At 47.2% G+C, this 56,108-nt stretch carries 56 protein-coding genes, 2 pseudogenes and 1 other annotated feature; of the genes and pseudogenes, 56 read left to right on the plus strand and 2 right to left on the minus strand.

Annotated elements, in window-relative coordinates; genetic code table 11:
- Nucleotides 1–322: 322 nt before the first annotated feature.
- A complete protein-coding gene (locus tag MBEAL2_RS21235) occupies nt 323–883 on the minus strand; it encodes a hypothetical protein (protein WP_047154256.1) in 561 nt (186 codons plus the stop codon).
- Between the two features lie 100 nt (nt 884–983).
- On the opposite strand from MBEAL2_RS21235, the gene MBEAL2_RS21240 reads away from it, so the two are divergent.
- The 11 genes from MBEAL2_RS21240 (at nt 984) to rsmI (ending at nt 9,889) form a co-directional block, all read left to right on the plus strand.
- Nucleotides 984–2,090 (plus strand): UDP binding domain-containing protein, encoded by a 1,107-nt coding sequence (locus MBEAL2_RS21240; RefSeq protein ID WP_047154257.1) that lies wholly within the window; start codon nt 984–986, stop codon nt 2,088–2,090.
- 43 nt (nt 2,091–2,133) lie between these two features.
- Complete coding sequence (locus MBEAL2_RS21245; protein WP_047154258.1) at nt 2,134–2,316, plus strand: sigma factor G inhibitor Gin; 183 nt, start codon at nt 2,134–2,136, stop codon at nt 2,314–2,316.
- A gap of 90 nt (nt 2,317–2,406) precedes the next feature.
- The gene (locus tag MBEAL2_RS21250) at nt 2,407–3,876 is read left to right on the plus strand and encodes an aminotransferase class I/II-fold pyridoxal phosphate-dependent enzyme (RefSeq protein ID WP_236692970.1); all 1,470 of its coding nucleotides are present in this window, start codon (nt 2,407–2,409) and stop codon (nt 3,874–3,876) included.
- A 133-nt stretch (nt 3,877–4,009) separates the two neighbouring features.
- A complete protein-coding gene (gene tmk, locus MBEAL2_RS21255; RefSeq protein WP_047154259.1) occupies nt 4,010–4,636 on the plus strand; it encodes a dTMP kinase in 627 nt (208 codons plus the stop codon).
- Between the two features lie 123 nt (nt 4,637–4,759).
- Entirely contained in the window at nt 4,760–5,416 is a 657-nt protein-coding gene (locus MBEAL2_RS21260) for a potassium channel family protein (RefSeq protein ID WP_047154260.1), read from the plus strand.
- A gap of 111 nt (nt 5,417–5,527) precedes the next feature.
- Nucleotides 5,528–5,968 carry a YaaR family protein gene (locus MBEAL2_RS21265; protein ID WP_236692971.1) on the plus strand — a complete coding sequence of 147 codons (441 nt, stop codon included), beginning with the start codon at nt 5,528–5,530 and terminating at the stop codon, nt 5,966–5,968.
- Between the two features lie 16 nt (nt 5,969–5,984).
- Complete coding sequence (holB, locus tag MBEAL2_RS21270) at nt 5,985–6,977, plus strand: DNA polymerase III subunit delta' (protein WP_236692972.1); 993 nt, start codon at nt 5,985–5,987, stop codon at nt 6,975–6,977.
- Nucleotides 6,978–6,981: 4 nt separating this feature from the next.
- Nucleotides 6,982–7,791 carry a PSP1 domain-containing protein gene (locus MBEAL2_RS21275; protein WP_047154261.1) on the plus strand — a complete coding sequence of 270 codons (810 nt, stop codon included), beginning with the start codon at nt 6,982–6,984 and terminating at the stop codon, nt 7,789–7,791.
- A 24-nt stretch (nt 7,792–7,815) separates the two neighbouring features.
- Nucleotides 7,816–8,202 (plus strand): DNA replication initiation control protein YabA, encoded by a 387-nt coding sequence (yabA, locus tag MBEAL2_RS21280; protein ID WP_047154262.1) that lies wholly within the window; start codon nt 7,816–7,818, stop codon nt 8,200–8,202.
- Between the two features lie 42 nt (nt 8,203–8,244).
- A complete protein-coding gene (locus MBEAL2_RS21285; protein WP_236692973.1) occupies nt 8,245–9,009 on the plus strand; it encodes a tRNA1(Val) (adenine(37)-N6)-methyltransferase in 765 nt (254 codons plus the stop codon).
- A gap of 1 nt (nt 9,010) precedes the next feature.
- The gene (rsmI, locus tag MBEAL2_RS21290; RefSeq protein WP_047154264.1) at nt 9,011–9,889 is read left to right on the plus strand and encodes a 16S rRNA (cytidine(1402)-2'-O)-methyltransferase; all 879 of its coding nucleotides are present in this window, start codon (nt 9,011–9,013) and stop codon (nt 9,887–9,889) included.
- 91 nt (nt 9,890–9,980) lie between these two features.
- Here rsmI and MBEAL2_RS21295 read toward each other — a convergent pair whose 3' ends face one another.
- The gene (locus tag MBEAL2_RS21295) at nt 9,981–10,232 is read right to left on the minus strand and encodes an AbrB/MazE/SpoVT family DNA-binding domain-containing protein (protein ID WP_047154265.1); all 252 of its coding nucleotides are present in this window, start codon (nt 10,230–10,232) and stop codon (nt 9,981–9,983) included.
- Between the two features lie 406 nt (nt 10,233–10,638).
- Nucleotides 10,639–10,867 (plus strand) — a binding site (T-box leader).
- A gap of 64 nt (nt 10,868–10,931) precedes the next feature.
- On the opposite strand from MBEAL2_RS21295, the pseudogene metG reads away from it, so the two are divergent.
- The 45 genes and pseudogenes from metG to lysS all read left to right on the plus strand — a co-directional run bounded on the left by metG (nt 10,932) and on the right by lysS (nt 55,847).
- Nucleotides 10,932–12,922: pseudogene (gene metG, locus MBEAL2_RS21300) on the plus strand (methionine--tRNA ligase).
- An 83-nt stretch (nt 12,923–13,005) separates the two neighbouring features.
- Complete coding sequence (locus MBEAL2_RS21305) at nt 13,006–13,779, plus strand: TatD family hydrolase (RefSeq protein ID WP_047154266.1); 774 nt, start codon at nt 13,006–13,008, stop codon at nt 13,777–13,779.
- A gap of 176 nt (nt 13,780–13,955) precedes the next feature.
- Entirely contained in the window at nt 13,956–15,044 is a 1,089-nt protein-coding gene (locus MBEAL2_RS21310) for a resuscitation-promoting factor (protein WP_052947895.1), read from the plus strand.
- 70 nt (nt 15,045–15,114) lie between these two features.
- Nucleotides 15,115–15,666 carry a ribonuclease M5 gene (gene rnmV, locus MBEAL2_RS21315; RefSeq protein WP_047154267.1) on the plus strand — a complete coding sequence of 184 codons (552 nt, stop codon included), beginning with the start codon at nt 15,115–15,117 and terminating at the stop codon, nt 15,664–15,666.
- Entirely contained in the window at nt 15,663–16,547 is an 885-nt protein-coding gene (gene rsmA, locus MBEAL2_RS21320) for a 16S rRNA (adenine(1518)-N(6)/adenine(1519)-N(6))-dimethyltransferase RsmA (protein WP_047154268.1), read from the plus strand. The genes rnmV and rsmA overlap by 4 nt, the downstream gene beginning before the upstream one ends.
- A gap of 66 nt (nt 16,548–16,613) precedes the next feature.
- Nucleotides 16,614–17,492: a sporulation peptidase YabG gene (yabG, locus tag MBEAL2_RS21325; RefSeq protein WP_047154269.1), complete on the plus strand. Its 879-nt coding sequence runs from the start codon at nt 16,614–16,616 to the stop codon at nt 17,490–17,492.
- A 155-nt stretch (nt 17,493–17,647) separates the two neighbouring features.
- Nucleotides 17,648–17,923 (plus strand): biofilm formation stimulator Veg, encoded by a 276-nt coding sequence (gene veg, locus MBEAL2_RS21330; protein WP_047154270.1) that lies wholly within the window; start codon nt 17,648–17,650, stop codon nt 17,921–17,923.
- A 377-nt stretch (nt 17,924–18,300) separates the two neighbouring features.
- The gene (locus MBEAL2_RS21335; RefSeq protein WP_047154271.1) at nt 18,301–18,483 is read left to right on the plus strand and encodes a small, acid-soluble spore protein, alpha/beta type; all 183 of its coding nucleotides are present in this window, start codon (nt 18,301–18,303) and stop codon (nt 18,481–18,483) included.
- A gap of 111 nt (nt 18,484–18,594) precedes the next feature.
- Complete coding sequence (gene ispE, locus MBEAL2_RS21340; RefSeq protein ID WP_047154272.1) at nt 18,595–19,470, plus strand: 4-(cytidine 5'-diphospho)-2-C-methyl-D-erythritol kinase; 876 nt, start codon at nt 18,595–18,597, stop codon at nt 19,468–19,470.
- A 72-nt stretch (nt 19,471–19,542) separates the two neighbouring features.
- A complete protein-coding gene (gene purR, locus MBEAL2_RS21345) occupies nt 19,543–20,370 on the plus strand; it encodes a pur operon repressor (protein ID WP_047154273.1) in 828 nt (275 codons plus the stop codon).
- Nucleotides 20,371–20,386: 16 nt separating this feature from the next.
- Entirely contained in the window at nt 20,387–20,761 is a 375-nt protein-coding gene (locus tag MBEAL2_RS21350; RefSeq protein ID WP_047154274.1) for a RidA family protein, read from the plus strand.
- A gap of 139 nt (nt 20,762–20,900) precedes the next feature.
- Complete coding sequence (gene spoVG, locus MBEAL2_RS21355; RefSeq protein WP_047154275.1) at nt 20,901–21,191, plus strand: septation regulator SpoVG; 291 nt, start codon at nt 20,901–20,903, stop codon at nt 21,189–21,191.
- A 133-nt stretch (nt 21,192–21,324) separates the two neighbouring features.
- Nucleotides 21,325–22,689, plus strand: coding sequence for a bifunctional UDP-N-acetylglucosamine diphosphorylase/glucosamine-1-phosphate N-acetyltransferase GlmU (gene glmU / locus MBEAL2_RS21360; protein WP_047154276.1), 1,365 nt, complete (start codon nt 21,325–21,327; stop codon nt 22,687–22,689).
- Nucleotides 22,690–22,711: 22 nt separating this feature from the next.
- Nucleotides 22,712–23,662, plus strand: coding sequence for a ribose-phosphate diphosphokinase (locus tag MBEAL2_RS21365; RefSeq protein WP_047154277.1), 951 nt, complete (start codon nt 22,712–22,714; stop codon nt 23,660–23,662).
- A gap of 115 nt (nt 23,663–23,777) precedes the next feature.
- On the plus strand, nt 23,778–24,413 hold the full coding sequence (locus MBEAL2_RS21370) for a 50S ribosomal protein L25/general stress protein Ctc (RefSeq protein ID WP_047154278.1): 636 nt from the start codon (nt 23,778–23,780) through the stop codon (nt 24,411–24,413).
- A gap of 103 nt (nt 24,414–24,516) precedes the next feature.
- Nucleotides 24,517–25,080, plus strand: a complete 564-nt coding sequence (gene pth / locus MBEAL2_RS21375) for an aminoacyl-tRNA hydrolase (protein ID WP_047154279.1) — start codon at nt 24,517–24,519, stop codon at nt 25,078–25,080.
- A gap of 85 nt (nt 25,081–25,165) precedes the next feature.
- A complete protein-coding gene (locus MBEAL2_RS21380; RefSeq protein ID WP_047154280.1) occupies nt 25,166–25,387 on the plus strand; it encodes an anti-sigma-F factor Fin in 222 nt (73 codons plus the stop codon).
- An 84-nt stretch (nt 25,388–25,471) separates the two neighbouring features.
- Nucleotides 25,472–29,170 carry a transcription-repair coupling factor gene (mfd, locus tag MBEAL2_RS21385; RefSeq protein ID WP_082130081.1) on the plus strand — a complete coding sequence of 1,233 codons (3,699 nt, stop codon included), beginning with the start codon at nt 25,472–25,474 and terminating at the stop codon, nt 29,168–29,170.
- 269 nt (nt 29,171–29,439) lie between these two features.
- Nucleotides 29,440–30,069 (plus strand): peptidylprolyl isomerase, encoded by a 630-nt coding sequence (locus MBEAL2_RS34405; RefSeq protein ID WP_439644898.1) that lies wholly within the window; start codon nt 29,440–29,442, stop codon nt 30,067–30,069.
- Nucleotides 30,070–30,226: 157 nt separating this feature from the next.
- A complete protein-coding gene (gene spoVT / locus MBEAL2_RS21395; protein ID WP_047154282.1) occupies nt 30,227–30,769 on the plus strand; it encodes a stage V sporulation protein T in 543 nt (180 codons plus the stop codon).
- 148 nt (nt 30,770–30,917) lie between these two features.
- A complete protein-coding gene (locus MBEAL2_RS21400) occupies nt 30,918–32,546 on the plus strand; it encodes a putative polysaccharide biosynthesis protein (protein ID WP_047154283.1) in 1,629 nt (542 codons plus the stop codon).
- Between the two features lie 27 nt (nt 32,547–32,573).
- Nucleotides 32,574–34,055: a bifunctional methyltransferase/pyrophosphohydrolase YabN gene (yabN, locus tag MBEAL2_RS21405; protein WP_047154284.1), complete on the plus strand. Its 1,482-nt coding sequence runs from the start codon at nt 32,574–32,576 to the stop codon at nt 34,053–34,055.
- Entirely contained in the window at nt 34,052–34,345 is a 294-nt protein-coding gene (locus tag MBEAL2_RS21410; protein ID WP_047154285.1) for an RNA-binding S4 domain-containing protein, read from the plus strand. Before yabN ends, MBEAL2_RS21410 begins: the two co-directional genes overlap by 4 nt.
- A 122-nt stretch (nt 34,346–34,467) precedes the next feature.
- Nucleotides 34,468–34,758: a sporulation protein YabP gene (gene yabP, locus MBEAL2_RS21415; protein WP_082130083.1), complete on the plus strand. Its 291-nt coding sequence runs from the start codon at nt 34,468–34,470 to the stop codon at nt 34,756–34,758.
- Nucleotides 34,755–35,333, plus strand: a complete 579-nt coding sequence (yabQ, locus tag MBEAL2_RS21420; RefSeq protein ID WP_047154286.1) for a spore cortex biosynthesis protein YabQ — start codon at nt 34,755–34,757, stop codon at nt 35,331–35,333. The genes yabP and yabQ overlap by 4 nt, the downstream gene beginning before the upstream one ends.
- A gap of 33 nt (nt 35,334–35,366) precedes the next feature.
- Nucleotides 35,367–35,690 carry an FtsB family cell division protein gene (locus tag MBEAL2_RS21425; protein WP_047154287.1) on the plus strand — a complete coding sequence of 108 codons (324 nt, stop codon included), beginning with the start codon at nt 35,367–35,369 and terminating at the stop codon, nt 35,688–35,690.
- A 206-nt stretch (nt 35,691–35,896) separates the two neighbouring features.
- Nucleotides 35,897–38,362 (plus strand): stage II sporulation protein E, encoded by a 2,466-nt coding sequence (gene spoIIE / locus MBEAL2_RS21430; protein ID WP_052947896.1) that lies wholly within the window; start codon nt 35,897–35,899, stop codon nt 38,360–38,362.
- 153 nt (nt 38,363–38,515) lie between these two features.
- Nucleotides 38,516–39,907: a tRNA lysidine(34) synthetase TilS gene (tilS, locus tag MBEAL2_RS21435; RefSeq protein ID WP_047154288.1), complete on the plus strand. Its 1,392-nt coding sequence runs from the start codon at nt 38,516–38,518 to the stop codon at nt 39,905–39,907.
- A gap of 29 nt (nt 39,908–39,936) precedes the next feature.
- Complete coding sequence (hpt, locus tag MBEAL2_RS21440) at nt 39,937–40,473, plus strand: hypoxanthine phosphoribosyltransferase (protein ID WP_047154289.1); 537 nt, start codon at nt 39,937–39,939, stop codon at nt 40,471–40,473.
- Between the two features lie 73 nt (nt 40,474–40,546).
- The gene (ftsH, locus tag MBEAL2_RS21445; RefSeq protein WP_047154290.1) at nt 40,547–42,481 is read left to right on the plus strand and encodes an ATP-dependent zinc metalloprotease FtsH; all 1,935 of its coding nucleotides are present in this window, start codon (nt 40,547–40,549) and stop codon (nt 42,479–42,481) included.
- A 128-nt stretch (nt 42,482–42,609) separates the two neighbouring features.
- Nucleotides 42,610–43,980 carry an L-aspartate oxidase gene (gene nadB, locus MBEAL2_RS21450; RefSeq protein ID WP_439644897.1) on the plus strand — a complete coding sequence of 457 codons (1,371 nt, stop codon included), beginning with the start codon at nt 42,610–42,612 and terminating at the stop codon, nt 43,978–43,980.
- Entirely contained in the window at nt 43,967–44,821 is an 855-nt protein-coding gene (gene nadC, locus MBEAL2_RS21455) for a carboxylating nicotinate-nucleotide diphosphorylase (RefSeq protein WP_047154291.1), read from the plus strand. Before nadB ends, nadC begins: the two co-directional genes overlap by 14 nt.
- Nucleotides 44,822–44,834: 13 nt before the next feature.
- Nucleotides 44,835–45,602 (plus strand): type III pantothenate kinase, encoded by a 768-nt coding sequence (locus MBEAL2_RS21460; protein WP_047154292.1) that lies wholly within the window; start codon nt 44,835–44,837, stop codon nt 45,600–45,602.
- A 113-nt stretch (nt 45,603–45,715) separates the two neighbouring features.
- Nucleotides 45,716–46,588 (plus strand): Hsp33 family molecular chaperone HslO, encoded by an 873-nt coding sequence (gene hslO, locus MBEAL2_RS21465; protein ID WP_047154293.1) that lies wholly within the window; start codon nt 45,716–45,718, stop codon nt 46,586–46,588.
- Nucleotides 46,589–46,672: 84 nt separating this feature from the next.
- Nucleotides 46,673–47,608, plus strand: a complete 936-nt coding sequence (gene cysK / locus MBEAL2_RS21470; RefSeq protein WP_047154294.1) for a cysteine synthase A — start codon at nt 46,673–46,675, stop codon at nt 47,606–47,608.
- Between the two features lie 66 nt (nt 47,609–47,674).
- Nucleotides 47,675–49,180 carry an anthranilate synthase component I family protein gene (locus MBEAL2_RS21475; RefSeq protein ID WP_052947898.1) on the plus strand — a complete coding sequence of 502 codons (1,506 nt, stop codon included), beginning with the start codon at nt 47,675–47,677 and terminating at the stop codon, nt 49,178–49,180.
- Complete coding sequence (gene pabA / locus MBEAL2_RS21480; RefSeq protein ID WP_047154295.1) at nt 49,177–49,758, plus strand: aminodeoxychorismate/anthranilate synthase component II; 582 nt, start codon at nt 49,177–49,179, stop codon at nt 49,756–49,758. The genes MBEAL2_RS21475 and pabA overlap by 4 nt, the downstream gene beginning before the upstream one ends.
- Before the next feature lie 22 nt (nt 49,759–49,780).
- Complete coding sequence (locus MBEAL2_RS34410) at nt 49,781–50,350, plus strand: aminotransferase class IV (protein WP_052947899.1); 570 nt, start codon at nt 49,781–49,783, stop codon at nt 50,348–50,350.
- Nucleotides 50,329–50,625 carry an aminotransferase class IV gene (locus MBEAL2_RS34415; RefSeq protein WP_052947900.1) on the plus strand — a complete coding sequence of 99 codons (297 nt, stop codon included), beginning with the start codon at nt 50,329–50,331 and terminating at the stop codon, nt 50,623–50,625. The genes MBEAL2_RS34410 and MBEAL2_RS34415 overlap by 22 nt, the downstream gene beginning before the upstream one ends.
- 53 nt (nt 50,626–50,678) lie before the next feature.
- Entirely contained in the window at nt 50,679–51,506 is an 828-nt protein-coding gene (gene folP / locus MBEAL2_RS21490) for a dihydropteroate synthase (protein ID WP_047154308.1), read from the plus strand.
- A 16-nt stretch (nt 51,507–51,522) separates the two neighbouring features.
- Entirely contained in the window at nt 51,523–51,897 is a 375-nt protein-coding gene (gene folB / locus MBEAL2_RS21495; RefSeq protein WP_047154296.1) for a dihydroneopterin aldolase, read from the plus strand.
- A 1-nt stretch (nt 51,898) separates the two neighbouring features.
- Nucleotides 51,899–52,423 (plus strand): 2-amino-4-hydroxy-6-hydroxymethyldihydropteridine diphosphokinase, encoded by a 525-nt coding sequence (gene folK / locus MBEAL2_RS21500; protein ID WP_047154297.1) that lies wholly within the window; start codon nt 51,899–51,901, stop codon nt 52,421–52,423.
- 135 nt (nt 52,424–52,558) lie between these two features.
- On the plus strand, nt 52,559–53,584 hold the full coding sequence (dusB, locus tag MBEAL2_RS21505) for a tRNA dihydrouridine synthase DusB (RefSeq protein WP_047154309.1): 1,026 nt from the start codon (nt 52,559–52,561) through the stop codon (nt 53,582–53,584).
- Nucleotides 53,585–53,753: 169 nt separating this feature from the next.
- Nucleotides 53,754–54,233: a transcription elongation factor GreA gene (gene greA, locus MBEAL2_RS21510; protein WP_047154298.1), complete on the plus strand. Its 480-nt coding sequence runs from the start codon at nt 53,754–53,756 to the stop codon at nt 54,231–54,233.
- Nucleotides 54,234–54,325: 92 nt separating this feature from the next.
- Nucleotides 54,326–55,847: pseudogene (gene lysS, locus MBEAL2_RS21515) on the plus strand (lysine--tRNA ligase).
- Nucleotides 55,848–56,108 lie beyond the last annotated feature (261 nt).

A 56,108-nucleotide genomic window follows, 5' to 3' on the forward strand; every position in this document is an offset into this window, starting at 1 on the left:
AATAAAACCATTGCCATTGTTGTTCTGCTAAAGGCAGGCACGTCCTGTGCCTAACGCAGAACCGCTAACATCCTGTTAGTGTCTTCTGATTCAGTTTTGAAGGTGTAATGGAAAAGGCCTCTATCCGGCGTGGGTAGGGGCCTTTTTGTATTAGCAAAGTAAAAGAACCGTAAGGTTCGTTAAACAAAAAAGACCGCAATTGTCTCCATCACCTAGCTACCCAGATGTTTTGCGGGCTCTGCTCGCAGGGAGATGGAGCGGACAGTTACCCCTTCTTCGCGGAGGGGAAAGGCAAGTAGACTGAACTCCCTTTTTTCGCCCCTCATCCAGAGGTAGAATACAGTCCAACTCCCTGACGTTCGTGTTTAATAATATAGTGGTTTCTTGCCTGTTTCCATTTTTGTACGCGAAAAATTGTAACGATTCGAGGAATGCTAAGAGTAAGATGAAAACTGAGCAGTAAAAAACCATAGACTGGCTGCCACCACGCGGCTGCCAACAATCCCGCACCAATTCCGAAGCAGAAAAACAGCCACTCCATTTGCTGGTAATCAGAAATAGAAAGATGGTTTTTCGTCCGCCATCCTCCCCATGGGGATAAAAGGGCATCTATATGCCAGCGAAAGGGAAGCGATGAGGTATAACAGTATAAGAAGAAGGAAACTCCTTGTAATACCCAAAGAATGACCAGATGGCCAAGCGAATTTAAAATCGTTGCACTTGTTGCATAAAAATATTGCTTGGCTACAACAAACAGTCCAACTAGCATGAGGAGTTGAAGTAAAATCATCGGAAGTCCCCACCGGTACCGGTAATGGAGCGTATAGCTATATATCGTTGCGTCTTTGTTAGCCTGTCCTTTTTTTGTTTTCTTTTCTGCCACGATGAATCGAACCTTTCTCTACCCAATTTTTCTCTATAGAGACATTATGCCATAAACCAAAGCAGGCAGGTATGCATTTGTAGCACGCGAGGTGAAAAAGTTGAAAAACACAAACAGGTGGGGAATTATCGGCCAAAATGCTACGGCGCAAAAACTGGCGGCCTTTCTTTTTGCGCACGGACAAGAAGTGGTACATAATGAGAGCAGCGAAAAAATATTAACCGTCCTGGATCAAAAAATGCCCGCAGTCAATTATATTGTTTATGCAGCACATAAACATGCCGCACAATTCTGGGAAGAAATCGAGCAATGGATTCTGTCTGTCTCCAAATGTACAACAATGCCATCCGTTTTTCTTATATCCACTCCATTCCCCCCGGGTACGGCAGACCAGCTTTCGAACCTCTTTCAAGAAAAAAAGATGCCAATGACTGTCATCAATTTTCCCGCCTTTCTACTGCCCGTTGAACCAAAGGATAGCGAGCCTCCTGCGGGCCTGGTTTTTGGCATCCCGGAAGAAGAGCGGCCGGCTGTCCGCAGCTTCCGTCGTGTTGTCTCTCATTTCTCGCCTCCCATTTTGTTTATGACAAGGTATGAGGCGGAGGTTCTCATCCACTTTGCCGCGCTCTATAAAGCAGAAAAAAAACATTATTATGATAAACTGATGGTTTACTGTGAAGCCAGTGGGTGTGACGCCGTTACTATACATAGGGGAATCGGACTGCACCCGAAAATCGGACAGGATAGCGGCTATAAGAAAATACGGCCTGCGAGCTGGGTTGGCGACCAGGTAATAAACTATGTTGTGCCTGCAAGGAGGGAAGGAACCGTGCCGACTCTTTGCATTTGGAATGATATGGAGAATGAAACTGAAAAGGAAATGGTAGGACAATTGCAGCAATGGGGCTGCCGTTTTCAACAATATTATCCTCATAAGCAAAATCCGAAAACCTCACAATCTGTGCTTTATGATAACAAATGGGAAGCGGTAAATAATGCCGATGCGGTTCTCATCCTTTCCAATTCCCCCGCTTTTTCTAGCATAAAAGTGAAAGAATGGCAGCTGCAAAAGGAAAGAATGAAGCACCCTCTCATTATCGATTTGTGTAACTCATACGAGCCTAATGAACTTGAAATCGCAGGCTGCCAGTACATATCGCCCGGAAGAACTTCGAAAAACGTAACAAAATTGAATAAAAACACATAGAATAGGGAATCATTGTAAGTAAAAAGGTAAGGGTGATAATCAAATGGAGCGGGACAACCACAGTTGTATTGTATGCGGGAAAGAAGGAACGGACGGCATCTCTATTTTTGATTGTTTTGTCTGCCGAAACTGTGAGCAGGAAATGGTCACCACGGATGCGAGAGACGATAGATATTTATTCTTTATTAATCAAATGCGGAAAATCTGGCTAAAGCAAAACGCCTGACCCTTCTTGTTAAAAAAGAAGGGTTTTCTTTTTGCCCTCTATTTGTGGGAGAATAAAGCTATCATCATTATCGAGAGGGGATACCATTCAGTGAACCAAAATCAGGCGCCGCTCTATGAAGCGCTTCTTACATATGAAAAAAAGAAAAACACATCCTTTCATGTTCCGGGCCATAAGGACGGCCGGGTATTTGATAGGGAAGGGAATTCCTATTTCAAGCCGCTTCTTGCTATTGACGGGACCGAAGTGGAAGGCTTGGATGATTTGCACCATCCGCTGGGGGCGATCGCAGAAGCACAGCAGCTGGCGGCGGAAGTTTTCGGAGCAGAGCAAACCTTTTTTCTCGTCGGCGGTTCAACAGCAGGGAACCTGGCGGCTGCTCTTACCGTATGCAGCCCGGGAGATACGATTATTGTCCAGCGCAATGCCCATAAGTCGCTCATAAACGGATTGCTGCTGGCCGGAGCCCGGCCTGTCTTTATCTCTCCTAACATTGACGAAGAGACAGGCGCTGCGGCTGGCATAAGCCGCACACATATATATGAAGCCCTGCGCCGGTTCCCCACAGCGAAATCGGTTTGGATTACGAACCCGAATTACTATGGAATGGGTGAAGATATTCGCGCAATCGCAGCCGAATGCCATCGTGTGGGCATCCCGCTTATTGTCGATGAGGCGCATGGCGCCCACTTTGGACAAATTGATATTGTGCCTGCCTCTGCCCTCTCCTCGGGCGCCGATCTTGTCATTCAATCCACGCATAAAATGCTGACAGCGATGACGATGGCTTCTATGCTGCACGTACAGGGAAACATTGTGGACCGCAGACGGCTTGCTTCCGCGCTTTCTATGGTTCAATCAAGCAGCCCTTCCTACCCGCTAATGGCGTCGCTTGATTTAGCGCGGCGTCATCTTGCCACTGAAGGAAAGGTGCTATTAAGACAGACGGTGGAGCGGCTGAAGAAAATAAAGAAAGAGATTCGAAGCAAACTATGCACTCTCTCTATTTATGAGAAAAATTCATCCGTATACAGCCAGGATCCATTAAAATGGGTTGTTACAATCAAGCACCCGGCGGTTACCGGCTATCAGCTGCTTGATTGGTTTGGGGAATTAGGCTGTGTTGCTGAAATGGCGGATACGCGAAACATGGTGCTCGCTTTTTCAACGAATACATCAGAAGAAGAATTAAACCATTTAAGCAAGGCTCTCTATACACTTGACCAAAAACTACAGCACTCCACCCTGCCAGCCGATTTATCCCAGCCTTCCTATACACCGATGTTTTCCCAGCCGGGTACGCTATTCCAGCCGAATATTTCGCTGCAGGAAGCTTTTTACCGCCCCAAAAAAACCATAGCTGTGGCTGAAAGCGTAGGAGAATACAGTGGAGAGATGGTTATCCCATACCCGCCGGGTATCCCACTGCTCATACCGGGTGAGAGGATAACACCTGAGCATCTTCTTGCTATTGAAGCGATAAAGCTGGCGGGTGGTTTTTTTCAGGGAGCATCGGATGAACGAGTAAACGATATACAGGTGCTTGCAGAGATTGAGTAGCAGCATTCTTTGTTTATACATAAGCTAAAATTTGCGAGGAATTATTATGAAATAGGCATAGTCCCCTTGCACTGGTCAGGAAGCCTTTTTTTGACTATGATTAACAGCATAAGCCATAAGGGAGGACTGTTCGTTGAGAGGTTGTTTTATTACATTAGAGGGTGGAGATGGAGCTGGTAAATCTTCACTGATTAAATATATTGTGGAATACTTTGAGAAAGAGTCCGTCAATTTTATTGAAACGAGGGAGCCGGGCGGAATTTCAATCGCGGAACAAATCCGCTCTGTTATTCTAGATAGGAAGAATACGGAGATGGACGGCCGAACCGAGGCGCTGCTCTACGCGGCCGCCCGCAGGCAGCATCTGGTTGAGAGAGTACTTCCGGCTCTGGAAAGCGGCAAAGTCGTGTTGTGCGACCGGTTTGTTGACAGCAGTTTAGCATACCAGGGATATGCAAGAGGGCTGGGGATAGAAGAGGTATTTTCCATCAATCAATTTGCGATTGAGAACTGTATGCCTGATCTAACCATCTATCTTGATATCGAACCTGAGGCCGGACTGGCAAGAATTAACGCTGCGAAAGAAAGGGAGATAAACCGGCTGGATCTGGAGGAATTGAACTTTCACCACAATGTTCGAAAAGGATACTTTCAGTTGCTCAAGATGTTCCCTGAAAGAATCGTTAAGGTGGACGCGAGTCGTTCTCTTGAGCATGTATTTGAAGAAGTAAAAACTATTTTGGAACAACGAGTGTTGTAGACAGAACAGGCAGCTGTTCTTGGCACTGTAACGGAGGATTGATTGTCCATAGTGATATACAAAGCCGCGTTTGTGGAAATAGTGATCGTATAAAGAGAAACTTACAAGGAGCATACAAAAACTATGGAAAATAACTCATTTGCGGTGATTGGACTCGGCCGTTTTGGTTCAAGTGTGACGGAACACCTGCACACGATGGGCTATGAAGTGATGGCAATTGATGAAAATGAAGAGAGAGTGCAGGAGAACTCATCCATCTCTACCTATGCTGTTCAGGCCGATACAACGGACGAAGATGCATTGAGGGAAATCGGAATCCGCAATTTTGATGTAGTCGTTGTAGCCATTGGTGTTGATATTCAGGCAAGCATTCTAACGACGCTTATTTTAAAAGAACTGGGGGTAAAACGTATCGTTGCAAAAGCACAAAACCAGCGGCATGGCCAGGTGCTGTACAAGGTAGGTGCTGATAAAGTGGTCTTTCCTGAGCGGGACATGGGGCTGCGGGTCGCCCACAACCTCGTTTCCCAGAACGTTCTGGACTTTGTTGAGCTTGCAGAAGATTATAGTATTGCAGAAGTAGCTGCCTCAGAAAAAATGCAGGGGAAAAACCTGATTGAACTGGATATCCGGGCTCGTTACGGGGTAAACGTTATGGCGATCAAGAGCGGAAACGATTTTAATATTGCGCCCAATCCGGAAGATACGGTGCAGGAAGGGGATATTTTTGTTGTTATCGGCCATAACACGGATTTGAAGCGGTTTGAAGAAGAGATATAATGGAAATCCCTCTAGGAAATTAACTCCTAGAGGTTTATTTTTTTGTATTGTATAATTGATAGAATACAAATTTGCTAATTGAAAAGCATTATTTAGAAGAGGGTGATTTCGGTGCGTATCGGAGAAAATATGCCGATTGATAAAACGCCGGGCATTGAACCGAAGCAAAAGGTTCTCCCCCAGTATGTTGACTTTGATGAAGTCATGCACAGCAGAAGCCGGCAGCTTGATGTCGATAATTTTAATAAATTGATTGAGAAAATCGATATGCAGGGAGAGCGCCTTGCCCGCTCCCGCACGATTAAAGATTTAAAGGAATATAAATCACTCGTAAAAAATTTCATGGAAGAAGCCGTCAAAAACGGGGTAGCCATGGAAGAGCGCCACGGATTCAGCCGCCGCGGGCGCAGCAAGGTATACAAAATTATTACTGAGGTAGATAAGAAACTCACGGATGTTACGAACGCGGTCATCGATAAGGAGCAGAAAGCGATTAATATCCTTGATACAATTGGGGAAATTAAAGGTTTGCTTGTTAATATGTACATGTAATTATTGAGAGAAAGAAGTGTGGGATAAAACGATGTGGCAGGATTGCTTCGAACAAAAACAGGCGGCAGAATTTTTGCACCGCAGTTTGCGCAACAGTCGAATGGCCCATGCTTATTTGTTTAACGGAGCCAGAGGGGCCGGTAAGCGAAAAATGGCCCTGCAGCTGGCGAAGGCGATATTTTGTGTTAAGAGAGACGGAGACAGTTGCGAGGTATGCGACAATTGCCGCAGAATCACGAATGGAAACCATCCGGATGTTCACTGGATCGCACCCGAAGGAGCAAGAATAAAGATTAAGCAAATAGAAGATTTGCAGAAAGAATTCTCTTATCGGGCCGTGGAATCCAATCATAAAGTGTATGTTATGGAAGAGGCCGATAAAATGACAGGGGAGGCGGCCAACCGCCTTCTCAAATTTCTTGAAGAACCTCCGCAGGGGGTTGTTGCTGTCCTTCTAACAGAGCAAATAAACAGCATCCTGCCTACCATTCTTTCCCGCTGCCAGATTATCACGCTCGCAGCTCCCATGGAAGAAACCGTGGCGGCACAGCTAATAGAAGAAGGAATAAAGCCGGGTCTGGCCCGGACAGCCGCAAGAATCTCGAGCGGTCTGGATGAAGCTCGCGAACTTTGTCAAGCAGAATGGTTTGCGCAGTTGAGAAATCTAATGATACAATTGAGTGAGGATATAATGGAGAGGGGCACGTATGCCCTGATTACCATTCATGATAAACTTCTCAAACACGAGAAAGCATCTGACAAAATCGACCTGTTTCTTGACCTCCTATTGCTTTGGTTCCGTGACTTACTGCTTTTTTTACTGGGACGGGAATCCCAGATAACGAATAATGATCAGATGGAGACCATTCAGAAACAGGCAATGCGCATGAGTCAGCGTAAGCTTGTTAACGGAATGGGGACAATCCTGGTAACGAAAAACAGGTTAGCGCACTATGCCAACCTTCAGTTATCCTTGGAAGATATGGTACTTCGTCTGCAGGAGGGATAACATTTTGTTTGATGTTGTAGGTGTCCGCTTTAAAAAAGCGGGAAAAATATATTATTTTGATCCGGGTGAGTTTGCAGTAAACAATCATGATTATGTGATTGTAGAAACGGCTCGGGGCGTGGAATATGGACAGGTTGTAATCGGCCGCAAGCAGGTGGCCGATACAGACGTTGTGCTGCCGCTGAAAAAGGTGTTGCGGATTGCAGATGAGAAAGACCGTCTGCAGGTAGAGGACAACAAGAAAATCGCAAGCGAAGCCTTTGCGATTTGCCAGGACAAAATTGTTGCCCATACACTTGATATGAAGCTTGTCGATGTGGAATACACATTCGATAAAAATAAAATTATTTTTTATTTCACCGCAGAGGGCCGGGTGGACTTTCGTGAGCTTGTTAAGGACCTGGCGGCTATTTTCCGCACGCGTATTGAGCTGCGCCAGATTGGTGTGCGTGATGAAGCGAAAATGCTCGGCGGCATCGGCCCTTGCGGGCGCATTCTCTGCTGTTCCACTTTCCTTGGTGATTTTGAGCCGGTATCCATTAAGATGGCGAAGGACCAAAATCTATCGTTAAATCCGGCAAAAATTTCCGGACTGTGCGGAAGGCTTATGTGCTGCTTGAAATATGAGAATGATAACTATGAGAGCGGGCGTGATGAGCTCCCGGATATCGGAAAAGAAGTGGCTACCGTTATGGGCCATGGCCGCGTGGTCGGTGTAAACATTCTTGAGCGAAAAATACAGGTGAATTTGTATGAAGCGGAACGTGTGATTGAGTTTCCGCTTGAAGAAATTAGCATAGCTGAAAAGGTGTAGTAGAGAATACTGAGGTGGAGCCTTGTGAATAAACAAAATATTTTTCAGCAAGTTGCTTCGATGGAAGAAAAGACTGGGAGTTTGTATCAGGAAATCGGCCAATTAAAAGGCGCGCTCGTTGAACTCCTTGAGGAAAATAAAAACCTTCTAATCGAGAATCAACACCTTAGGGAACGGTTGCAGCAGAGAGAACGGGAAATCGAGAAACAGGAAAAACGTCAGCGAGAAGAACCGAGAAGCAAGAAAGATAAGAAAGAGAAAGAGAAGAAGAAGCAGCCGGTGGGAGAGGGGTACGATAACCTTGCCCGGTTGTACCAGGAGGGGTTTCATATTTGCAATCTGCATTATGGAAGCCTGCGTACAGAAGGAGATTGCCTCTTCTGCCTCTCTTTCCTTAATAAACAAGGATAAAGAAGCGACCCGTTTGTATACGGGTCGCTTTTTGCGAAAGGAATCCAAAAGGTGAACAACGTATCTCTTTACCCGGAAGAACGGTTGGATGATTTGCTCACAAAAAATATGAAAATTATCCAAAGCGAAGAAGTATTTTGCTTTTCGCTTGATGCTGTATTGCTTGCCCGGTTTGTTTCCGTACCGCAGAAAAAGGGGCGGATTGTAGATTTATGTACCGGAAATGGTGTCATTCCTCTTCTGTTAAGCAGCCGCACCCCATGTTTGATTGACAGCGTGGAAATTCAGGAACGTTTATATGATATGGCAAGAAGAAATGTCGTATTAAATGAATTGGAACAACAAATTACAGTGTATCACGGGGATGTAAAAGACGCTCTGTCTTTTCTCGGGAACGGCCGGTATGATGTGCTGACATGTAACCCTCCTTATATGCCAGTGGTGGGGGGAGAAAAGAATAAAAGCAGCCATGTGGCTATCGCCCGCCACGAGATTCTGCTTACACTGGAGGAGATGATCCGGACCAGCAGCCAGCTCGTTCGTTCGGGAGGCAAAGTAGCGTACGTTCATCGGGCCGGACGGCTAGCGGATATCATCGCGCTTATGAGAAAGTACCGCATTGAGCCAAAAAGGCTGCGCCTTGTACACCCGAGACAGGAGGCAGAGGCCAACATGGTGCTAATTGAAGGGATACGGGATGGGAAACCGGATGTAAAGGTACTCCCCCCGCTGGTTGTTTACCAGGATAACGGGCAATACTGTGACGAAATTTATTCTATCTATTACGGTGAGAAAGCGGAGGGCTAAGATGTTCGTGCAAAAAAGCTTTGAGAAGGGACATGAAGAAGGAAAACTCTACCTGGTTGCGACTCCGATCGGAAATCTCGAAGATATGACGGTACGGGCGATACGGACACTGCGCGAAGTGGACATGATTGCTGCCGAGGATACGAGACAAACGCGGAAGCTGCTCACTCATTTTGAAATTGAGACGCGGCTCATTAGCTATCATGAACATAACAAAACAGCAAGTGGGCCGGAGATTATTCGCATGTTAAAGGAAGGAAAATCATTCGCACTGGTCAGTGATGCCGGTCTTCCGGCGATTTCGGATCCAGGCCAGGAGCTCGTGCGAGATGCCGTTGCAGAGGAAATCCCCGTCATTCCTATTCCGGGCCCCAATGCGGGCCTATCCGCTCTTATTGTTTCCGGTATTTCCACGGACCGGTTTGTCTTTCGCGGGTTTCTCCCAAGGGATAAAAAAGAGAGGCGTACCGAGCTGGAAAGGCTTCGTTACTATCCTGAAACACTTATTTTTTATGAATCTCCGCATCGTATCACAAAGACGGTAAAAGAAATGGAAGAAGTGCTCGGTGACAGGCAAATCGTGCTCGGAAGAGAACTGACGAAACGCTATGAGGAATTTACCCGGGGCACAATGGAAGAGGTCCTTCATTTTCTGGAAGAGCACGAGGAAATTCGCGGAGAGTTTACAGTCATTGTGGCAGGATATACGGGCGGGGCGGAAGACAATCAGGATAACTGGTGGAGTGAGCTGGATGTTGCCTCCCACGTTGACAGATATATTGAAAAGGGCTGGAATAAGAAAGAAGCATTAAAGCAAGCAGCAGAAGACCGGGGCCTCCCTAAGCGCGAGATTTACAACGAGTACCACAAAAATGAATGAAAATAACCCCGAACAAAATAAAACAGGCGGGCACAGAATGACTATTCTTCTGCATGCCCGCCTTCTCATGGAATCTATATAAATTAAATGCTTATGACTTCTGTGGAACAGGCATTTCAGACAGGCACTCGTCACAAATAATTTTTTCTTTATATGTAACCGTGTTTTCGCTGCTGCCGCAGAAAATACAAGCAGGCTCGTATTTTTTGAGCATAATGCGTTCGCCGTCTACATATATTTCAAGTGCGTCTTTTTCGCCAATTCCGAGGGTGCGGCGCAATTCAATTGGAATAACGACTCGGCCGAGCTCATCGACTTTTCTCACGATTCCTGTTGATTTCATATTTTTGTTTCTCCTCTCGCTATGGTATAAATGTATATTTCTATATTTTATCGTCAAAATTCGACAAATCGACAATAAAGCTATGGTATCAAAATTTCCAGTTAAGGTCAACCATTTACTGCCAGTTAATGCTTTTTCAAGATGCAAATTCTGCACCATCCAATACGGGGATAACGTTGATAAATCAATTGTTAACGAAAACAAACAAGATTGTTAACAATTAAAACAGCACCCTTTTTTTTCAACAAAAAGGGATAAAAAGTAAATAATCTGAGCGAAAATTACCAGTTCGAAGGTACCAAATTAAAATCGTAATCTTTTACATATGGAAGACAACACTTGACGAATAGGAGGAACTTCTGTATAGAATAAAAAGAGAACGGGAACAAATAGAGATTGATAGGATGAAAAAACAATGATGGGAAGAGTAGTCTGTCGTATCTTCGCCCAGAGAACCGGAGAATGGTGGGAGCCGGTGGAAGAGAGCAGATGAAAATGGCCCCGGAGTTTCATTTCTGAGCGTAAGTTTGTAAGGAAGTGACGTCGCCCGCGTTATGGGATTGAGCCTGATTGTATTCAAGCGGAATAGAAATCAGGGAAGTTGGGTGGTACCACGAGAGCTTCTCGTCCCATTATGGGATAGGGGCTTTTTTTGTTGGAAAAAGGTTCCTAGTACTTAGAAAAGAGAGGATGATACAGATGAATCGGCCTACGTATTATATTACAACCCCTATTTATTACCCAAGCAATAAGCTTCATATCGGAAATGCATACACGACGATTGCCTGTGACGCACTGGCAAGGTATAAGAGGCTGCGCGGGTATGATGTGTATTATTTAACGGGTACGGATGAACACGGCCAGAAGCTGGAGCGCCGCGCCCAGGAAGAGGGCAAGAAGCCGCTTGAATTCATTGATCCGGTTGTTGATTGGATTAAAGATTTATGGGCCCGCCTTGACATTTCCTATGATGACTTCATCCGCACAACCGAACCGCGCCACAAAGAAGCGGTACAGAAAATTTTCCAGAAGCTCGTTGATAAAGGGGATATTTACCTTGGTGAGTATGAAGGCTACTACTGTGTACCTTGCGAAGCGTTCTGGACCGAGCACCAGGCGAAAAAAGATGACAAATATGTTTGCGCGGATTGCGGGCGTGATGTAGCGCTTCTGAAGGAAAAAAGTTACTTTTTCCGCATGTCTAAATATCAGGACCGCCTCCTAAAGCACATTGAAGAAAACCCTGGTTTTATCCAGCCGGAGTCCCGCCGCAATGAGATGGTAAATAATTTCTTAAAACCGGGCCTCGAAGATCTCAGTGTGTCCCGTACGACATTTGATTGGGGGATTAAGCTGCCTAACGATCCGGAGCATGTCATTTACGTATGGATCGATGCGCTCGCCAATTATATTACCGCACTCGGCTATTTGCAGGAGGACGATTCGAAATTTAAGCGTTACTGGCCGGCTGATGTACACATGATTGGAAAAGACATTCTTCGTTTCCATACGATTTATTGGCCGATTATTCTGATGGCCCTTGAACTGCCTCTTCCAAAAAAAGTATTTGGTCACGGCTGGCTGCTTATGCCAGATGGAAAAATGTCGAAATCGAAAGGGAATGTCATTGATCCGAAGTTCCTCATAGAACGTTACGGCTCCGATTCTATTCGTTATTTCCTGCTCCGTGAGATTGCTTTCGGCCAGGATGGAATCTTTACACCGGAGGCTTTCATCCAGCGATTGAATTTTGATCTGGCCAATGACCTCGGCAACCTTGTAAGCCGGGCCACGGCTATGATCGAGAAGTATTTTGGCGGAAAAATCCCGGCGCCTACCGCTCCAGAAGAGATTGACGAAGCGTTAAAGGACAGCGCGCGCACATCGTTTGCCGGCCTTGAGGAACACCTGGATGAGATGCGGTTCAGCAATGCGTTAACAAGTCTATGGGAGCTTGTGAGCCGCACGAATAAGTATATTGATGAAACGGCACCGTGGGTTTTGGCGAAGGATGAAGAGAAAAAAGACAGGCTTGGAACTGTTATGTATAATCTTGCCGAAAGCATTCGAATTATCTCCATCGGTCTGCAGCCATTTATGACAAAAGCGCCGCAGGGATATGGAATCAATTGGGGCTTACAGAAGCAGAGGACATCACGGGCTGGGATTCTGCAAAAGAATGGGGCAAGCTGCCGCATGGAATTACAGTGAACCGTGCGGAAGCGTTATTCCCACGCCTTGAACTGGAAACAGAAATTGCGGCCATTGATGCGACAACAGCCGCGGCCCGAAAGAAAGCGGAAGAAAATAAACAGCAGCAGGAAAAGCCGTCTGCAGCTGCCCCAGGTGAAGCAAAGGAAACCGCGCCTGAAATTGGCATTGATGATTTCTTTAAGGTAGAACTCCGGGTTGCTCAGGTTATTGAAGCGGAGAAAATTCCGAAGGCTGACAAGCTGCTCAAGCTGCAGCTCGATCTCGGCTATGAGAAACGCCAGGTTGTGTCCGGCATCGCGAAGCACTATACACCGGAAGAACTCGTTGGAAAAAAAGTCATTTGCGTAACGAACCTTAAGCCTGTAAAACTGCGCGGAGAAATGTCGCAGGGCATGATCCTTGCCGCCTCCGAAGGCGAACAGCTTGTGCTCGCCACGGTTCCTGAGGGAATGCCGAACGGCGCAATTGTAAAATAAAAGGGATTGGTTTATTAGGAGGCTACCGCTGGTTTATTAATCGGCCGGTAGCCAATTTTTCTACAAAAAAGGAGGAAAAATCTATGCTTTTCGACACGCATGCCCACCTCAACGATGAGAAGTTTAATGACGACCGGGAAGAAGTAATTGCCCGCGCACACGAAAACGGTGTTTCATATGTATGCAACATTGGGTATAACAAAGAAACGATCGTGTCTTCCCTTGAGCTTGCCCATACATATGATTTTATTTATACAGCCATTGGCTGGCATCCCCAGGATGCGATAACAATGACCGATGATGATTTGGCCTGGATTGAAAAGCTGGCAACGGAAGAGCGCAAAGTTGTCGCTATCGGAGAAATCGGGCTCGATTATTATTGGGATACGTCACCAAAAGATGTACAGCAGGAGGTGTTTCGGAGACAAATCCGGCTGGCAAAAAAACTAAAGCTGCCTATCATTATCCATGACCGGGAAGCGCACCAGGATATTCTGGATATTCTGCGCGAGGAAAAAGCGGAGGAAGTGGGCGGCATTATGCACTGTTTTTCCGGCAGTCCGGAAATGGCCGAGCAGTGTATTGATTTAAATTTTCACATTTCACTTGGGGGACCTGTAACGTTTAAGAACGCCAAAAAGCCAAAAGAAGTAGCTGAAAGAGTTCCGCTGGAGCGTTTATTAATCGAAACAGACTGTCCCTATTTAACTCCTCACCCATATAGAGGAAAGCGAAATGAGAGCGCATATGTGCGATATGTAGCAGAAGAAATCGCCCAGTTGAAAAATATTTCGTTCGAAAAATTAGCCCAAATCACGACAGAAAATGCGAAAAGGTTATTCCAAATACAGGAATAATGGTATTTTTTTCATGTTGTCTCGCCTCAGTGATGCCAATGGTTGAGGGATTCTTTGGGACTATATAACTATTGCAATTTTGCGAGTTATGTCGAACGGGGTGTAAAAAACTGGTTTGACAAACTTTTGTTATATCGTCTACAATGGCTCTCGACCATTAAGGAGGCAGGTAGACTGTGAAACAAAATATGATTCAGTTGGAATTTTTGAGGGATCACAGAAGGGTTCTTCTAGCCGCTGGTAGTATCGTTGTTGGCATTAGTCTTGTGCTTATTATGAATGCAATACAAACAAAAGACATCACGTTTGTACATAGTGGCAAGGTATATGCCATGAGCACAAAAGCGGAAACAATAGGGGAATTCCTGGATGAGAAAGGAATCTCACCCGGAGTTTTCGATGAAGTAAAACCTGAGCCAACGGGTAAGCTTACCGAGGGAGCGCAGGTAGTTTACACGCCGAGACAGAAGATAACACTTGCCATCGGCGGCGAACAGCGGCAGGCCATTACGTTAAAGGGAAAAGTGCAGGACATTCTGAGGGAGCAAAAAATCGAACTTGGCCCGCTTGATGAAACCGTTCCCGCACTCGATCAGGAAATTGGGCAGAATGAAAAAATCGTGGTCACAAGGGTAGAGAAGAAAATTATACAGCAGGAGAAGACAATAGCCTTCAATACGCAGCAAAAATCAGAACACACGATGCTGGCAGGAGAAAAAAAGGTTGTCCAGGAAGGGCAACCGGGAAAAGTGATGGAACGATATGAAGTGCTCTACAGAAATGGGAAAGAAATCTCGAAGAAGCTAGTAGATTCCAATGTGCTGCAGAATTCAAAGGATCAAATTGTAGCGCTTGGAACTGGACGTATGGTAGCGGTATCCCGGAGTGCCGTTTCCACAAGGCGGGCTTCCATGCTCGCTGAAGGAAATGGAGGCTTCACCCCGCGACAAGTACTCCGGATGAAAATGACAGCCTACTCGGCTGACTTCGCCTCGACTGGAAAGAGTCCAGGCCACCCGGATTACGCAAAAACACGGACAGGCACAACGGCGGCGGAAGGAAGAACCATTGCGGTAGATCCAGATGTCGTACCTCTCGGCTGGTGGGTTTATATTGAAGGGTATGGTTTTCGTAAGGCCGAAGATACCGGCGGAGCCATTAAAGGCAATCGAGTAGACCTGTTCTTTAATTCAGAGGACGAAGCGACGAACTTCGGTGTCCAGCAGAAAACCGTGTATGTTATTGGACCAAATAAACCAGAATAATGGTAATATACAAGCAGGGGAGGGTAACGTCTTCCCTGTTCTTTTTGCTTTTAAGAGGAGATTGAATGGGATGATAAAAGAAGTTATTGTTGTGGAAGGCAAGTCCGATACGGTAGCGATTAAAAGAGCGGTTGATGCCGATACAATCGAAACGGGAGGATCGGCGGTTTCTGAGCGGGTGATTGAGCGGATACGAAGAGCCCAGGAGAAGAGAGGGGTTATTATTTTTACCGATCCTGATTTTCCCGGAGAGCGTATCCGGAAAATCATTAGCCAGGCCGTTCCAGGCTGTAAGCATGCTTTTATTAAACGGGAGGACAGCCAGGGAAAGCGAAATCTCGGTGTTGAGTATGCGGCGCCGGAAGCGATCCGCAAGGCGCTCGCCGAGGTAAGAACGGAAGCGGAAACCCCCGATGAACAGATTACACAGGATGATATGATTGAGGCCGGTCTTGTGGGCGGTGCCCGTGCCAAAGAAAGAAGAATGCTCCTGGGCGAAAAGCTGGGGATCGGCTACGCAAATGCAAAGCAGCTCCATAAACGGCTGCTTATGCTGCAGATCACAAGGGAAGAATTTGTACAGGCGCTCGCCTGGCTGGAAGCACAGGAGGAAAAAGAATGACCATGCGCGACATTGCAACGCCGATCCGGACGAAAGAGATTTTAAAAAAATACGGGTTTTCCTTTAAGAAAAGCCTCGGCCAGAATTTCCTGATTGATTTAAACATTTTAGATAAAATCGTGGCGGCAGCCGATCTTTCCGAAGACAAAGGGGCGATTGAAATCGGCCCGGGAATTGGCGCGCTGACAGAACAGCTGGCAAAGCGGGCCGGAAAAGTTGTCGCGGTAGAGATCGACCAGCGCCTATTGCCCATTCTTGCTGACACGCTGTCCCCTTATCCTCATGCTGAGGTTGTCCACGGCGACGTACTGGAAATGGACGTTGCGGCCCTTATCTCGGAGAAGTTCGAGCAGCAGCAGAAAGTAAGTGTTGTTGCGAATCTCCCTTATTATGTAACGAGCGCCATTCTTATGAAATTGCTGGAGGAGCGCCTTCCGCTTGAAAATATTGTCGTTATGATCCAAAAGGAAGTGGCGGAGCGTATTTCGGCAAAGCCAGGTACGAAAGTGTATGGTGCACTTAGCGTGCTTGCTCAGTTCTATGCGGAAGCGGAGCTGGTTACGATTGTTCCCCATACGGTGTTTATTCCGCAGCCGAATGTAGACTCTGCTGTGCTCAGGCTCCGTGTGCGCGAGACGCCGGCTGTTGAAGTGGACAGCGAAACGATGTTTTACAGGGTTGTCAAGGCGAGTTTCGCGCAGCGGCGAAAGACGCTCTCCAATAACTTGTTAAACAATCTTTTTGGTAAAGAAAATAAGGAAGAGATGCTGCAGATTTTACAGAAGGCTGAAATCGATCCGGCAAGGCGTGGGGAAACGTTGTCCCTCGCTGAATTTGCGGCGATAAGCAACTTGCTTTCAGCGCGCGGCCAAAATAGCTAAATCATAAAGCAGAAGAACCCTTTTCCACGCCCAGCATACGATGGCAGGAGGAAAGGGGTTTTTTCGATGTCAAAAAATAATCTCCGCGTCGGTGACATTGTTACGCGAAAATCGTATGGAAATGATATGCTATTCCGAATCACGGAGTTAAATGTAGACGGGGAAATGGCTTCATTAATGGGATTGGATTACAGGCTTCTGGCGGATGCTCCCCTTGACGATTTGGTTAAGTTGGATCCGGATGAAATGGAGAAGAGGAGAAAAGAGAGCGCAGAGAGGGAGCAGGCGTCCATGCGTGCCATCCAACAGGAGAGACGCACATTACGTGAGAAAAATACGTGGAGGGCCGTCAGTGCCTCAACAGATGCGGCAGATGCGGCTAGAACTTTTGATTGGCCGGGCAAAGTGCTGCACCTGGACGGGGATGCGAATTTCTTAAGGAAATGCTTATCAGTATATAGGGAGCTGAAAATCTCCGTTGACGGGTACTATCTCGCTGAAAAAGCCTTCCCTGAAAACGTGATTCCCCTGCTGCAAAAACACCGGCCTGATATTCTGGTCGTTACGGGGCACGATGCATTTCAGGCGAAGAGAGGGCCTGCGGAGGATTTAAATAATTACCGAAACTCGAAGTTTTTTATCCAGACAGTAGAAAAAGCGAGGACTTTCCAGCAGGATAAAGACAGCCTTGTTATTTTCGCAGGCGCCTGCCAATCGCATTTTGAAGCGCTGCTTGCCGCCGGAGCGAACTTCGCCAGTTCACCAAAACGAATTAACATTCATGCGCTTGATCCGGTATACATAGCAGAAAAGGTCGCATATACATCCATTCAACAGCCTGTGAACCTGTTTGAGATGATTAAAAATACAGTGACTGGAATCGATGGTGTCGGCGGATTGGAAACAAGGGGGTGTTTTCGGTTTGGGATCCCCCGCATCAAGTAGGATGGGGTCCTCCGCCCTTCCTTACCCTATCGTATTTTGTTGAAATTTGCCGTTAAAAACTCATTGACAATTTTCCTTTTAGATTGCTATAATTATCGTTTTGTTTGACATAATAATAACGAAGTGGTATACTTACATATAGTGAGGTGGTCTGAATGGCGAGAAATACGTTACATGACATTAAACGTAGTTTAGATAGTCACATTGGTGAACGGATACTGCTCCGGGCTAATGGCGGCCGTCGCAAGACCGTGGAAAGATCGGGCGTACTCGAAGAGACGTACCCTTCTGTCTTTATTGTTAAGTTAGATGAGGACAAGCATTCCTTTGAACGCGTGTCTTACAGCTACGCAGACATTTTAACAGAAACAGTTGAACTTACCATTTGTCGCAGCGATGAAAATATTCGGATCGCGCTCGAACAGCAGTAGGATACACTTATCCTGCTGTTTTTTATTGTATAAACTATATGCTGCTTTAAACAGATAGAGAAAAAGACCGCAAGGTCAATAATGTTAGAAAAAAGGGAGGGCAGTCCACACAGACCGGCCTTCCTGACCCAGCGGAGCCGCCCGGAGAGCAGAAGAAGCCCGCAATTGTCTCCATCACTGAGCTACCCAGATGTTTTGCGGGCTCTGCTCACAGGGAGGTGGAGCGGACAGTCCCCCCTTCCTCGCGGAAGGGAAAGGCAAGTGGACTGAACTCCCTTTTTTCCTTTTTTTATTGCCTTCCTTTCATTATTTCCCATGCGTCCTTTCAACGAAACAAGGACATATTATACGCACGGGAAAGGAAGGAGGCTGTATAGATGGCACGTAGACGAAGTATAATGTCTGAACAGCTCAAATATGAGCTGGCAAAAGACCTCGGGTTTTATGATACCGTTCAAAGAGAGGGTTGGGGCGGTGTCACAACCCGTGATGCAGGCAACTTGGTGAAACGGGCGATTCAACTCGCTGAAGAATCGTTGGCCAGACAGAATCCCAAATAAATACTTTCCCGAAGAAAGGCCAGGGGGCTCCCCTGGCCTTTCTGTATTGCGATGGTTTTATAATTAGTGCTAAAATGGTCAAAGTATAAAGTGAAGGGAAGAAAAAATTCGGTGAATGATTCACGTCTCATGGTAAAAGCCCCGGCAAAAATCAACTTAACACTCGATGTGTTAGCGAAAAGGCCTGATGGCTATCATGAAATAGAAATGGTCATGACAACCATCGACTTAGCTGACCGGTTAACTATTGAAACTCTTGAGGAAGACAGAATCGTTCTCGATTGTTCGGTTTGTTATTTGCCTCTTGATGAGCGAAACCATGTGTACCAGGCCGCGAAGCTAATAAAAGAACGTTTTGGCATTAAGAAGGGTGTCCGTGTTTATATCGATAAGCATATACCCATTGCTGCCGGGCTGGCCGGGGGAAGCAGTGATGCGGCCGCCACGATTAGAGGATTGAACCGGTTGTGGAATTTAGAGATGAGCATAGAGGAAATGGCGGAGCTTGGTTCGCTAATCGGTTCGGATGTCTCCTTCTGTGTATACGGCGGCACCGCTCTTGCCAGGGGAAGGGGAGAAAAAATCCAGCCTCTTCCGGCGCCTCCGCCCTGCTGGGTCATTCTGGCTAAACCTCCGATTGGTGTTTCTACCGGTGAGGTCTATGGAGCCCTCCAGGTCGGCAGCCTGACGGAAGGCTGCAAATCGGAACAGATGATAAAAGAAATTCAAGAAGGCGACTTTTATGGAATCTGCCGGGCATTGGGCAATCACCTGGAGTCTGTGACGCTGCAGATGCACCCTCAGGTTCTGATGATTAAAGACAGGATGCAGCGATTTGGAGCGGATGGTGTTCTGATGTCGGGCAGCGGGCCGACTGTGTTTGCTTTAGTTGAAAGGGAATCGAGGATGCAGCGGATTTATAATGGGTTACGCGGCTTTTGCAAAGAAGTGCACGCTGTGCGAATGATTGGGGAAAATAATAGCTAGCACTTGCGCATTTCCGTACATTAGTGGTATATTCACTTAATAATATTCGGTTTTTGATACGGAGGAACGTATATGAAGAAATTGCGGAGAAGTGCCAGGCTTGTTGATATGACCCAGCATTTGCTTGCCCGTCCCCATAAGCTAATCCCACTCACCTTTTTTGCTGATCAATATGGAGCTGCAAAATCATCTATCAGTGAGGATCTTTCCATTATTAAAGAACTGTTTGAGTCGGAAGGTGTCGGATTGCTGAAAACGGTAGCCGGCGCGGCTGGTGGTGTAAAGTATATTCCGCGCATGAAGGCAGAAGAGGCCAGACAGACAATTGAGCGCATCGGCCGTACTCTCGAAAGCCCGGGAAGGCTGCTGCCGGGCGGATACCTTTATATGTCTGATTTGCTTGGGGATCCCGAATCGCTGGGCGAAATCGGCAAAGTGTTTGCTTCGATATTTGCCGATGCGGAAGCAGATTATGTAATGACGGTAGAAACGAAAGGCATCCCTCTCGCTTATGCCGCTGCTTACTATTTAAATATTCCTGTTATCATTGTTCGCCGTTACAGTAAGCTAACGGATGGTTCTGTTGTGAGCATTAATTATGTATCCGGTTCCAGCAAAAGAATCCAGACCATGTCGCTCGCACGCCGGAGCCTGCCGGAGAATTCGCGGGTACTTATTATCGATGATTTTATGAAGGCAGGCGGCACAGCGCATGGAATGATCGACTTGCTTGAGGAGTTTAAAGCAAAGGTTGTAGGCGTAGGCGTATTAATGGAAACAGCGGATGTGGAAGAGCGTTTGGTCGACGATTATGTATCCCTGCTGCGCCTTGTTAATATGGATGTACGTGACAAAGAAATTCGTCTTGAGCTTGGCAATTACTTTACCGGGAAAGAATAAACTGGAGGGATCAAAGATGACAGAGAAGATTACGACTGCACAGGCACCGGCCGCGATTGGGCCGTATTCGCAGGCGATTAAAACAGGAAACTTTATTTTTACATCGGGGCAGATTCCGTTAACGCCGGCAGGTGACCTCGTAACAGGGGATATTGTAGCGCAGACGCACCAGGTGTTTGCCAACTTAAAAGCAGTGCTTGCGGCAGCGGACGCCACGCTTGATCACGTTGTGAAAGCTACAGTGTTTGTTAAAGACATGGGAGACTTTGCAGCGATTAACGAGGTGTATGGACAATACTTCAACGATCACCGCCCGGCCCGGTCGCTCGTTGAGGTTGCCCGACTGCCTAAAGATGTCTCTCTTGAAATCGAACTCATCGCTTTCGTCTAGGTTATTGCATAGCTACATAGTGTAAAATCACAAAGATTACAAAAACTCCATTTTTTTAAAAAAACTGGAAGGATTTTATCCACCTTTGTTGAAATAGAGTTACAAGCTTCTGATAACTGGAAAAAGGTGGTGAGCAGACATGGAAGTGACTGACGTTAGACTTCGCCGGGTAAACACGGATGGGCGTATGAAAGCAATTTGTTCGATTACAATCGATAATGAATTCGTTGTCCATGATATTCGTGTAATTGATGGGAATAACGGTATGTTTGTGGCAATGCCAAGCAAACGTACTCCCGAGGGAGAATTTAGAGACATTGCACATCCTATCGCTTCGTCTACTCGCGAGAAGATTCAGGCTGCAGTTCTGGCTGAATATGAGCGCGTAGGAGAGGCAGCAGAGGGAGAACTGGTAGAAGAGGGAGCATAGAATCCAGTTGCACAAGGGGCCTGTAGAGGGGCCTCTTTTTTTTATGCCTTTAGTGTCACAGGTGTTACCATCTTGAAATCAACCCTTAATTAAGATATAGTCAGTGTGGAACTTATCGAAATAGGAGGGTACCATGCCAGATAAATTTGCGATTGTATTAGCGGCCGGACAGGGTACGCGAATGAAATCGAAACTGTATAAAGTATTGCATCCTGTTTGCGGAAAACCAATGGTTCAGCACGTTGTAGACAGCTTGAACCGGTTGGACACAAATCGAATTGTTGTTGTTGTCGGCCATGGCGCCGAGAAGGTAAAAGAGCAATTAGGCGATAATATAGAATATGTCATGCAGGAGGAACAGCTTGGAACGGCTCATGCTGTTATGCAGGTAGCTTCTTTACTTAAGGATAAGCCGGGCACAACCCTGGTTCTTTCAGGCGATGAACCGCTTATTAGTTCACAGACGCTTGAGGCGCTTGTTTCGCACCACGAAGCGAGCGGAGCGGCCGGAACAATTCTGACGAGGGTCATGGAAAGTCCGACAGGGTACGGACGAATTATCCGCGGTGCTGATGGTCTTGTAGAACGAATTGTGGAACAGAAGGATGCGACAGAACAAGAGAGAGCAGTGCGGGAGATTAATACCGGAACATACTGCTTTGATAATGAGAAGCTATTTAAAGCGCTTGATAAGGTTTCGAATGCGAATGCTCAAGGAGAATATTACCTGACAGACGTCATTCAAATCTTGAAAGGCGCAGGTGAAAAAATCGAAGCATCCATTACGGAAGAAATAACGGTAGGGGTCAATGATCGAGTTGCGCTGGCCAGAGCGGAAGCGCTTATGAGAGAACGGATCCTGAACCACCATATGAGACAGGGTGTCACGGTCATCGATCCGCACAATACGTACATCCAGGCTGATGTTACAATCGGGCGAGACAGCGTGATTTACCCTGGAACAATCATTGAAGCAGGAACCGTGATCGGAGAAGATTGTATCATCGGACCGCAAACCCAGTTGAAAAACTGCCAGGTTGGAGACGGTGTGGAAATTAAGCAATCGGTGCTGGCGGACAGCCGGATTGATAATGGGGCAACCGTCGGGCCGTTTGCCTATGTACGCCCAGGCTCCCACCTTGGCGAGAATGTAAAGGTCGGGGACTTTGTGGAAATTAAAAACACGACTATCGGCAAGGGAAGCAAGGTTTCTCACCTTACATACCTTGGTGATGCCGAAATCGGCCAGGATGTAAATGTAGGCTGCGGTACGGTGACGGTTAACTATGACGGTGTACGGAAACATAAGACAGTGGTAAAAGATCATTCCTTTATTGGCTGCAACGCCAACCTGGTTGCCCCTGTTACTGTAGGAGAAGGTGCCTACGTTGCTGCGGGTTCGACCATCACAAAGGATGTCCCGGACGGTTCCCTGGCGGTTGCAAGAGAACGGCAGACAAATAAAGAAGATTACGCTAAAAAAATTATTAAGAAATAAACGATGGAGGTTATTGAGTAGCATGGCGAATTATCGCGATCCGAAATTGAAGGTTTTTACGTGTAATGCAAATCCAGCTCTGGCAAAAGAAATCGTTGATCATATCGGACTCCCAATGGGGAATGCACAAGTCGTGCATTTCAGCGACGGAGAGGTCCAGATTAAGTTGAATGAAAGTGTACGCGGCGCTGATGTTTTTGTTATTCAATCAACAAGCGCTCCTGTTAACGAGCACCTAATGGAGCTTCTTGTTATGGTGGATGCGTTAAAACGCGCTTCGGCAAAAAGCATTAACGTGGTGATCCCTTATTACGGGTATGCCCGTCAGGATAGAAAAGCACGCGCCCGTGACCCGATTACGGCAAAGCTTGTGGCGAATTTAATTGACACAGCTGGAGCGCACCGCGTCATTACTATGGATCTTCATGCTACTCAAATTCAGGGGTTCTTTGATATTCCTGTGGACCATTTACTCGGGGTACCCATTCTCGGGAAGCACTTCTCCGAGAAAAACCTGCAGGACGTTGTGGTCGTTTCGCCGGATCATGGCGGTGTAACGCGCGCCCGTAAGCTGGCAGAACGACTGGAAGCTCCGATCGCGATTATTGATAAGCGCCGTCCCGAGCCGAATGTTGCGGAAGTAATGAATATTGTCGGCAACATTGAAGGCCGTACAGCGATTATTATTGATGATATTATTGACACAGCGGGTACAATAACTCTGGCTGCCAATGCATTAATGGAATCGGGAGCCAAAGCAGTCTATGCATGCTGTACACACCCTGTTTTATCCGGTCCTGCAATTGAACGAATCCAGAATTCAAGCATTGAGGAATTGATTGTTACGAACTCCATTCCACTCGGCCCGGAAAAGCGCATTGATAAAATTAAAGTTCTTTCGGTAGCGCCAATTATCGGGGAAGCGATCATCCGCGTACATGAGGAACTGTCCGTAAGTAAACTGTTTGATTAATAAATGATTCTTCCTCTTCAGTTTTGGGTAAGGTAGATAATGAGGATTTTTTGTTTCTGCTCTATCCTGTCCTGCTTTTTAATGAGGACAAACCACTCAGGAGGGTGATGAATGAATGGCAATTGTACTGAAGGCTCAGAAGAGAGGAGCTGGCAAACATTCGGTCGTGCGTCAGCTTCGAATCGAGGGGAAAATCCCTGCGGTTATTTACGGAAGCGATGTGGAAAGCCAGCCGATTTCCATTGAGGAATCACAGTTTATGCAGGTTGTCCGTCAGCAGGGGATAAATCATGTTGTTCGCTTGGCTGTGGATGGAACTGAACACAATGTCATGATTAAAGATATTCAGCGTGAACCTCTGAAGGGAAGAACGCTGCATATTGATTTTGGTAAAGTAAACATGAATGAGGAAATTGATACGATTGTTCCGCTAACAATTGAAGGAGAAGCAGAAGGTGTGAAGGCCGGAGGTGTGTTGGAGCAGCAGCTTCGTGAATTGAGCATTCGCTGCTTGCCGGGCGCCATTCCGGATTCGATATCTGTTTCTGTTGAGAAGTTAGCTGTAGGAGATTCTTTGACAGTCGGTGATTTGGACATCCCGGCAGATGTAACGGTGCAGCACGAGGAAAGCGATGTTGTTCTGAGCATCGTGCCGCCTCGAATTGAACCGGTTGATGAAGGTACTGAGGGCGATGCCGCCGGGGATGCGGAAGCTTCCCGGACGGGAGAAGCTGCGGCTGACGAATCGTAGCAGTCAATGGGTAGGCAGAAGAAAGAGAAGGAAGCGTGACCTGGCCGGTTGCGCTTCTTTCCTGTTATCGTTTTTCGATGCTTTTCATAAGGAGAGAAGGCGAATGAAAGTCATTGTGGGATTAGGGAATCCAGGGAGAGAATATGAAAGAACCAAGCATAATGTCGGCTTCTGGGCGATTGACAGGTTAGCGGATGACCTGGGTATTACGCTTAACCAGGGGAAATACAAAGGATTAATTGGGGAAGGGCGGGCAGGCAGCGAAAAGGTTCTGCTGGTGAAACCGCTGACATACATGAACCTGTCCGGAGAGTGTGTAGCCCCGCTCTTGAACTTTTACAAACTGGATGCGGAGGAAGATTTGCTCGTTATTTATGATGATCTGGATTTACCGTGCGGCAAATTACGTCTCCGTACAAAGGGAAGCTCCGGCGGCCATAACGGAATTAAATCATTAATTTCACATCTTGGAACGGAAGAATTTAAACGAATTAAAGTAGGCATTGATCGCCCTGAACCGGGACGAAAAGTGCCTGATTATGTTTTGTCTTCTTTTCCACCGGATAAACAGACTGAAGTAGAAGAGGCGGTAAAACGGGCATGTGAAGCCGCGAAGGAATGGATGAGCATTTCTTTTCTTCGGGTTATGAATCAGTTTAATAAATAGTAAGCCGATTGCGCCTTTCTGTATGGCGGGTATGTCTTTTGGAAATAATAGAAAAAAGCATATCATACTTACGGGAGGCATAAGAATGGCAATAAAGTACGTTTGCCCTCACTGTGGGACACAGCATGCGGCTATTGATACCAATATGGTGACAGAGGATACGCTTGGGCTCGGTTCCTTGACCCCAGAAGAGAGGGCAAATATAATTAGCTATGAAGAGAATGGGGACACTGTGGCGAGTGTGACGTGTGAGTACTGTAGTGAGGCCATTTACCGGCATCCTGAGTTAACACACCCTTTACAATAAACGATGACGGACAAAGCCTTGGCTTTTGTGCTAAGGCTTATTTTTGCATTTGTCGATACAGCCGTTTGGAGAGGAGGACGAGAGGTGCAGGGACTTATAGAAAAATTCATTCAGGATAATGAATTCCAGGCAATTGCCAGCGGCTTTGATCAAGGGCTCAGTGAGCAGCTTGCCTCTGGATTAAGCGGCTCGGCACGCCAAATTTTGTTTGCCGCCCTTTACCAGAAAACCGGTCAGCCGATGGTGATTGTTACACATAACATGTTTCAGGCGCAAAAGGTTTATGATGATATGAGTCAGCTCATACCGGCTGAGAATCTATGGATTTATCCGGCGAATGAACTGGTTGTTTCTGAGGTTTCCATTTCAAGCCCGGAAACATTAAGCCAGCGAATCGAAGTGCTGAACGAGTTATCCCGCGGAAAAAAAGGGATCCTAATTGTACCGTATGCGGGGATTCGCCGTTCCGTCATTCCGTTGGAACAATGGAAACAGGCCCAGATGGTGATCCGTGTAGGGGAAGAGATTGACATTGAATCCTTTTTAGAGAAAATGGTTTCCTTCGGATATGAACGTGTGGAAATGATAGAAACGCGTGGTGAAATCAGTGTCCGCGGCGGGATTATTGATGTGTTTCCCGTTTACATGCCGCACCCAATCAGAATTGAGCTATTTGATGTGGAAGTAGATTCGATCCGTATGTTCGATATTACGGATCAGCGTTCTGTTGAAAATCTACAGGAAATTGTGATCGGTCCTACGCGTGAAGTGTTTGGTGATAGAGAGGTATTCATGCGGGCGGCGAATAAGCTTGAATCACATTTAGCCGGTTCCCTTACAAAAATAAAAGATGAACAGGTAAAAGAGCGGCTTGTAGAAAAAATCGGCTGGGAGATCGAGCAGCTGCGGCAGGGACACCCTTTTCCTGGAATCTACAAATATATCTCTTTTCTTTATCCGGGCCGGCAGAGTTTAGTAGACTACATGCAGGGAAGGCCTATTCTTGTTGTAGACGAGCCGACGCGGATTATTGAATCTGCCGCCCACATGGACAAAGACGAAGCTGAATGGAAAACGGCGCTCACCCAGGAAGGGGAGTTCCTCCCGGATATTGAGGTTTCCCATCCCTCGGAAGAAATCCTTTCTTTGAGAAAGCGAAAAGTACTTCACGTGTCTTTGTTTTTACGCCAGGTTCCGAAAACGAACCCGCAAAACATTATTAATTTCACGTGTAAAACGATGCAGAACTTTCATGGTCAGATGAATGTGCTGCGTTCGGAGATTGAGCGGTGGAAGCGGTCGAATGCCACGATTGTGTTCTGCGCCGCAGATGAGGAAAGAGCCCGCCGGCTTGAACGGGTGTTCCACGACTATGACATTGAAGCCGATATCGTGCTTGAATCCGACAAAGCTCTCTTGAGCAAGCGGCCCGTCATTACGCTCGGCAATTTGCAGAATGGATTCGAGCTTCCGATGCAGCATCTTGTTGTTGTAACAGAGAGTGAGGTATTTACCCAGAAACAGCGGAAAGCATCCAAGACAAGAAAGAATTTGAGCAACGCTGAGCGAATTAAAACGTATACAGACTTGCAGGTAGGCGATTACGTTGTCCATGTAAACCACGGAATCGGAAAGTATCTGGGCATCGAAACGCTCGATATTAACGGAATCCACAAAGATTACCTGCATATCAAGTATGCCGGTAACGACAAACTGTACGTGCCGATTGAACAAATTGATCAGGTACAGAAATATGTTGGAAGTGAAGAAAAGGAGCCGAAGGTTTACAAGCTCGGTGGCACAGACTGGAAGAAGGTAAAGAGTAGAGTTAGGGCCTCTGTACAGGATATCGCACAGGATTTAATCAAGCTGTACGCGGAGCGCCAGGCGGCGAAAGGGTATGCCTTTAGCCGTGACGGTGATGAGATGGGAGAGTTCGAGGCCATGTTCCCCTACGATGAAACTGATGATCAGCTTCGTGCGATACGGGAGATAAAAGAAGATATGGAGCTGCCTCGCCCCATGGATCGCCTTCTTTGCGGCGATGTTGGATACGGCAAGACAGAAGTGGCCATCCGCGCGGCATTTAAGGCGGTTATGGACGGGAAACAGGTAGCCGTTCTTGTGCCGACAACCATTCTTGCTCAGCAGCACTATGAGACATTCCGGGAAAGGTTTGCAGATTATCCGGTAAATATTTCAGTGCTTAGCCGCTTCCGAACCCGTAAAGAACAGACGCAGACACTCAAAGGAGTGAAAGACGGGACGATCGATATTGTTATCGGTACACACCGCCTTCTCTCTAAGGATCTCGTATTTCGTGATTTAGGGCTTCTTATTGTGGACGAAGAACAACGCTTTGGCGTTACCCATAAAGAGAAACTCAAGCGGCTGAAAACGAATGTGGATGTTCTTACACTAACGGCCACGCCAATTCCACGAACCCTTCATATGTCGATGCTTGGTGTGCGTGATTTGTCTGTTATCGAGACTCCGCCGGAAAACAGGTTCCCTGTACAAACGTATGTCATGGATTATAGCGCGGGACTTGTACGTGAGGCCATTGAGAGAGAACTTGCCAGAGGAGGACAGGTTTATTTTCTTTATAACCAGGTGCAGGGCATTGAAAAGATGGCCGATCAAATCAGTATGCTCGTACCGGAAGCAAAAGTCGTTGTTGCACACGGCCAGATGAGTGAGACGGAGCTTGAATCTGTTATGCTCAGCTTCCTTGAAGGAGAAGCCGATGTTCTCGTCAGCACGACGATTATTGAAACCGGTGTAGACATTCCGAATGTAAACACACTCATTGTTACAAACGCCGACAAAATGGGACTTTCTCAGCTGTATCAGCTGCGTGGACGTGTAGGCCGATCGAATCGCATTGCGTACGCGTATTTTACGTACCAGCGGGATAAAGTGCTTACAGAGGTGGCTGAAAAACGGCTGCAGTCCATTAAAGAGTTTACAGAATTAGGCTCGGGGTTTAAAATTGCCATGCGGGACCTCTCCATTCGGGGTGCGGGTAACCTGCTTGGGGCTGAGCAGCACGGCTTTATCGCTTCCGTTGGTTTTGACTTGTACAGTCAAATGCTTAAGGATGCCATCGAGGAGTTGAAGGGAGAGCCGCAGAAGAGGGAGGAAGTCCATCCCGAAATTAATATAACAATCGATGCATTCATTCCATCGGAGTACATCCGGGACGGAAAACAGAAAATCGAAATGTATAAGAAGTTCGCTGCCGTCTCTTCCTTCGAGGATATTGATGATTTAACCGAAGAGCTGATCGATCGGTTTGGCATGATTCCGCAAAGCGTCAGCAATTTGTTGCTTGTATCCAAGCTCCGTGTGTATGCAATCAAGCATCGCATTGTAGAAGTATCACAAAAAGGGCAGGATATTCACCTTCTGTTCCATGAGGATCAAAGAAATGCGATCGATTGGGGCAGTTTGTTTGAACTGAAAGGCCTGCTGCAGCGAAAAATTGGCGTTGGACAAAACGGGCAGCAAATGAATGTAACGGTAAAAGTCAAAGGGCTGACTCCCGAAGAGAGTATTGAACTTGTGGAAAGTTTCCTCACTCAATTCGAACAATTAAAAAACAATAGGGAAAGCGGGGAAACAAAAAAATGTTGCAAAATAAGCGGTTATGGTCAGCGCTTCTTGTTCTTATTCTTGCTGCCGCACTTATCGCGGGCTGCGGCAAGAAGGACGCGGTTGTCGCCAAATATGACGGCGGGCAAATTACCGAATCTCAATATAGGGACTACATTGAACTCGTGAAGACCGTAGAACCTGGTATCGAGAAGCAAATTGATGCAGGAGACAAAGAAGCCCTCCAGCAGGTGCTCCACTTCCAGGTCATGACGGACTACCTTTCCAGCAAAGTAAAAGAAGATGCCCAGATGAAGAAGGAAGCAGATGATAGCTTCAAGCAGTTTGAGGCGTACACAAAACAGCAGCTGGGACAGGGAAAGAAAATTGAACAGTTTTACGCTGACAAGAAGGTAACGACAGAAGAGCTAAAAACCTTCTTCCTAAATCAAATCAAAATGATTTCTTACTTCTCAAAAGATGTTCCTGAAGCAGAGAAGAAAAAGAAGTACGAGGAAGCGAAAAACCTTGGCTTTTTAACGAAAGCGGATGTGCGCCATATTCTTGTTTCCACGGAGAAGCGCTCGAAAGCAGAAGCAAAGAAGAAGGCGGAGGCATTGCTGCAACAGCTGCGGGCCGGAGCGGATTTTGCTAAGCTGGCGAAAGAAAATACAGATGATCCGGGAAGCAAGGAAACAGGCGGCCTATATCACTATGATGACCAGCAGTCACTTGCGCAAACGGACGAGGCATATAAGAAGGCGGCAATGACGCTGCCGATTAACAAAATCAGTGATTTAGTTGAATCGCAGTTCGGTTATCATATTATGCGCGTAGAGAGCCGTACTGAGCAGCCGTACGATCAAATTAAAGGCGACCTGGCGCGAGCGATGGCACAGGAGAAGGAACAGCAATTTTACACTGAAAAGCTGAAAGGGATTATTAAGGAAGAAAACATCCCTGCATCGATGATTAAGCAGCAGCCGGTCCAGCAGGGCCCCGGACCATCTGGCCAACCGGGGGGACAACCAGTCCAGCAGGTTCCGGGACAACAGCCGCCGGTCCAGGCGCCATCCAATCAAAAATAACACGAGAAAAAAACCGTTCCTTTGCCGGAGCGGTTTTTTATTGTTCATTTGCAATAAAAACGTTGGTGAATATTCTCCAGAAAGGAGATAAATACTACAAGCAAGTTGATAAGTTGCAGTCATGTAATTACTCCACGAAAGCGAGGCATCAAGACTTATGAAAGCAACTGGAATTGTGCGTCGAATTGACGATTTGGGGCGCGTGGTGATTCCAAAGGAAATTCGCCGCACCCTCCGAATCCGAGAAGGAGATCCACTCGAAATTTTTGTGGATCGCGACGGAGAAGTCATTTTGAAGAAATACTCTCCTATCGGAGAACTTGGCGACTTTGCCAAGGAGTATGCTGACTCCCTGTATGAAAGTATGAACCACATCACAATGATTAGTGACCGTGATACGGTCATTACCGTATCAGGAGCATCGAAGAAGGAATATATGGACAAGGCTATTGGCGAGATTGTGGAAGGCTGCATGGAGGACAGAAAACCTACCTTGCAAACAAACCCCGGACAGTATGAAATTGTTCGCGACAATAGTGAACAATATTCGTCATATGTGATTGCGCCGATTATTGCCGGCGGGGACCCGATTGGTTCGGTTATTCTTGTCAGCAAGGGTGAACAGGTGAAGATGGGCGATTTAGAAATGAAGCTGGCAGAAACAGCTGCAGGATTTCTAGCCAAACAAATGGAACAATAACGAGGAAAAGCTTTCCGCAGGAATCTGCCGGGAAGCTTTTTTAAATGGGGAGAAAGATATGTACATGTTGTTCATACACTTAGAAGGAAGAAGGCAAGCTTTTATGATATAATATCCGAGAATTTACCGGAATAAGAGGGGGAAACATATGTCTAAGGAGCGGGGTTCGTCTTTTCTTAAAGGGGCGGCCATACTTGGTGCAGGAGCACTCTTATCCAAGATGCTGGGCGTCGTGTACCGTATACCGTACCAGAACATAACAGGGGACCTGGGCTATTATGTATACACACAGGTATACCCGCTGTATAGTGCCCTGCTGATTCTCGCAACGGCGGGTTTCCCTATTGCGATTTCCAAGTTTGTTGCCGAGAAGCTTGCGCTTGGCGATACACGCGGGGCACGGAGACTCTTCCGCGTTTCCGCAAGTGTCCTAACCATAACCGGAATTGTTTTTTTTATTTTGCTCTGGTTCGGCGCTCCGTTCATCGCCGCTTCGATGAGGGATAGCAAGCTGGTGCTGCCGATTCGCAGCGTATCGTTTGCCCTGCTTATTGTCCCGGTCATGGCAGCGCTGCGGGGATATTTTCAAGGCCATCATGATATGGTCCCGACTGCTGTTTCACAAATCGCGGAGCAGTTTGTCCGGGTCACGACTATTATTATTCTGTCTTACTGGTTTATGAAGACAACGGGGAATGTCTATCTCGCCGGGGCTGGCGCTGTGTTTGGCGCGGTAACGGGTGCGCTTTTTGCTTTTGTTGTGATGCTGTTTTTCTGGCGCCGTAATCATCGAATACAGAAATATATGCCTGTTCAGCCCGGAGCCGGGTATACATATACGCAGGAAAGTATCGGGGAAATTGTACGCAAACTCGTTTATTATGCCATTCCGATTTGCCTTGGCTCCCTCGTCCTGCCGCTGATGCAGCTGTCTGATTCTTTTACGGTCGTAAGCATGCTTATGTGGGGAGGAAATACGGCGGAAACCGCTTATAGCTTAAAAGGGATTTTTGACCGGGGACAACCGCTTGTCCAATTTGCCGCTTTCTTTGCTACGGCTCTTTCCCTGTCGCTTGTACCCGCTATTGCGGAGGCACAGGCACTGGGGAAACGCCAGGTCATTGCAGCCCGTACGGAGCTGGCGCTGCGGCTTACTTTTTTGTTCGGGCTGCCTGCTTCAATCGGGCTGGCGGTAGTAGCGGGGCCGGTTAATGTCATGCTTTACGAAAATGATAATGGAACAACCGCGCTTGTCGTACTTGCCTTTACAACCATTTTTGCTACGCTGGGCATTACATCGGCCGGTATTCTGCAAGGGATGGGAGAGGTTACACTCCCTGTAAGAAACCTATTTATCGGTGTTGCAGCAAAGCTTGCTCTCAATATTTTTCTTATTCCTTCCTTTGGTATTACAGGGGCTGCGATGGCTACCGTATGCTCTTATATGATTGCTACTCTGCTTAATTTGTACGCCATTACTTATTTTACGGGGATTAAGTTTCATATAAAGAACTTCTTTATCAAGCCGGCTATCGCCGTTCTTATGATGGCCCTGGCCGCATTTGTCACCAGAAAGGCCGCGGAAAAAGGGCTGCTGGATTTAATTCCATCGCACCGGCTGTATTTCTCCGCCGTCAGCCTCCTGGCGGTTGGGGCGGGTGTTGTTATGTATGTCATTGCCCTGTTTCTTTCCGGAACGATTAGCCGCGCCGAATTGGAGACTACAAAACCGGGCAGAAAGCTGATTCCACTGTTGAAGCGTTTCCGGCTCTTATGAGGTACTAACAGAAGGGAGACTTATCGCGTGAAGAAAATAACGATTGTTGGACTTGGAGCGGGAAACCTGGAGGGTTTGCCCCTTGGACTGTACCGCGCACTATTAGGGGCACCCCATCTATTCCTTCGAACAGCAAAGCACCCGGTTGTCGGGGAACTTGAGGGGGAAGGGGTGTCTTATGAGAGCTTTGATGAGGTATATGAAGCACATGACCAATTTCCCCAAGTATATGAAGAAATATGCGAGCGGCTGCTTAAAGCGGCTGAGGAAAAAGGCGCGGTTGTATATGCTGTACCCGGCCATCCACTCGTAGCTGAACGTACCGTACAGCTGCTGCTTGAGGAGGGGCCGAAGCGCGAGGTAGAAATTGAGATAAAAGGAGGGCAAAGCTTCCTTGATCCGATTTTCGCTGCACTAAAAATCGATCCGGTGGAAGGGTTTGTTCTGCTGGATGCTACCGATGTAAAGGAACATCAATTCCAGCCGCCGATGCACCATTTGATTTGTCAGGTATACGATTCGTTTGTCGCTTCCGATGTAAAGTTGACGCTTATGGAGGTATATCCCGATGATTTCCCTGTTACTATCGTCACAGCGGCCGGCGTGGCGGGCGAAGAGGAAATCTTATCGCTCCCCCTCTACGAACTGGACCGGATGGACAAGTATACAAATTTAACAACGGTCTATGTGCCGCCGACCGCCCACGATCAGATAACAAACCGTCTGTTCTGGCGCCTGCGGGAAATCGTTGCTATTCTTCGCAGCCCGGAAGGCTGTCCGTGGGACCGGGAACAGACACACCAATCGATCCGGAAAAACCTCATTGAAGAAACATACGAGGTGCTCGAAACCATCGATGACAATGACCCCGATGCGATGTGCGAGGAGATGGGGGACTTACTGCTCCAAATCCTGCTTCATTCACAGATGGCGGAAGAAGAAGGCTATTTCACAGTAAACGATGTCGTGGCAACGCTGAACGAGAAGCTCATTCGCCGCCATCCCCACGTGTTCGGCACGTCCGAAGCGGGTAACGCGGAAGAGGCTTTGCAGAACTGGGAAGCGATTAAAGTGGAAGAGAAGAAGGGAAAAGGGAAGGGGTTTACCTCCCGGCTGGACAGTGTACCCCGCGAATTGCCCACCCTTTCCCGGGCATATAAGTACCAGAAAAAAGCGGCGGAAATTGGATTCGACTGGGACAAGCTTTCCGATGTGTTCGATAAAGTAAAGGAAGAGTGGGAAGAACTGCGGGAAGCAGGGACACCGGAGCACCGGAAAGAAGAGCTCGGTGATTTGCTGTTTGTTATCGTGAATGTGGCCCGGTTCTTGAAAATCGACCCGGAAGAAGCACTCGCATTAACGAATAAGAAATTCAAATACCGTTTCTCTTATATTGAACAAAAAATACAGGCAGCGGGAAAAGCAGCAGACGGTGCCACACTTGAGGAAATGGAAGCATGGTGGCAGGAAGCAAAGCGGAAAAAGAAAGAAGAGGAGGAACTGTCATGAGACTCGATAAGTTTTTAAAGGTTTCCCGGCTGGTTAAGCGGCGCACGCTGGCGAAAGAAGTGTGCGATCAGGGCCGGGTAACGATAAACGGCCAGGAAGCCAAGTCAAGCACGAACGTAAAAGTGGGGGACGAGCTGACCGTGCGGTACGGAAACAAGCTTGTAACCGTAAAAATAGAGAAGCTGCTCGATACAACGAAGAAGGAAGAGGCGGCAACGCTATATACAATGATCAATGAGGAGTTCTTGCCCCGGGAAACCGGGAACGAGCCCGACGCTACGATATGGTAATTGCCTATACCGGGTAAACGTGATGGGGCCTTCGGGCCTCTTTTTTATGGACTTCCCTCCCTTCCTTGTTCTAAATATGGTTTGTCTCCCATAACATGTACAAAAAAGGAGGCTGTACCGTAATGATGGAGACGAACCCGAAAAAGACGATACGGCATGATATTGTTATGATTAACCGGAAGAAGCTGGATATCACTGGCGTCCTTAAAGTTGAAAGCTTCGACCATGAGGAGTTTTTGCTGCAAACGGAGGCGGGCTTTCTAACAATAAAAGGCCAGAACCTCCATATGAAAAATTTAAGCCTTGAAACAGGCCAGGTATCGATTGAAGGCATCGTATTTGCTATAGAGTATATTGATGAATCCTATCAGGGGGAAAAGGCCAAAGGACTGTTTGGCCGGATTTTTAAGTGACACTCCACGGACAGGCAGAAACTTTACTTTCTATGGTCGTGTGCGGAATCGCAATGGGTATGTTCTATGATACTTATAGGACGTTGGAGAGAATGTGCTATCTTACCCGGTGGCTGGTTCGGGTATGCGATTTTTTGTTCTGGTTAAGCTGCACATTCCTTGTATTCGGCACCCTTCTCCGTGTAAATGAGGGCATGGTGCGGATTTATATATTTCTTGGCCTTGGCCTTGGTATGGTTGTCTACTTCCTTGCTTTGCAGAGTATGTACCTGGTCATCCTTAAAAAGCTGATTTCCTTCTGTTTGTTCTCGTACCGGGTTATCCTGCGCATTCTTTATTATCTTATTGTAGCTCCGCTGCGCTTCCTTTACCGCTTTCTTTTTTCGATCGTTGTTTTCTTATTAACCGCTTTGCTTGCAATAGGAGGCTGGTTTTACCGGCCGGTTCGTTGGCTTGGGCGCCGAATGTGGGAACGGACGGGGAAATTGGTAAAGACACCGGTGAAAAAAGTGAAAAGAATTTTTCTGAATACGGGGAAAGTCTTGACGCGCTGGGTAAAAGGTAAGAAAATGTAAAATAACCCATAACAGAAGAAAGGTGCCAGCGCAATGCAAAAATCACAATCTACATCCCAAATACAAGGCCGCAGACGCCGGATGCGTCTTTTGCAGATTGTTGTCGTTGCCCTCTTACTTTGGGCATGCTGGGTGTATTACACGCAGAGCCGGCAAATCGCAGAGAAACAAAGCAAACTCGCGGAGTTACAAGGCCAGGCAGCGGTTGTAAATCAGGAGAAGAATCGGCTCGAATTACAGGTGAAGCGCCTCCATGACAATGAGTATATCGGCGAGTTAGCAAGAAAGAATTTCTTTCTTTCAAAAGAGGGTGAAATTCTGTTTTTGACCCCTGAAGAAACGAAGAAAAAGCAGTAATAGCAGGTGCTCCCGGTGAGGAAGCATCTGTTTTTTTTATTTTGTACGGAAGAAAAAATGCTTGCTTGCTGAATCGACAGAAGCACGAAAATGCAGCTATATTTGTCGGAAAATTCTTTTAATTAATCCTCCTATTTTGACAAATTTTCACTTCTCGCTGTGTTTATAATGGGAATCACAAAAAATCAGATGGGGCGGTGTGATATATGATACGTAACGGATCGATTACAATGGAAGGCAAGATGGGGGCTCCTCTTCAGCAAATGAGCGGGAAAGGAAAAAATTGGGTGTGGGCTGCTTCTAAACAATGGAGCGTCCTCCACCTTATGATGGGCCTTCTTCTTGGACGAGCTCTTATCTTGCAGGAAATGTCTCCTTTCGCTGTTCCATTTTTCGCTGTCATGTATTTTTTAAAGAAAAACCGGCTGCTTCTCATTATGTTTTCGATTGTGGCCGGAAGTGCTATGCAGTCCATGGGCATTGCGGCAGGAAATTTCCTTGGGATGGCCATCGTTCTGGTGATGCTCAGTTTTTTGGAAAAACGAAAGAAAGCGGAGCTCAACCATGCACCGCTCCTTTCTTTTCTCGCGGTCCTCCTGAGCAATACAGCGATTGATTACATCGCCAATCACTTCACATGGTACGCTCTCTTTATGAACGGAATCGAAGCGCTCCTCAGCATGATTCTCACGCTGATTTTTGTCCAGGCGATTCCTGTGATTACGTTGAGGCACAGCCAGCAGCAGCTGCGGACGGAAGAGGTCATCTGCCTTATCATCCTGCTGGCCTCCGTAATGACGGGAACGGTGGGGTGGCTCGTGCAGGATGTAGCGGTGGACAATGCGCTGGCAAGGTATTTAATCCTTCTGTTTGCTGCGGTCGGTGGAGGAACGATCGGAGCCGCTGTGGGGGTTGTAACCGGGCTTGTTCTTAGTCTGGCAAATATAGATGCAGTATACCAGATTAGCCTGCTGGCTTTTTCAGGCTTGCTTGCCGGCCTGCTGCGGGAAGGAAATAAGCTTACAGTAGCCATTGGCCTGCTTATTGGCTCCTCTATTCTCACTGTATACGTAGGTGAACAGCGAGAAATCCTGCAGTCCACCATGGAGACATTCGCCGGCATTTTCTTTTTCCTGCTGACTCCGAGGGTGGTATTAAACGAAATCGCCAAGTTTATTCCAGGCACACAGGAGAATCTTTCCTCTCAGCAGCAGTATTTACGGCGTGTCCGTGATGTTACGGCTGGTAAAATGGAGCAGTTTTCCCGCCTTTTTACACAGCTTTCAGATACATTTGTTAATACGAACGAAGGAGACGAGGAGGGTGAAGACAGGAAAAAAGACTACTTTTTAAGCGAGGTGACAAAAAACACGTGCCAGCGCTGCTGGAAGAAGGAACAGTGCTGGGAAAGGGAATTTGACAGCACTTATTTCGCCCTTGGTGAAATGGTTCAGTCTATGAAAAAGGACGGTGAGATTAACGTAAACGAGATGCCGAAGGACTGGCTGAGGAGGTGCGTCAAGCAGGACCGGGTGCTGCAAAGCATGGAACAGGAATACGGGCGCTGGCAAAATCAGCTTTATTTAAAACACCAGATTGCGGACAGCAGACGCCTTGTTGCCGAGCAGCTTGCCGGGGTTTCCCGTGTTATGCAGGACTTTGCTAAAGAAATTCAAAGGGAAGGCATCCATATGCATGTTCAGGAACAGCAGATTCTTGGAGCTCTGGAGGGGGTTGGCTTATCCATACGTGATGTAGATATTATTAGCCTTGATGAAGGGAAGGTGGATATTGAAATTAGCCAGCCGACATGCCATGGGAGGGATGAGTGCGCCAAAATTATCGCTCCGCTCTTATCCGATGTTATCGGTGAAAAAATAACGGTAAAGGAGAAGAACTGCGAGGCTTTTGCCGATGGGCACTGCACGATGTGCCTGGGGTCTGCACAGGAATTTGAAATTGTAACCGGGATGGCCGGCGCTGCAAAAGGAGGGCAGCTGCTGTCGGGTGATTGTTTCAAAATTATGGAGTTTGGCAGCGGGAAAATGGCGCTGGCGATGAGCGACGGCATGGGAAACGGAGAGAGGGCATACAGAGAAAGCTCTTCCACACTCGAGCTGCTGCAGCAGCTTCTTGAGTCCGGGATGGAAGAAACGCTAAGCATTAAATCCGTAAACACCGTTCTCTCCCTCCGCTCACCTGACGAAGTGTTTGCCACCGTCGATTTGGCTTTAATTGATTTGCATACGGCGAAAACAAAATTTATTAAGACAGGTTCAACACCGAGCTTCATAAAAAGGGGGGATGAAGTCATTCCGATTTCGGCCAATAATTTACCGATTGGAATTTTGGATGAAATCGATGTGGACGTTGTAAGCTATCAATTAAAGCCGGGTGACTTGTTGATTATGATGACGGACGGTATTTATGAGGCGCCCCGTGCGGTGGAAAATAAAAATCTGTGGATGAAACGGAAGATTTCCGAACTGCAGACGAGCGACCCACAGGAGGTAGCGGATTGTCTGCTGGAGCTCGTTATACGGCACCATTATGGAGAGATTGTGGATGACATGACCGTTATGGTGGCCCGCATTGATCGGTATATGCCCCCCTGGGCAGCCATTCAGATGCCAAATGCCCCTAGAATTGAACGGCCGAGGTTTGTGAGTTAATAGAAGAAAGGCCGTGGTCGACAATCACTCCGGTTGCCGACCATGGCCTTTTTGTGGTAGAGTACAATACGAAAAAAATGAAACTTATTTTGAAGGGCACCGTATAGATATTGTAAGCTGTACTACGCATCCCTTTCATTGAAGGTGAAAATTATGCTGCAGCAAATGAAAAAAACGATTGTAGATAATGAGCTGCTTGCGAAGGGCGACGCCGTTGTTGTTGCTGTGTCAGGGGGACCTGATTCGGTCGCTCTGTTACACGCTTTGGCGGAGCTGCGTTCATCTTACGAGCTGCAGATTGCTGCCGCCCACCTGAATCACCAGTTTCGCGGGATGGATGCTGAGGAAGACAGCCTCTATGTTCAATCGCTTTGCCGCATGTTGAATGTTCCCTGCTATGCAGAATCCATTGATGTTCCGCGCTTTATCAAAGAATCAGGACTTAGCCCGGAAGACGCTGCCCGCCGGGTTCGGTACCGTTTCCTAACGAAGGTAGCAAAGGAACTGGGCAGGGCCAAAGTAGCCACCGGCCACCATGCTGACGACCAGACTGAAACGATCCTTATGCGTCTCATTCGCGGAACCGGGATTGAGGGCCTTGCCGGAATTCCCATTCGGCGCATGGAGAGCGGGGTTGAGATTATCCGCCCCCTTCTAGAAATTAACCGGCACCAGATAGAGGTTTATTGCACTGAGCACGGGCTGGAACCCAGACACGATCAAAGCAACTTCAGTGACCAATACTTTCGAAATCGTATCCGGCTGCACTGGATACCCAGGATGAAAGAGGAAAATCCCCGGTTATCTGCCGTTGTTTCGCAGATGGCATCCATTGTCCGCGACGAAAATGCGTACATGGAAGAGAAGAGCCGGGAAGAATTGGAAAGCATCATAGAAGAAAAAGAAGCGAATAGGATGGTTATAAAACAGAAAGCTTTCTTATTGTCTGCCGTTGCTTTACAAAGGAGGATGATTAAACTAATATTAAGTTATCTGTCCGGAAGTAACGCGGGGGAGATTGGTTACACACATATCGAAAGTATCAGACAAATGATTAAAGATCCCCATCCGTCTGTCAGCCTTCATTTGCCTGGAGGGCTGCGGGTGCAGCGTGAGTACAAGCGGGTGATTTTTTCGTCTATACCGGATGTGGATAGCGTCCCTGCTTATATACATTGTTTGCAAATGCCGGGGTATACATATGTTCCTGAGATTGGCCGTACGTTTCATTGCTATTACAGTAAGCGGGGGCAGGAAGAAAAGCTGTACCCGGGTGAATTTGCGGTGTTTGATCCGGCACAAATTAAGGGTAAGCTATACGTAAGACAGCGGCTTGCCGGAGACAGAATGACGCTCAAAGGCATGACAGGGAGTAAAAAAGTAAAAGATATTTTTATCGACGCTAAAGTTCCCCGTGCGCAGCGTGATCGGGTACCGCTTGTCAGCGATGATGAAAGTATATTGTGGATTCCCTGTATTAAGCGTTCAAACGAAGCTTTGCCTGCAGGGGATACTGAAGTTCTATTGTATGTGGTTGTTGAATAGTTGTTTTTTAAGTGACCAGGAGGTTCAGCATGGAAAGAGACATTGAGAAAATATTGCTCACAGAGGAAGTAATTGAGGCAAAAGTACGCGAGTTGGGCCGTATTCTTTCCAGGGAATACGAAGGAAAGAACCCACTCGTTATTTGTGTTTTACGGGGAGCAGCTCCGTTTATGACTGACTTAATCCGCCGCATGGATATTGCCCTGGAAATGGATTTTATGGCGGTGTCAAGTTACGGCGCTTCCACAAAATCATCCGGAGTCGTAAGAATAATCAAGGATTTAGATACTGCGGTGGATGAACGTCACGTTTTAATTGTAGAGGATATTATCGACAGCGGCCTGACACTTAGTTACTTAATTGACATTATTCAGCGCCGTAATGCGGCTTCAGTGAAGGTGGTTACACTGCTTGATAAGCCGGCACGGCGTACCGTCGATTTATCTCCGGATTTCAGCGGGTTTCAAATTCCCGACGCTTTTGTTGTTGGATATGGCTTGGATTATGCGGAGAAATACCGCAATTTGCCTTACATAGGTATCTTAAAACCGGAAGTGTACAGTTAATGTGGGCAAGTTGTAGCGCATAGTTTGATGTGGTAAAATAATGTAGGTGTTTTAGCGTGAGAGGAGGTAAGGAATGAATCGGTTCTTCCGCAATACAGGATTTTATCTACTAATTATTTTAGTAACGGTGGGAATTGTAAATTTCATCACCAATCAGGGTACGGAAACAACTAAAATACCCTACAATCAGTTCCGACAGTATCTTAGTAAGGGACAGATAGCTGAACTCCAGATTCGTCCTGAACGGGGTACGTATTATATTCAAGGGAAGCTGAAGGATCAGAGCACTTTCTATACAAACGGTCCGTTGTATGACAACGCTGAGCTGTTGAAAAGGATTGAAGAAGCGAATCTGCCCAGAGAAGAATATTTAGAGCAGAAAGGCGATTCCGTCTGGCTCACTTTTCTTACATCCATCATTCCGTTTGTTATTATCTTTATTCTTTTCTTCTTTCTGCTGAATCAAGCCCAGGGTGGCGGAAGCAGGGTCATGAACTTTGGCAAGAGTAAAGCCAAATTGTACAATGATGAGAAGAAGAAGGTTACATTCGATGATGTAGCCGGTGCGGATGAAGAGAAAGCCGAACTTGTAGAAGTTGTGGAATTCCTCAAGGATCCACGTAAATTCTCAGCTCTCGGTGCACGAATTCCCAAAGGGGTATTGCTTGTCGGTCCTCCGGGTACCGGTAAGACCTTGCTTGCCCGTGCTGTTGCAGGGGAAGCGGGCGTTCCCTTTTTCAGTATAAGCGGTTCAGACTTTGTAGAGATGTTCGTCGGTGTCGGGGCTTCCCGTGTGCGCGATTTGTTTGAGAACGCGAAGAAGAATGCGCCATGCATTATTTTCATCGATGAAATTGATGCCGTTGGGCGTCAGCGTGGTGCGGGTCTCGGAGGCGGACACGATGAACGGGAACAAACGTTAAACCAATTGCTTGTTGAGATGGACGGTTTTGGAGCGAACGAAGGAATCATCATCGTTGCAGCGACGAACCGGCCGGATATCCTTGACCCTGCCCTGCTTCGTCCGGGACGTTTTGACCGTCAGATTACGGTTGACCGCCCTGACGTAAAAGGAAGGGAAGCAGTTCTGCACGTGCACGCACGCAACAAGCCGCTTGCTGAAGGTGTGGACTTAGATATTATTGCACGCCGCACGCCTGGGTTCACAGGAGCGGATCTTGAGAATTTGTTGAATGAAGCGGCCCTGCTTGCGGCTCGCCGTGATAAGAAGAAAATCGGCATGGTGGAAGTTGATGAGGCGATTGACCGCGTTATCGCCGGTCCTGCGAAGAAATCAAGGGTTATCAGTGACGATGAGAAAAGACTGGTTGCCTTCCACGAGGCAGGACATACGATTTGTGGTTATTTCCTGGAAAATGCCGATATGGTTCATAAGGTAACGATTATTCCACGCGGCAGTGCGGGCGGATATACGGTTATGCTTCCGAAGGAAGACCGCTTCTTCGCCACCAAGTCTGATTTGCTGGATAAGATTGTTGGCTTACTCGGCGGCCGTGTTGCTGAGGAACTTGTATTAAAAGATGTAAGTACCGGTGCTCACAATGACTTTGAACGTGCGACGGGCATTGCACGCCGCATGGTAATGGAGTTCGGAATGAGCACGAATCTTGGGCCGATGCAGTTCGGACAAAGCCAGGGCCAGGTATTCCTCGGACGCGACTTCGGCCATGAGCAGAATTACAGCGACGAGACAGCGCGTCAAATCGATCAGGAGATTCAAACGATTATCCGCGATTGTCATCAGCGTTGTACCGACCTGCTGACAGAGCATATGGATAAGCTCGAAGCGGTTGCCCACAAGCTGCTTGAAGTTGAAACGCTTGATGCTGAGCAGATTAAAAGCATCATTGAAACAGGTACAATCAGCAGCAGCATCGGTGAGGTAAAAGAGGTTACAACCGGAGACGTAAAAGTACAAATTACCGGTAAGCCTGACGATGCGGCACCATTTCCTGGCATCGACAGCGACAGTAAAGATGACGCATAATTTAGCAACAAAGCCTCCCGTCAGCGGGAGGCTTTTCCTTTTTTAAAGTACAGGCAGGGTGTGTACAATTCAGACAATTAAAGGTATGATACTGATAAACCAACACTTGTGAATAGTGGAAATACACTTTGCATATAGCAAGTGCTTACGGGGGGTTGCTTTATAATGAAGGGCCTTCTTGTGTCAGCGATTTAATCCATTATGGAACAAAGTTTGATGAAGAAGACGGTGTGCTTGCGTTAACGAAAGAGGGCGCTCACAGCCAGCGCCGAATCCTTCATGCGCAGGGGGATGCTACAGGGGCTGAAATTGTGCGTGCGCTTTCAGAACGTGCGCTTTCAAATGAGCGAATTCGAATTTTGGAAAATCACTTTACCCTGGATCTTGTTACGCATCAGGGAGAATGCATCGGGGCACTTGTTCGCAAGCCCAATGGTCAGAAGATCTATATACGAGCGAATGCAACGGTCCTTGCTACGGGCGGAGCCGGCCAGTTGTATCGCTATACCACCAACCCGGAGATTGCCACCGGCGATGGAATGGCGATGGCATACCGGGCTGGTGCGTATATTAAAGACGTGGAATTTATCCAGTTTCATCCAACTTCTCTATTTTACCCAGGGGCCCCTCGCTTTTTAATCTCAGAAGCGGTTCGCGGTGAAGGGGCCGTACTGCGTAATATTAACGGGGAGCGTTTCATGGATAAGTATCATCCACAGAAAGAACTTGCTCCTCGAGATGTTGTCGCGCGCGCGATCGTGTCTGAAATGGAATTGACTGGTTCCACGTTCGTTTATTTGGATATTACCCACGAATCTGAAGAGTTAATCAAACATCGTTTTCCAACCATTCATAAAGTTTGCCTTCGTTATGGGCTGGATATGGTCACGGACTGGATTCCGGTAGCGCCGGCTGCACACTACATTATGGGTGGACTCAAAACCGGTCTATACGGCGAGACAGCGGTAGGCCGGCTCTTCGCCTGTGGTGAAGTATCATGTACAGGTGTCCACGGGGCCAACCGTTTAGCAAGTAACTCGCTTGCTGAGGCGCTTGTTTTCGGGAAACGTATCGCAAATCGCGTTGCTGAACTTCCGGTGCTGGACGAGCAGGTACCTGCCGTATCGTTTTCATTAATGCGCCAGCAGACAACGAACAACGAGACCGTAATGGAGAGAAAGCTTCGCCTTCAGAAATTAATGCTGGCTTATGTCGGTCTAAAGCGGCAGGAAAAAGGCCTGACGAAAGCGGTAAGGGAGCTGGAAAGGTTCGTGCGTGCGTTTCGCATGAAAATGGAACGTCCGGAAGAGATTGAATACCTGAATTTATTAACCTGCGGGTGTTTGGTTGCTAATGCAGCCCTTCAGCGAGAGGAGAGCCGTGGAGGCCATTACCGTGAGGATTTTCCGAAGCGGGATGAACTTGTATGGCGAAAGCACATCGTCCAGTCGATTGAAGACGGGGTTTCAGAGGAGCGGAATTTAAATGAGGATGAATGAAAGACTATTGGATGAACAGATAGAGAAATGGCTGCAGGAAGACATCGGATTCGGGGATATTACCAGCCTTGCAACTGTGCCTGACCACCTGATGGGAAAAGGCATCCTTTACACAAAGGAAGCGGGAGTCATTGCCGGGCTTGAGGTGGCGGCCCGTGTATTCTCTCATATGGATCGGGGTCTTATTTTTACACCGCAGGTGGAAGAAGGTTCCTATGTGGACAAAGGTGTCGTTGTTGCGGAAATAGAAGGAAGGGTGCAGAGCCTGCTTAGCGGAGAACGTGTTGCATTGAATCTCCTTCAGCGTCTTTCCGGGATAGCAACAGTAACGAGGAAATATGTGCAAGAGGCCCGCAAAGAAAGTGAAAAAGTTCGCATCGTTGATACAAGGAAAACAACACCCGGGCTGCGTATGCTTGAGAAGTATGCAGTCGTTGCAGGGGGCGGACATAACCACCGGATTGGCCTGTTCGATGCAGTGATGATTAAAGACAATCATATTAAAGCAGCGGGTGGAATCAAGCAGGCGGTAAGCCGGGCGCGGGAAGCGATTCCACATACAATGCGAATCGAAGTAGAAGTGGAAAACCTGGAACAGCTGCAGGAGGCAATGGAAGCCGGACCGGATATTATTATGCTCGACAACATGGACCCGAAGGCGATGAGGGAAGCCGTAAAACGGGTTGGCGGCTCGGCGGTTGTAGAAGCTTCAGGCGGCGTTACTTTGCAGACGGTAGGAACGATTGCTGCGACCGGCGTTGATGTGATTTCCGTCGGAAGCCTCACGCACTCCATATCAGCGCTTGATATTAGCCTCGATTTAAACGAGAGAAAACGATAGGCAGGTAGAAATCATGTTATTTGTAATTGATGTAGGAAACACGAATATTGTGCTTGGCGTCTATGAGGGAGACGAATTGAAGCATAACTGGCGCATTCATACGGATCGTTCGAAGACAGATGATGAATTCGGCATGCTTATAAAAAGTTTATTCGCGGATAAGGGAATTACCTTCTCGCAAATTGAGGGTGCCATCATTTCCTCTGTTGTTCCTCCGTTGATGTTTCCATTAGAAAAAATGTGCTACAAGTATCTGGGCGTGAAACCTATGGTTATCGGGCCGGGGTTAAAAACAGGCTTGAATATTAAGGCAGATAACCCCCGTGAAGTCGGGGCAGACCGAATCGTAAATGCAGTCGCCGCCATTCACCATTACGGAACGCCCCTTATCGTTGTAGATTTTGGGACCGCGACGACTTTCTGTTTCATTGATGAAGAAGGGGGCTACCATGGCGGTGCGATTGCTCCGGGTATCGCTATATCAACAGAAGCTCTTTATAGCCGGGCTGCTAAGCTGCCCCGGATTGAACTTAGCAAGCCGCCAAGCGTTATCGGGCGGAACACCGTTCATGCGATGCAATCCGGTGTAATATACGGTTTCGTCGGCCAGGTGGACGAACTCGTCCGCCGGATGAAGAAAGAGAGCAAAAGCAACCCGAAGGTCATTGCTACCGGCGGTCTTGCCGAATTAATCGGAAATGAATCCAATGAAATCGATATTGTTGATCCGTGGCTGACTGTAAAGGGATTGCGTTTGATTTACGATCGAAATTGGAAATAATAAAAGACAGGGATACAAAAAGAATTTCTTTTTGTATCCCTGTCTTTTTACAGTTTTGCACGTTGTGGTAAACTAACGTGTAGAGTATGAAACAGGAAGGAAGAAGGAAACGCATGAAGGATTATCTGGTAAGGGGAACGGCTCGTGACGGTTTTGTCCGCGCCTTTGCCGTTCGTACCACACATACAATGCAGGAGATTCAAGAGCGGCTTGATACGTGGCCAACGGTAAGTGCGGCGCTTGGCCGTACCGTGTCTGCGGCTGCCATGATGGGCGCAATGCTTAAGGGAGAGGAAAGACTTACCGTTATAGTCAAGGGCGGCGGCCCGATTGGCCAGGTTGTGGCGGATGCAAACGCCCACGGAGAGGTGCGTGGCTATGTCACAAACCCTCATGTGCATTTTGATTTAAATAAACAGGGAAAGCTTGATGTGCGAAGAGCGGTAGGCACAGATGGAACGATTATAGTAACGAAAGACCTGGGTTTGAAAGATCCATACCAGGGAAGCAGTCCAATTATATCAGGGGAGCTTGGAGAAGATTTTGCTTATTATTTTACCGTTTCTGAACAGGTTCCATCTGCCGTTGGTGTCGGTGTTCTTGTAAATCCGGATAATACCATAAAAGCAGCGGGCGGCTTTATTATTCAGCTAATGCCGAATACACCGGAAGACGTAATTACCGCGTTAGAAAAGACGATTTCTAATATACGCCCGGTATCTACGATGATTGCAGATGGGCTTTCCCCGGAAGAAATGCTTCGTGAAATCCTTGGTGAAGACGTCAATTTGCTTGATTACCAGGAAATCGTCTTTAACTGCCACTGTTCTCTTGAACGGGTAAGCCAGGCGCTAATAAGCTTGGGAGAGGAAGAATTGACATCCATGATTGAAGAGCAGGGCGAAGCGGAGATTACGTGCCATTTTTGCAATGAAAGATATCATTTAAACAAGCAGGATTTAGAGGAACTGCGCTCGAATTTGTAAAGGGAATTGACTTTATAACAGGTCAGTTGGTATAATGTGTATAAAACCTACTAAAATAGTATGAATTGATAAGGAGGGTGTCCAATGCGGGTAGCTGAGTCCATTACCGACTTAATTGGATCAACACCACTGGTAAAACTGAACCGGGTAATAGAGCCTGGTGAAGCAAACATTTATTTGAAATTGGAATACTTCAATCCAGGGAGCAGTGTAAAAGATCGGATTGCGCTTGCCATGGTTGAAGCCGCGGAAAAGGACGGCCATCTTAAAAAAGGAATGACGATTGTCGAGCCCACAAGCGGTAATACCGGTATTGGCCTTGCTATGGTAGCCGCTGCTAAAGGGTACCGCGCACTTCTTGTTATGCCGGATACGATGAGTATGGAACGCCGGAATCTTCTCCGTGCATATGGAGCGGAACTTGAACTGACTCCTGGAGCGGAAGGAATGGGAGGGGCGATCCGGAAAGCGGAAGCACTTGTACAGGAACATAACGACTACTTTATGCCCCAGCAATTCAAGAACCCTGCCAATCCACAGATTCACCGGGAAACAACCGGGAAAGAGCTGCTTGAGCAAGCAGAGTATATCGGAGGCGTGGATGCTTTCATTTCCGGAGTTGGCACAGGCGGAACCATCACCGGTGCAGGAGAACTCCTGAAGGAAAAGTACCCGAATATCCGCATTGTGGCGGTTGAACCAACGGCTTCCCCTGTGCTTTCTGGCGGAAGCCCCGGCCCGCATAAAATCCAGGGAATTGGCGCAGGCTTTGTTCCTGACACGCTCGATACGGATATTTACACTGATATTGTAAAAGTAGAGAACGAGGAAGCTTTCGAGGTAGCACGCCTTGTAGCGAAACAGGAAGGAATCCTTGGCGGGATTTCATCCGGAGCGGCCATCCACGCGGCGAAGAAAATCGCAAAAGAACTCGGTGCCGGAAAAAATGTCATTGTTATTATTCCAAGTAATGGTGAGCGTTATTTGAGTACCCCTCTTTATCAATTTGATGAAGAATAAGTATAATAAAGAAAGTCGAACCCTTGTCGGATAGGCGGCAGGGGTTTTTTATGTGGGGTGCAAAAAATGAAACCAAATAAAAATTCTACCGCAGAGTGGCTGGAAAAGTATGAGCGGGTCCCGGTGTGGCGTAAAGTAAAGTGGAGGGAACAGGATCCGTGGCAGCTTTATTTAGCCTTAACGAAAGAGAGCGGCTATGCTTTTATCGTAGAAAGCGGGCGCAGTGGAAGGTATACATACGTCGGGGCGGAACCGGTGAGAACGATTCAAATAAAGAACGGTGAAATAAAAGAGAACGGAGGAATGGCGTATCAGACATTAGCCGATCCGCTCGCCGTTGTAAGGCGGTGGATGATGCACGAAAGCTCCCCTTCCTCCCGCCAGGTGCAGGAAGCCGGACTGCCTGACTGGACAGGCGGTGCCGCCGGCTATTTAAGCTATGATACCGCACGCTACTTTGAATTTTTTCCCCGTACGGCCGAAGATGATTTGCAGCTTCCCGACGTTTATTTAATGATGATGGAAGAAGTGTATGCTTTCGACCATGAAACGAAAGATATTTTTTTGGTTGTCCATGCCGGGCAAAAGGCTCGTATACAAAAGGAAGAGGATGCCGAACAAAGGCTTGTTCAAATGGAATCTTTCCTTAAGGAAACACATGTATCCAACGGGACGCTGCCTTCCCTTTTCGGCGATATTGTGGATACGGGGACAGCGAGCGTATCGTTTGCCCAGCATGAATTTGAACAGGCTGTGCAGAAGGTGCAGGAATACATAGCAGCGGGCGATGTATTTCAGGTAAATCTTTCCGTGCGCCAGACGAAGGAGGCAGCCAGCTCCGCCGAGGAAGTGTATGAGGTACTTCGCATCCTGAATCCCTCCCCTTATATGGGGTTACTTCGCTTCCCGGAATTTCAGCTTGTATCCGCCTCTCCTGAGCTTCTGCTTCAAGTGAAGGGGAATCAGTTAAGCACCCGGCCGATTGCGGGGACGCGCCGCCGCGGAAAAACGGAGGAAGAGGATGCGGAGCTTGTGCGGGAACTGTTGGATAATGAAAAAGAGGTAGCTGAGCACATTATGCTTGTTGATTTAGAAAGAAATGATCTTGGGCGTGTCAGCCGGTATGGTTCTGTTCATGTCGATGAATTAATGGTCGTGGAGAAGTATTCGCATGTCATGCACATCGTGTCTAACGTTATCGGTGAACTGGCGGACGGTAAAGATATGTACGACGCTATCATTGCCGCCTTTCCCGGCGGCACGATTACAGGGGCACCCAAAGTGCGCACAATGGAAATTATCGAAGAGCTGGAGCCGGTGACAAGAGGGCCTTATACAGGCTCTATGTGCCTGCTTGGATTTACCGGTGATGCTGTGTGCAATATCATTATACGAACCATGATCGTAAAGGACGGACAGGTACATGTTCAGGCGGGAGCAGGAATTGTGATTGACTCCATACCAAAAGCAGAGTATTATGAATCATTAAAGAAGGCAGAAGCTGTTTGGAAGGCCTTATCTTTGAGTGAAGCGAAGAAGAGAAGAGTTCGAGAGAGGAGAGCAGAGACATGATTTTAATGATCGATAATTACGATTCTTTTACGTACAATCTTGTGCAGTATTTAGGTGAACTAGGGGAAGAATTGCGGGTCGTCCGCAACGATAAAATCACCTGTGAGGAAATCGCGGAAATGAATCCCTCCTATTTAATGGTTTCACCTGGCCCCTGTACACCGAATGAGGCAGGAATCAGCCTGGAGGCCATCGAAAGGTTTGCCGGCAGCATTCCGATTTTTGGCGTTTGCCTCGGGCACCAGTCGATTGCTCAGGTATTCGGCGGGAAGGTTGTCAGGGCTGATAGACTCATGCATGGGAAAACGTCGGATGTTTACCATGGAGGGGAGACGATTTTTTCTGGCCTGCCTTCTCCTTTTAAGGCGACAAGGTACCATTCTCTCCTGGTGGAACGTGAAAGTCTGCCTGATTGCCTTGAAATAACGGCAGAAACCGCTGAGGGAGAAATCATGGGTCTGCGCCACCGTCATTTGCCGGTGGAAGGCGTGCAGTTTCACCCGGAATCCATTATGACAGAGCACGGAAAGCAGCTGCTGCATAATTTCCTTGCGCGATATACCCGGATGAAGAAATAAAACAGAGGGGTTGAATACCCGCGTGAAAATTTTTTTGGACGGTCAAATAATAGATGCTGAACAGGCTGTGATCTCGCCTTTTGATCACGGCTTTCTTTATGGTCTCGGCCTTTTTGAAACAATGCGTGTTTATAACGGACATGTAGCCCTGCTTGAGCGCCATTACCGGCGCCTATCAGAGGCCGCTGAAGAAATCGGCATTGCTGTTACGATGACACGGGAAGAACTTCGTTTCGCCATTTTACAAACTTTAAATGCAAATCAGCTTAAAGATGCGTATATACGTGTCGATTTAACAGCGGGCAACGGGGCACTCGGCCCTTTTGCGGGCATATATGAGAACCCGCGCTGGTTAATCTTTGCCAGGCCCCTTCCCGATTTTCCTGAACACTTCTATCAGACCGGGAAAAAACTCCAGACACTGAAGCGGCCGCGCAATACACCGGAAGGAACCTGGCGTTTTAAATCACATCATTATATGAACAATCGGCTCGCAAAGCGGGAAGTAGGAGCAAGCCTGATGTGGAAGGGCTTTTCCTTACAGAGGACGGGTGCCTGGCGGAAGGGATTGTGTCCAACGTTTTTTTCATAACGGAGGGGAAGCTCTGTACACCTGACGTGAAAACAGGAATTCTGCCGGGAACAAGGCGTGAATTTGTAATGGAGCTTGCACAGATGGAAGGAATGGAAGTCAGGGAAGGCTGGTTCCACCTTGAGCATCTGCTTACAGCGGATGAAGTGTTCATCACGAACGCAATTCAGGAAATCGTACCGATCCATTCTGTGGATAGCAAAATAATCCGGGAGGGAACAATAGGCCCGATGACCTCGGAGCTTCTTGCGTCCTATCGAAAAAATATTGTGTAACAAGAAGAAATGGTGCAATGACAGGGTATAGAAGAAAGGAAGGGGAGAATCATATGGCGTGGGATATACAGGCAGGAACGTATACCTTGCCTCTGCGAGAGCGCACAGTCGTAATGGGAATTGTTAATGTAACACCGGATTCGTTTTCAGACGGTGGGAAATACGTAAATATCGAGGACGCACTTATGCATGCCCGGCAGCTTGTACAGGATGGAGCGGAAATCATTGATATCGGCGGCGAGTCCACCCGTCCGGGCCATCAACCGGTTGGCGAGGAAGAGGAGCTAGAGCGGGTTGTGCCGGTCATCGAAAGGCTTGCTGCTGAAATCGAAGTGCCGATTTCCATTGATACATATAAAGCGAGAGTGGCTAAAGAGGCGATTCGTGCAGGAGCTCATCTCATTAACGATGTATGGGGGGCGAAGGCGGACCCGGAAATGGCAAGAATAATGGGAGAACTCGGTGTGCCGGTTATTCTAATGCACAATCGAAACAACATGGACTATCGGGATTTCATTGAGGATGTTCTGAACGATGTAAAAGAAAGCGTAGCACTTGTAAAAGAGGCCGGAGTGAAAGATGAACACATCCTCCTCGATCCGGGCATCGGCTTTGCCAAAACGTACGAACAAAACCTGGAGATGATGTATCGAATGGACAGGCTTGTTGAATTGGGCTATCCTGTTTTACTTGGAACCTCACGGAAGTCCTTTATTGGAAAAACGATGGGGGATGTACCGGCCGGGGAGAGACTGGAAGGGACTGCGGCTACAGTTGCCCTGGGTATCGAAAGAGGGTGCCGCATTGTCCGCGTGCATGATGTGAAGCCGATTGTTCGTGTATGCCGCATGATGGATGCTATGCTTAGTGGATGGAAATAGGAAGAGGAGGGATCCGATGGATAAGATACTGTTTAACCGAATGGAATTCTGGGGGTACCACGGTGCGTTCAAAGAGGAAAACAAGCTGGGACAGCGTTTTCTCGTAGACCTCGAGCTTTACCTTGACCTTTCTGCAGCGGGCCATAGCGATATTTTAGCAGATACAGTGAATTACGCCGAAATATATAATACATCGCGCGAGGTTGTGGAAAACGAGCGCTATGAACTGGTAGAAGCTGTTGCCGAGCGGCTGGCTGCTAAGATTCTCGGGGATTATAACCTGGTTCAGGAAGTTCTCGTTCGGGTGATTAAGCCGGATCCGCCCATTCCAGGGCATTATAAATCGGTTGCTGTAGAGATTAGGCGTGCACGCAAGAAGGATGAAAGCTAATATGCCAACTGTTTTTCTTGGGCTTGGTTCAAACATCGGAGACCGCCATATGCTTCTTGCGGAAGCCGTGAGAATGCTTCATCTTACAACAGGCATTCACATACAGCAAAGCTCAACCATTTATGAGACAGATCCGGTAGGATATGTGGAACAGGACCCATTTTTAAATGTTGTTGTTAAAGCACAGACGGAACTTTCTGCGGCCGATTTGCTCAGGCGCACGCAGGAAATTGAAAACGAGCTCGGCCGCACGCGTGACATACGGTGGGGTCCTCGCACACTGGACATTGATATTCTTTTATATGATCATTTGTATATCCAGGAAGGAAACCTGCTGGTTCCACACCCGCGCATGTGTGAGCGCGCTTTTGTTATGGTGCCACTTGCCGAAATTGCTCCGGATATCCTTATCCCGTTAGGGAAGGAAGAGCAGGTAACGGCAGCCGAAGTTCTTGCCCATGTAGAAGGGAAAGAAGGAGTCCAGCCGTGGAAGCCGCTCCCCTGGGAAAATATTCCGGACACTTAGAGGCAGCGGAATGGTTGAAATGAAAATGGTGTATGATAAAATAGTGGAATGATTAGGCATCGTTTGCCAAATGATGAGGAATAAGCCTTGCTTTTTATGCAAAGGATAGGTTTGGAAGGTGGAAACATGGCGAACCTGAAAATAGGTAACATAGAACTTAAGAATAATGTCGTCCTCGCCCCAATGGCTGGCGTTTGCAATCCTGCGTTTCGCTTAATCGCGAAGGAATTCGGCGCCGGGCTTGTTTGTGCGGAAATGGTTAGTGATAAAGGGATTGTCCATGGCAATAAAAAAACGCTGGATATGCTATATGTTGATGAGCGGGAAAAACCATTGAGCCTCCAAATTTTCGGCGGAGACAAGGAAACACTCGTAAAAGCGGCACAGCACGTGGATCAGCATACGGATGCAGATATTATTGACATCAATATGGGCTGTCCGGTTCCCAAAATTGTAAACTGCGAGGCGGGAGCCCGTTTATTGCTTGATCCGGAAAAGATTGAGGAAGTGGTTTCTGCTGTCGTTGAAAATGTGTCTAAGCCTGTTACGGTAAAGATGCGTATCGGTTGGGACGATGAACACATTTATCTGGTGGACAATGCAAAAGCTGTAGAGCGTGCAGGAGGAAAAGCGATTGCGGTTCATGGAAGAACTCGTGTTCAAATGTACCAGGGAAAAGCGGATTGGAGTTATATCCGTCAGGCAAAGGAAGCGGTAAACATTCCGGTTATCGGAAATGGGGATGTAGCCAGCCCGGAAGATGCGAAGCGAATGATTGAGGAAACGGGCTGTGATGGTGTTATGATTGGCCGTGCTGCGCTTGGCAACCCATGGATGCTATACCGTACGATTGAATATCTTGCAAAGGGCGAACTTCCTGCAGATCCGGCCCCGCGTGAAAAGATTAATATCGCTTTGCTGCATCTTGATCGCCTTATTAAAGTAAAAGGGGAAAAGGTAGCAGTTCTCGAAATGAGAAAGCATGCCTCCTGGTACTTAAAAGGACTTCCTGCTTCTGCACAAATACGCGATGATGTAAACGTGCAGGAAACGCGGGATGGAATGGCGAATTTATTGCTTGCTTATCTTGACAGAGTGGAATCCAAAATGGCTGAGCGGGCTGTGAAAGAACAAAAGGAAGACATAGAAGTTGTTCATTAATCTAATTTGACAACATTCATTGCCTACCATATAATACCTTCATATCTGTTAGAAAACTGCCAGTGGATGCACTGGCAGTTTCATATATGTTTTGCATAAAAAATACGTTTTTATCATACACTCTGGTACATTGCGAATGAAAAAGAATAGAGCTGACGGGGGAATGAAGATGGCGGAAAAAGAAGTAATTTTAACGGCTGTGGGATTACAAAAACTTGAGGAAGAACTGGAGCAACTGAAGACGGTAAAACGCCGCGAGGTTGCCGGTCGTATTAAAGAAGCCATTAGCTTCGGAGATTTATCCGAGAACTCCGAGTATGAAGAAGCGAAGAATGAACAGGCCTTTATTGAAGGACGTATTATTACACTCGAAAAAATGCTGCGTAACGCACGTGTAATTACTGGTGAAGAGGTAGATATCGGGGTTGTTAGCGTAGGTTCAACCGTAACAGTAAAGGACTTGGAATTTGGCGATGAAATGGAATTTACGATTGTAGGTTCTGCAGAGTCCGATCCGCTGCAAAATAAAATTTCAAACGAGTCTCCTGTAGGCGTTGCCCTTCTTGGTAAAACAAAAGGTTCAATCGTTGATGTGAACGTCCCTGCGGGTGTCATTCGTTACGAAGTTTTGGATATTAAAGTAGATTAATGCAGGTACTGGAGGCTCCTTCGATGTCGTGGGAGCTTTTAACCGATTTTGGGATTACAAAAGTAAAAGGCATTGAGGAGTTGAAACGCAACATGTCCCGTGAGGAAGAATTAAGTGAACTAGAACAAGTACGAAGAGAAAAATTACATACATTGCGCGACAAAGGGATTGATCCGTTCGGCAAGAAATTTGAGCGCACTCATACGTCGAAAGAAATTCTTGAGCAATATGAAGCGGTTGAAAAAGAGCAGTTGGACGAGCAGGGAGTGGAAGTATCGATTGCCGGCCGAATGATGGCCAAGCGCGGCCAGGGTAAAGCGGGATTTGCTCACCTTCAGGATCAGACCGGCCGCATTCAGATTTACGTTCGGGAAGATCAAGTCGGCGCTGAAGCTTATGATATGTTCAAGCTTTGCGATCTTGGGGATATTCTTGGGGTGAAAGGGACTGTTTTAAAACGAAAACAGGGAGACGAGCGTTAAAGTAAAAGAAGTAACCCTTCTGACTAAGTCGCTGCGTCCTTTGCCTGAAAAATTCCATGGCCTTAAAGACGTGGAAACTCGTTATCGTAAAAGGTACCTGGACTTAATCGTAAACCCGGCTGTTAAAGATACGTTCATCGCACGCAGCCTTATTCTGCAATCTATGCGCCGCTACCTTGATGAGCGTGGATACTTGGAAGTTGAAACACCTACGATGCACAGCATTCCGGGCGGTGCGGCGGCTCGCCCATTCATCACTCATCACAATGCATTGGACATGCGTCTGTACATGAGGATTGCTACCGAACTTCATTTGAAGCGTTTGATTGTCGGCGGCCTCGAAAAAGTATATGAAATCGGACGTATTTTCCGTAATGAAGGCATTTCAACGAAACATAATCCTGAATTTACATCCATTGAATTGTATGAAGCGTACGCCGACTATAGAGATATTATGCGCCTTACGGAAGAATTAATCGCTCACATTGCGCAGGATGTATTCGGTACAACCATATTTAATTACCAGGGGCATGAAGTGGAAATGAAGCCGCAATGGAAACGAATCCATATGGTCGATGCCATTAAGGAAGCAGTTGGCGTGGATTTCTGGCCGCAAATGAGCGATGAAGAAGCACGGGAAATTGCAAAGCAGCATAAAGTTCCTGTAACGGAAGGCATGAAATACGGCCACATTGTCAATGAGTTTTTCGAGCATTTTGTTGAAGAGACGCTCATTCAGCCTACCTTTATTTACGGGCACCCGGTTGATGTTTCTCCGCTTGCCAAGAAAAACGAAGAGGACCCTCGATTCACAGACCGCTTTGAGCTATTCATTGTGGGACGTGAGCATGCGAACGCATTTACTGAGTTGAACGATCCGATCGATCAGCGTCAGCGTTTTGAATCGCAGCTTCAAGAGAGGGAAGCAGGAAACGATGAGGCCCACATGATGGATGAAGATTTCATTGAATCCCTCGAATACGGTATGCCTCCGACAGGTGGACTAGGCATCGGTATTGACCGCCTTGTTATGCTCCTCACAGATTCTCCGTCCATTCGTGATGTTCTGCTGTTCCCGCTCATGCGCGAACGTTCTGTGGCAGAGTATGCAGAAGAACAGGGAAATGAATAAGTAATCGGTATAAAAAATGATTCTCAGACTGTTTACTGAGAATCATTTTTTTGTTTGTGAAAAAACCTCTTGCATTCTATATAGATAACATGGTATATTATTTCTTGCCGCTCCGAAAAAGCGTGGCGAGGCAGAAAAGTTTATGCATCAAATGAAAAGCAAAAAAACAACGAAAAAAGTTGTTGCAAAATGCTTGGTGATTTGATAAGATAGTTAAGTCGCCGCTAAACGAGTGGATGACAACGAAATAATAGTTCCTTG

It is taken from the genome of Aneurinibacillus tyrosinisolvens, from assembly GCF_001015055.1.
GTDB classification, from domain to species: domain Bacteria; phylum Bacillota; class Bacilli; order Aneurinibacillales; family Aneurinibacillaceae; genus Aneurinibacillus_A; species Aneurinibacillus_A tyrosinisolvens.

Coding starts and splice junctions, on each gene's coding strand:
- MBEAL2_RS21295 (WP_047154265.1), bottom strand. CDS start 10,232: ATGAAATCAACAGGAATCGTGAGAAAAGTCGATGAGCTCGGCCGAGTC.
- nadC (WP_047154291.1), top strand. CDS start 43,967: ATGAGGATGAATGAAAGACTATTGGATGAACAGATAGAGAAATGGCTG.
- MBEAL2_RS34405 (WP_439644898.1), top strand. CDS start 29,440: ATGATTTCTTACTTCTCAAAAGATGTTCCTGAAGCAGAGAAGAAAAAG.
- veg (WP_047154270.1), top strand. CDS start 17,648: ATGGCGAGAAATACGTTACATGACATTAAACGTAGTTTAGATAGTCAC.
- rsmA (WP_047154268.1), top strand. CDS start 15,663: ATGACCATGCGCGACATTGCAACGCCGATCCGGACGAAAGAGATTTTA.
- tilS (WP_047154288.1), top strand. CDS start 38,516: ATGCTGCAGCAAATGAAAAAAACGATTGTAGATAATGAGCTGCTTGCG.
- MBEAL2_RS21380 (WP_047154280.1), top strand. CDS start 25,166: ATGGCAATAAAGTACGTTTGCCCTCACTGTGGGACACAGCATGCGGCT.
- folK (WP_047154297.1), top strand. CDS start 51,899: ATGCCAACTGTTTTTCTTGGGCTTGGTTCAAACATCGGAGACCGCCAT.
- MBEAL2_RS21370 (WP_047154278.1), top strand. CDS start 23,778: ATGGCAATTGTACTGAAGGCTCAGAAGAGAGGAGCTGGCAAACATTCG.
- spoIIE (WP_052947896.1), top strand. CDS start 35,897: ATGATACGTAACGGATCGATTACAATGGAAGGCAAGATGGGGGCTCCT.
- MBEAL2_RS21475 (WP_052947898.1), top strand. CDS start 47,675: ATGAAACCAAATAAAAATTCTACCGCAGAGTGGCTGGAAAAGTATGAG.
- MBEAL2_RS21245 (WP_047154258.1), top strand. CDS start 2,134: ATGGAGCGGGACAACCACAGTTGTATTGTATGCGGGAAAGAAGGAACG.
- pabA (WP_047154295.1), top strand. CDS start 49,177: ATGATTTTAATGATCGATAATTACGATTCTTTTACGTACAATCTTGTG.
- MBEAL2_RS21460 (WP_047154292.1), top strand. CDS start 44,835: ATGTTATTTGTAATTGATGTAGGAAACACGAATATTGTGCTTGGCGTC.
- cysK (WP_047154294.1), top strand. CDS start 46,673: ATGCGGGTAGCTGAGTCCATTACCGACTTAATTGGATCAACACCACTG.
- MBEAL2_RS21260 (WP_047154260.1), top strand. CDS start 4,760: ATGGAAAATAACTCATTTGCGGTGATTGGACTCGGCCGTTTTGGTTCA.
- rnmV (WP_047154267.1), top strand. CDS start 15,115: ATGATAAAAGAAGTTATTGTTGTGGAAGGCAAGTCCGATACGGTAGCG.
- hslO (WP_047154293.1), top strand. CDS start 45,716: ATGAAGGATTATCTGGTAAGGGGAACGGCTCGTGACGGTTTTGTCCGC.
- greA (WP_047154298.1), top strand. CDS start 53,754: ATGGCGGAAAAAGAAGTAATTTTAACGGCTGTGGGATTACAAAAACTT.
- MBEAL2_RS21400 (WP_047154283.1), top strand. CDS start 30,918: ATGTCTAAGGAGCGGGGTTCGTCTTTTCTTAAAGGGGCGGCCATACTT.
- yabG (WP_047154269.1), top strand. CDS start 16,614: ATGTCAAAAAATAATCTCCGCGTCGGTGACATTGTTACGCGAAAATCG.
- hpt (WP_047154289.1), top strand. CDS start 39,937: ATGGAAAGAGACATTGAGAAAATATTGCTCACAGAGGAAGTAATTGAG.
- MBEAL2_RS21425 (WP_047154287.1), top strand. CDS start 35,367: ATGCAAAAATCACAATCTACATCCCAAATACAAGGCCGCAGACGCCGG.
- folP (WP_047154308.1), top strand. CDS start 50,679: ATGGCGTGGGATATACAGGCAGGAACGTATACCTTGCCTCTGCGAGAG.
- MBEAL2_RS21305 (WP_047154266.1), top strand. CDS start 13,006: ATGCTTTTCGACACGCATGCCCACCTCAACGATGAGAAGTTTAATGAC.
- MBEAL2_RS21350 (WP_047154274.1), top strand. CDS start 20,387: ATGACAGAGAAGATTACGACTGCACAGGCACCGGCCGCGATTGGGCCG.
- spoVT (WP_047154282.1), top strand. CDS start 30,227: ATGAAAGCAACTGGAATTGTGCGTCGAATTGACGATTTGGGGCGCGTG.
- ftsH (WP_047154290.1), top strand. CDS start 40,547: ATGAATCGGTTCTTCCGCAATACAGGATTTTATCTACTAATTATTTTA.
- purR (WP_047154273.1), top strand. CDS start 19,543: ATGAAGAAATTGCGGAGAAGTGCCAGGCTTGTTGATATGACCCAGCAT.
- glmU (WP_047154276.1), top strand. CDS start 21,325: ATGCCAGATAAATTTGCGATTGTATTAGCGGCCGGACAGGGTACGCGA.
- MBEAL2_RS21410 (WP_047154285.1), top strand. CDS start 34,052: ATGAGACTCGATAAGTTTTTAAAGGTTTCCCGGCTGGTTAAGCGGCGC.
- folB (WP_047154296.1), top strand. CDS start 51,523: ATGGATAAGATACTGTTTAACCGAATGGAATTCTGGGGGTACCACGGT.
- MBEAL2_RS21335 (WP_047154271.1), top strand. CDS start 18,301: ATGGCACGTAGACGAAGTATAATGTCTGAACAGCTCAAATATGAGCTG.
- pth (WP_047154279.1), top strand. CDS start 24,517: ATGAAAGTCATTGTGGGATTAGGGAATCCAGGGAGAGAATATGAAAGA.
- rsmI (WP_047154264.1), top strand. CDS start 9,011: ATGTTCGTGCAAAAAAGCTTTGAGAAGGGACATGAAGAAGGAAAACTC.
- spoVG (WP_047154275.1), top strand. CDS start 20,901: ATGGAAGTGACTGACGTTAGACTTCGCCGGGTAAACACGGATGGGCGT.
- MBEAL2_RS21365 (WP_047154277.1), top strand. CDS start 22,712: ATGGCGAATTATCGCGATCCGAAATTGAAGGTTTTTACGTGTAATGCA.
- yabP (WP_082130083.1), top strand. CDS start 34,468: ATGATGGAGACGAACCCGAAAAAGACGATACGGCATGATATTGTTATG.